Below are 54,530 nucleotides of genomic sequence, written 5' to 3'. Positions count from 1 at the left end.
GCGTGCTCGCACGCGAACAATCGGCTTCCCCCACCCCGGCGTTCCATGCCCACCCCGTACTGCAAAACTCCCACCTGAACCCCGGCGCCCCCTAAAGAGCTGTTTATTGGGTATTTTTTAACCCATCTTCCTTGATTCTGCCGAAGATTTAGACTGATTCCAATCCTTTTTCTGTGGTTTTAATCACAAAAACACACAATCGATATTGTTTCAGTCCGGGGGTGCCGATAATATCCCCAATCAGGAACAGGGAAGTTCCAACCGAAAGGGCCGACGAACAGGGATGTTGTGCGGCCCTTTCTCTTTTTCACACCCCGACAGCCGACTACCCGAAGCGGTAGTGCTTGCGGATATCCCGGTGGATCTCCCAGGTGCAGCCCATGCCTGCCGGGAAGGTCACCAGATCGCCCTCGCCGACCGTGACCGGCTCGCCATCCTCCGGCGTCACCGTCACCTGCCCCTCGATGATGTAGCAGGTCTCCGTCTCGTCGTAGTGCCACGGGAACCGCGACGCCTCCTTCTCCCACACCGGCCAGTCGAACACGCCCAGTGCGTCCAGCCGGTCGCGCTCCGGCCGATGTTCCACTTCGATCTTCATATTGCCTCCTCGGATCGTTGCGATCGTTCTAATCGGTCGGGATGAATGCTGCAACGCGAATGACGGCCATCGTAGCCGCGCCGCACGCGCCACCCAACCGCATGCACCCACGAAAAAGGGCCGCACAGCGAATGCGCGACCCTCCATAAAAAACGGGGCCCCGGAGGGCCCCGCAAAACGGGCTTACACCCGTTGTTATCACTTCATGCGCAATCGCGCTTAGAAGCTGTGACGCAGGCCCACACCAACGTGGGTGCCGTCGTCGGCGAGACCCCAGCCATTGTTGCCGTTGGTGGCGGTTACACCACTAATCCCGTCATTCCAGATGTTCACGAAGGCTTCAGTACGGTTGCTGAAGTGGTACTGCGCACCAAAGGCCACGTTCGTCCAGGACGATTCTTCATCGACAAAGGTTTCGCCGTCATCCCAGGAGTTGTACTGGATCGCCGCGCGCAGATTGATCTGGTCCGTCACGCGGAAGTTCGCCGGCACGACGACCTGCTCGAGCTTGTTGTCGTTGAACATGCCCGGAGCACCGGAATCGCCATCCCACAGATGGTACTTCACACCCACGTCACCCTGACCGAAGTCAAAGCTGAAGCCGGCGTGCCACGAATCGATGTCCTGATGCATACGGGCATTGTCCAGGGCACCGTAGCCATCGCTGGTGCTGGTCTGGGTTTCATACGCACCCGAGAAGTTCATCGGGCCCATCTCGTAGATGGCGTTGATGGAGTAATAGCTATCCGTCTTTTCACCCACCGGTTCCAGCGTGGCCCCGAAGGTGAAGCCGGCGAAATCCGGGCTCTGGTAATGGATACCGTCCGCACGCTGCCAGCTGTTGAGAGCCATACCGTCCCAGCCGACACGACCCGGGCGCGAGTTGAAATCGGCGAGGGTATCGGTGAAGGCGCGGAACGGCTTCATCGCGTTCTTCATGGCGGTGTCGGAACGACCCAGGCGGACCTGACCGAAGTCGCCGTCAACACCGACCCAGGTTTCCTCACCCGTGTTCAGCGCGCCACCAAAGAGCCCACCGGGACCACCGAAGTTGCCCTGGATGCGGAAGATGCCGGTCAGGCCACCGCCCAGATCTTCGGAACCACGGATGCCCAGACGGCTACCCATGGTGGAGTGGGTCAGATCGCGGTTATCGGAACCAATCGCAAGCCCGGTCCCCTGCCAGTTGTCCGTGGCACCGTCGATGGCACCCACTTCGTACTTCACCTGACCGTACAGGGTCACGGCGTCGTCGGCGGAGGCGAGGGCCGGAGCGGCGGCGAAGGCGCCGGCGACGGCCATTGCGAGAATCTTCTTCTGCATGATGCTTTCTCCCAGGAGGTGAATTCTTTCTGTTTAAGGCATCCGGGACCCGTCGGCCCCGTGATGTCCTGTGTTTTATATACGCCACGGTGTCGTATTTCAACCCTTGTGGCGGAAAAAAACCCGTATTCGATCACGCTTATACGCTTCGGTCTTCACGCGATCTCCCGCGCCAGCCCCACCGAAAACGCCGGAGCGATCGCAAGCCATTGAAAAACGGGCTTGTTAGAAATTCCGAATACGCGATTGCACGAAACCGCGTCACGGCCCTGGGTTCGAGCGCCGCGGGCCCGGAAACAGGGGTTTCCGGTGCGCAGAAACCGGTGCGCGGCCGTTGCAAACCTGCAACAGAGGGACCTGACACCGCCCTCGCCGGGGCGGGTGTGGCCTTAACACAACACATCGGCCGGGTTGGTCCCATCGGCCCCATCGGCCAGAGGGCTGGCCTCCTGCGGCCAGACCCTGCCCGGTGGGAGGCCGGCCCTCCGGCCGATTTCACGTCCGGGCCACCCCTGCGCCGGATCGGCCAGAGGGCTGGCCTCCTACTGAGGGCAGCCCGCCCGGTAGGAGGCCAGCCCTCTGGCCGATCGGGCTATGAGCTGTGCTGTGCGAATTCATACGAACGATCCTATAGCGCGAGGTCGATGGCCAGCAGGGTGACGAACCCGACCAGCACCCCGGTGGTGGCCTGGGCCTCGTGGCCCTTGCGGTGGGACTCGGGGATGATCTCGTGGCTGATGACGAACAGCATGGCACCGGCGGCGAAGGCCAGGCCCCAGGGCAGCAGGAACTCCATCAGGGTGATGGCCCCGGCGCCGATCAGCCCGCCGATGGGCTGCACCAGGCCGGTGAGCAGGGTCACGCCGAAGGCGGCGGCGCGGCTGTAGCCCAGCGACAGCAGGCTCACGCCCCGGATGAACAGGGCCAGCGCGAGCAGCGATCAATCAGGAAGCTCCGGCCCGGGGCTGCCCCGGCCGAGTCGCCCCGAGAGCCCGCCCGCGTTCTCCTCGCCCAGCCGCTGCTCGATCCGGTCCAGGATGGCCTCGAGCTCGCGGCTGCCTTCCATGGCCCGGTTCAGCAGGGCCGCGCGCTTCTCGGGTTCGTCCGGGTAATCGTGGGCGAAGCCGTTCCTCAGGGCGCGCAGCTCCTGCCACTGCGCGGCGCTGTCGAGATAGCCGAGCTTTTCGAGTCGATGCAGCTTGTCCAGCATCGGACGGTCCTCGAACGGTTCCTGGAGTGCCATGAGCACGGCCGGTAACAGGCGCATGCCCATGGCGTCCTGCAACTTGCCGAAACGCAGGATGAACTGATCCAGGTCCTGCACCCCCTCGTCGTCCATCGCGTCCAGCGTGTCGCCGTCCAGCGGCAGGCGGGGCTCCAGCGAAGACAGGGCGTGGCGCATGTGGTGGCGGTGCCTGCGGCATTCCTCGATGGCGTCCCGCAGGCGCTGGATGGCGGTGGCGGTCGAATTCATAACGGGATGCCCTCCTCGCGGGCGACCTGAAAGATGGGGGGATGCCGGCGCCGTCCCGGATAGTCGACCAGCAGGTCGATCTTCTGCTCGCCAAGTTCCGCCTCCAGGCGTGCGCGCAGGGCGATTTCCGCCTGCACGATGCGGTCCGGATCGCGCATCGGGGTATCGATCAGCAGGTCGATGTCGCCGCCCCGGGCCGAGTCATCGGTCCGGGAGCCGAACAGCCATACCCCGGACTCCGGGCCGAAGGTCTCGACCACGGCCCGGTGGATGGCGTGTTGCTGTTCGGGACTCAGACGCATGGCGGGCCCTCCTTCGAACGATCCTACAGCGCGAGGTCGATGGCCAGCAGGGTGACGAAGCCGACCAGCACCCCGGTGGTGGCCTGGGCCTCGTGGCCCTTGCGGTGGGATTCGGGGATGATCTCGTGGCTGATGACGAACAGCATGGCACCGGCGGCGAAGGCCAGGCCCCAGGGGAGCAGGAACTCCATCAGGGTGATGGCACCGGCGCCGATCAGCCCGCCGATCGGCTGCACCAGGCCGGTGAGCAGGGTCACGCCGAAGGCGGCGGCGCGGCTGTAGCCCAGCGACAGCAGGGCGATGGCGACCACCAGCCCCTCGGGCATGTTCTGCAGGCCGATGGCCACGGCCAGGGCGATGCCGTCGCTGACGTCGTCCCCGCCGAAGCCCACGCCCACCGCGAGGCCCTCGGGCAGATTGTGCAGGGCGATGGCGAAGATGAACAGCCACACCCGGCGGATTCTGGCCGGATCCGCGCCGCTCTGCGGGCCGATGACGAAGTGCTCGTGGGGCACGGCCTTGTGCAGCAGCAGCAGGAACGCGCCACCCAGGCCGATGCCGCCGGCCAGGACCACGATGGCCATGGCCACGCTGCCATGCTGGGCCTCGGCCTGCTCCACCGCCGGCAGCGCGAGCTCGAAGGCGGTCGCCGAGAGCATCACCCCGGCGCCGAAGCCCATCATCGCGTCCTCCACCGACTGCTTCAGGCGCCGCAGGAAGAAGATGGGGATGGCCCCGACCGCGGTGAACAGCCCGGCCACGAAGCTGGCCAGCAGCCCGATCTGCAGGATCGAAAGCTCGCCCAGCCATTCCTCCATATGCGGCCACAGCAGGCTCACGCCCCAGATGAACAGGGCCAGCGCGATCAGCGATCCGATCAGGAAGCTGCGCGGCAGCGGGCTGTATTCGGCGGGCTCGGGGCCCGTCTCGCCGTCCTGCGGACGGACCGGATCGGGTTCGGCCATGGTGCGTGCTCCATGCGGGCGTGTTCGGGCGCAGTGTAACGCGGCCCCGGCCTTGATTCCCGGCGCCCAGCGGGTACACTGCCCCCGCTACAAAAATTCCAATCGTCCCAGGAGAGCAGGCATGGCTGGACATTTCCCGTTCGCCGGCAAGCGCGGTACGCGCTACGGCCAGGCCCCGCGCGGCACCATCGCCGCATTCTTCGAGAACCACGGCTTTGGCGAGGAGCTGCAGGAGAAGTACTACAAGTGGTGGTACGACTTCGCCAAGGATTTCGTCGAGAAGGACAGCGACCTGTCCGTCACGATGATCACCCGGTTCAACAGCTACCCCATGGGTACCCACGCCGAGCACTCGTTCCATCTGAACGACAAGTACTGGGCGGAGTGCCTGGCCGAGCTGGGCTCTTTTATCCGTGACGTCATCTTCCCCAAGATGGACGAGAAGGCGATGCACAATCTCGAGGAGAAGCACTCCAAGATGCTGGCCGACCTCGAGAAGGAAGCCGAGGAAAAGCCGCGCGAGCCGGCGCCGGAAGTGGGCGTGTACCGCCACGTCTGAGCACGATCGCGCCGCAGTCCCGCGCATCATCCGGCCCCGTTCGCGGGGCCGGTTTCGTTTGCAACCCCTGAAACCGTCGGAATCCGCGCCCCATGAATGCCGCCAAGCGCCGCGAGATCTTCGAACGCCTGCGGGCGGCCAACCCCGAACCCACCACCGAGCTGGAATACAACAGCCCGTTCGAGCTGCTGGTGGCGGTGACCCTGTCCGCGCAGGCGACCGACGTGGGCGTGAACAAGGCGACCCGGCGGCTGTTCCCGGTGGCGAACACCCCGCAGGCCATCCTCGACCTGGGACTGGACGGCCTGAAGGAATGCATCCGCACCATCGGCCTGTACAACGCCAAGGCCGAGAACATCATGAAGGCCTGCCGTATGCTGGTGGAACTGCACGGCGGCGAGGTGCCGCGCGATCGCAAGGCGCTGGAGGCGCTGCCCGGCGTCGGCCGCAAGACCGCCAACGTGGTGCTGAACACCGCCTTCGGCGAACCCACCATCGCGGTGGACACGCACATCTATCGCGTGGCCAACCGCACCGGACTGGCCCCCGGCAAGACCGTGCTGGAGGTCGAGAAGAAGCTCCTGAAGTTCACCCCGAAGGAGTTCCTGCGCGACGCCCACCACTGGCTGATCCTGCACGGAAGGTACGTGTGCCGCGCACGCCGGCCGAATTGCGGGCAATGTGTGATCCGCGATCTGTGCGAATACAAGGACAAGACCGAGGCCTGATGCGATGTACGGCGACCGCGACCGCATGCGAACCCAGTTCCTGGATGCCTGGCAGAAGGCCCGCAACGAGGAATCCCTGAGCGACATGGAACAGGTGCTGGTCGGCATCATCCGCGACCATCCCGAGTACCATGCCCTGCTGAACGACCGCGAGAAGGCCCTGACGGCCGAGTTCCCGCCGGAATCGGGCACCACCAATCCGTTCCTGCACATGTCCATGCACATGGGCCTGCGCGAACAGGCCGCCACCGACCGCCCGGCCGGCATCCGCGACCTGCACCGCCGCCTGTGCGCCCGCTACGGCGAACTGGACGCCGAACACCGGATGATGGAGTGTCTGGGTCAGGCCCTGTGGGAGAGCCAGCGCAGCGGCCAGCCACCGGACGAGGCGCAGTACCTCGAATGCCTGAAGCGTCTGGAGGGCATCATAGGGGCATGAATTACGGGTCCAGGGAGGGACCATGGAACACGATCACGGCTACAAGCACCTGTTCAGCCACCCCCAACTGGTGGCCGACCTGCTGCGCGGGTTCGTCAACGAACCCTGGATCGAACAGGTCGACCTGGATTCGCTGGAGCGGGTCAACGGCCACTACGTCTCCGACGATCTGCGCGAGCGCGAGGACGACATCGTCTGGCGCCTGCGATGGGGCGATGGCTGGTGTTACGTCTACCTGCTTCTGGAATTCCAGTCATCGGTGGACCGCTTCATGGCGGTCCGCCTGCTGACCTATCTCGGCCTGCTCTACCAGGATCTGGTGCGCACCGGTGAACTGACCCCCGACGAACGGTTGCCGCCGGTACTGCCACTGGTGCTCTATAATGGAGAACGACGCTGGAGCGCCCCGATCGAAGTGCGTGACCTGATCGCGCCGATCCCCGGAGGACTGGAGGCCTACCGTCCGGATTTCCGGTATCTTCTGCTCGACGAGGGGGCCTTCGCGGACGCCGATCTGCCGGCACGCAACCTGGCCGCGGCCGTCTTCCGGCTGGAGCACAGCCGCGAGCCCGAGGATCTGCAGGCGGTCGTCGGGCGTCTGGTGCAATGGCTGAAACACCCGGAGCAACGATCCCTGCGACGGGCCTTCAGCGTCTGGCTGGGTCGAGTGGTCATCCCCGGCCACTTCGGCGAAACGCTGGCGCCACCGAACAATGACCTGCGGGAGATGGAAACCATGCTGGCCGAACGCGTAAAGGAATGGCAGCGACGCTACGAGCAACAGGGGCTGCAAAAAGGGCTGCAGAAGGGCCTTGAGCAAGGCCTTGAGCAAGGCCTTGAGCAAGGGCTGGAGCAAGGGCTGGAGCAAGGGCTGGAGCAAGGGCTGGAACAGGGTAGAAAACAGGGGCTGGAAGAAGGCGTCACGCAGGGTGAAGCCGCGGTCCTCCTGCGTCTGATCGGCCGCAAGTTCGGTGCAGACGCCGCGGAAAAACAGCGGGAGCGGATCGAATCCGCCGATGCCGACACCCTGCTGGTCTGGTCGGAACGCCTTCTGAACGCCCGCCACATCGACGACGTGTTCGGCGCGGCCTCCTGATGGCCCCCCTCTTGAGAAAAGAACCTCAGGGAAACAGCCGCTGCCACCAGCGGCGGCGGCTCTTCGGCGGGGGCATGACGGCCTGCAGGTCTTCCGGCGGTACGGTGGACAGGATCCAGCCCGGGAGCACCCGCAGCCCGGACGAGCCGCAGGAGGATCCGAGGTTGTTGGGGTCGAAGATCTTCACGAAGCGAGGATTCTCGCGGTCGTCCACATAGACGATGCCGCAGTAGCTCTCGTCGTGATCGGCGCGCAGCAGGGCATCGACCTCGGTAAGGAAACGGTCCAGCTCGGCCGCGCTGACCGGCGCCTGCGGCACCGCCTCGCCCACTGCGTAGACGTACCACTCGCCGTCGCGGGCCGTGACCCGCAGCGTGGCCCACAGCGCATCCAGCTGTTCCCAGTGCAGGATACCCAGCGCTCCGGATTCGTAGCGTTCCATGAAACCGGCGTCGGGGTCCGGACGATGATCTCGGGCAAAGCTCATGCAGGGCTCGCAACAGTGGTTACAGCGGAGACGGGCGTCATGTTAGAACGGCGTCCCCGGGGTCACAAGCGAAGCCGGCAGAGCCGGAAGGACGGCCGCGGGGAACCCGGAGGCACTTCGGGGGCTCTCAGGATCTGATCCCCCGTTCCAGCCAGCGAGTCGCGAGCATGCGCCGTATCACGCACGAAACCTCCCTGCAGGCCGAACCCGAGCGGGTCTTTGCCCTGCTCAGCCATGTCCCCAACTTCGTCGACCTGTGCGACCACGTGCGCACCATCGAGCCCCTGGGTGGCGAGCAGTACCGCTGGACCATCGTGGCGGCGGGGATGACCATGGATTTCGATGTCGAGGTCTGCAGCGCCGTGGAGCCGGAGCATTTCGCCTGGCGCTCGATCCGCGGCATCCACAATCGCGGCAGCTACCGTCTGCAGCCGGCCGGCGAAGGGCTGACCCGGGTTGAGTTCGAGCTGGAGTACCGTCTCGGTAATCCGCTGGTGGAAGCGGCGGTGCGCAGGGCGGCCGGTTCGCTGGTGGAGCGCGTTTCCGGCCAGCTGATGCACCGGGCCCAGCAGCGCCTGGACGCGGAAGCCAACTCGAACGCCTGACCCCGCCGGCTCCGGACTCGCGCACCCGCCGCGGGCACCGAATCAGGGTGCCAGGGACGCACCCGAGCCGGGACGCGACTCCCCGGCACGCGAACCCGGACTCGGGCCCGGGCCGGCATCAGCGTCTTCCTGCGCCGGCTTCGCCGGCTGCACACCCGCCCGGTCCAGCAGATCACGCATGGTGCGCGCCCCCAGATGATGGCGACGGGCCACGTCCAGCTCTTCCAGCGCCGACTCCACCGCCGCATCGCCGTGCAGGGTCCGCAGCGCCGGATCTTCCTGATCCTCCCGCAGGGCGTGCAGCACCTCCGCGACCGGTAGATGGCCGAGATCGCGCCCCGGCACCAGACCGAGGGCTTCGGTGCGCCTCAGCAGTCCCGCGGCCTCCAGGGCCCGGGCTGCACCGCCCAGCGAGTTCCCGGGCACGTACAGCTCCGCGGCCACGTCATCGACCGTGGGCGGCGTGCGTCCTTCCACGAAGTGCCGCCCCACCACCTGCATCAGGTTGAGCCCCAGACGCTCGTGCGCCGCCGCCGAAAGCCGTGGGCGTCGGCCGCGCACGTTCATGTATTCCGGGTGCTGCACGTAGAACGCCACGTTGGACCCGATCAGCAGGATCAGCCAGGCCAGATAGATCCAGATCAGCAACAGGATCATGATCGCGAAGCTGGAATAGATCGCGTCGTAGCGCGTGGAGCCCGCCACCATGTTGGCGAACACCCAGCCCATGCTCTGCCACAGCACGCCCGCGACCACGGCACCCGCGAGCGCCGGTGCCAGGCGCACCCGGGTGTTGGGCACGAACATGTAGATGAACGCGAAGGCCGCGATGATCAGCAGGTAGGGCACCAGACGCGAAAGCTCGCTGATCACTCGCCCGAAGGGCTCCACCCCGGCGACCGCCTGCATCGCCTCGGAGGACATGACCGTCGCCGTGATCCCCAGCGCGGCGAACACCAGCAGCGGCCCGATCATGATCACCGACAGATAGCTGCTGAACCGCTGTGCCAGACTGCGCTGGGTCTCCACCCGCCAGATGGTGTTGAACGCGGCCTCGATCTTCTGCACGAGGGCCACGACCGTATACACGAGGAAGATCAGGCCGACCGCGCCCAGCGCCCCCACGCGCATGTTGTCGACAAACCCGACCACGTTGTCGGCGATATCCACACCCTGCTCGCCCAGCGGCTCCAGGAATTCCAGCAGCAGCGGTTCCACCGCGTTGTGAGCGCCAAATCCCTTGAGAACGGAAAAAGACAGCGCGAGCAGCGGCACGAACGACAGCAGGGTGGTATACACCAGGCTCATCGCGCGCAGCGTCAGCTGGCCCTCGGCCACTTCGCGGATCAGGGCGTACAGCCCGCGCAGAATACCCAGCCCCAGCGCCTTCCAGCGCGGCATCGCTGCCAGGTCGCTCTCCAGAACCAGGCGTTCCAGCCGATGCCGCGCGGCCTCCAGACGTGTTCCGAGGCTGGCGTTATCCCCCAATCCGGCAACCTCCCGCGCGGACCCCTTCGATCATTTCTGCCGCCATTCACCGCCCGAGCGATACCAGTAGCCGGTCGGCGCTTCCTCCACCCAGACACGGGCGAAAGTCTCGCGGATGCGGGCCTCCCAGTCGGGGCGGTCGTTGGCCCGGGCGATCTCGCGGTACAGCGAGCTGCGGTCGGAATTCTCCTCGCTGACCAGGCGCTGCACCTCGCTGCGCTCGCGCAGCGGCACTTCCGAGAGATCGCGGATGGCCACGTCACCCTCGGCTCCGAAGCCGATGGCCCCGCTGCGAAAATGCGGCGCCAGCTGCGGCGCGCGCTCGCGCATCGATGCCCGGATACGGTTGACTGCCGGGGTCTCGACCTGCAGGTCCGGGTCGCTGGCCGCGGCCGGAGCGATCAGCCCCTCCAGCAGGCGCGCAAGCAGCGGGGTCGAGCGCCCGCCGGCCGCATCCCCGGCATCCGAAGAGCCGCCGTCCATTTCCGGCACCGACTCGGGCTCGCGCAGCTCTTCGATGTCGTGGAACTGCAGGGCATCACGCACGATCGCGCGGGCGGCGTCCTCCGCCGCGGCGGCCGGGAAATAGATGTTGATGGTGACGCAGCCCGCGACCAGCGCGGACAGCAGGGCAAGAGCGGGAATCCCGAACCAGGCTTTCATGGGCAACTCCTTGGCAGGCACGGCAGGACAGTCATCATCCTACATTACATCAGCCGGTGGCTGACGAGGACATGAACGCACCCATGCGCGTGCTCAGCGAACCTCCGGGGGCTCTCCGGCGGTCACCCGCGACAGTCCGCGCAGCAGTTCGTCCCAGTCCACACGCCGGTTATAGCCGATTACCTCGATCCGCGGCAGGCCGCCGCCCTGGACCAGGGTAAAGCCGCCGTCCGGCCGGTCGGCCACCCCGCCAAATTCACAGACACCGTCCCGCAGCACGCAGCGAAAGCCCAGCCGGCGGTAGGAGAAGTTTTCGAAGAAACGCAGAAACACCGACGAAGCCGCCGCCTGCACCGGCCCGCCCAGCTCGGTGATGTTCTGCACCGCACGTTGCGAGATCCGGCGCCGGCCGGGGGCATCCGCCGGCGTGTGCACCGCCAGGTCCATGCGCACCGGACGCCAGTCGATCATGTGCAGATCCTCGAGATGCCCGGACAGCCGACCCTCGACCCGGCCCACGTCGAACGCCCGCGTGGCCAGGGCCAGGTCCAGGCGGTCCATGCGCGCCGAGAGACCCAGCTCCGGGGTTCGCCCGAACAGATCGCGAATGCGCACGTCGCGCAGCACCACGTCGCCGTCGAACACCTGCACCAGCAGCCGCCCGTCCACGGCCAGATCGCCGCGGTCCAGGCGCACCTCCGGGATCATGCCGGCCAGGCGACCGGAGAAGCGCGGCCAGCCCAGGACCTCGGTCAATGGCTCCAGCGAGATCGCCTGCACCCCGCCGGTGAAACGCACATCCGGGCCGTCGGGGGTCAGGCGCAGGCCGAAGTCATCCACACGCAGGGCGCCATCAAGGATCGGGATGCGGGTCGCTTCCAGCAGGTCGATCCCGTCCGGCTGCGCGCGCACACGGGCGTCGAACTCGCCCAGCGGCAGGCGGAACAGATGCGCCCGTTCCCAGCCCAGATGCCCCGGGACTCCGGGCGCACCCGCCTGCCAGCTCAGGGCGCCGTCGCTGTCCGTCACGCCGAAACGGCCCGTGCCGTCCTCGGCGCTCAGGGCCTTCCAGCGCAGGGTCGCCGAACGCGGCTCGCCCCGCTCCAGCCCCAGCCGCGCCACCACGGAATCCCCGCTGAGCACCAGATCACGCCCCGGGGTACCGGCCAGCACGGGATCCAGCAGCACCGCATGCACTGCACCCGGGTCCCGTGCCTCGAGGCGGAAAGACCCCGAAGGAGCGATCGCCTCCGGCGACCCGCTGCGGATCTCCTGACCGCTGAAGGCCAGCATCTCACCGAGCGAGCCGGACAGTTCCGCCACCTCCACCCCGGCCGCGAATCCGCCATCCGCCGGACGCAGGCCGTCCGCGCGCAGGTTCAAGGCCCCGGTCTCGTCCGGGTCCACGAACCACGGATCCACGAACACCGCGCCCTCCTCCAGGGTCGCGTCCAGGATCCAGTCCCCCGCCACCTCGCGCGCCTCGAGCCGGCCGCCGATGCCCTCGCCCGCGCGCAGGCCGACCGCATCGGAGAAGCCCACGTCCCGCAGCCGCAGCTCCGCCCGATGATCGCCTTCCGCCGCACCCTGCATCGCCAGGTCCGCACGCCCCGACTGCAGGGTCACCGGTGGCTCTTCGGGCAGCCAGGGCGCCAGTCGCGGCGACTCCGCCAGCGCGACCAGATCCACCCCGGACAGGGCCAGTTCGGCCCGCCAGTCGTCGGCACCGGCCACGCGCAGCACGAATTCGCCACTCGCCCCGAACCAGCCGGGCCAGTCTCCGGCAACGCGCAGGCGGTTATGGCCAGTGTGCCAGTCCAGACGCAGCGGGTGTTCCTGCAGGACCAGATCCCCGCCGTCGGCGGACAGGCGCGCCTCGCGGCAGCGCCAGCCGGCGGTGGTCGGCACCAGGGACGGGCAATCCAGGCGTACTCCGGCGAGCGTGCCCACCGGCTCGGGCAGATGCAGGCGTTCGGCCCCGACGGTCACCGCCAGTCGGCCGTCGCGCAGGCGTGCGCGCGCCGTCAGGCCTTCGGCGTCCAGTGCCTCGTGCAGCCCCCGTTCGATCCGCAGGTCGACCGTCAGCCCCCCGGCATCCTCCGGGTCGGCACCAGTCGCCGCCGGCACCATCAGTACGAGCGCCACAGCCCCGCCCATGCGCCGGACTGCCGGCCACCCCGCGCGCGCCATCCAGGCAGTCACCGCCCGGATGGCGCCCATCATGCCCCGGGCCGGTCGCCCGGCAGACGATCCCGCAACGGCCGCGCCGCCCGTGCCAGCCACTCGCGCAGCGCAAACCGCGAGGTCTCCAGCGCATCCACCGTGGGCACGAAGTCGCGCAGGCGCCATTCGCCGGCAGGACCACGAAAGCCGGTGGGTGCCGGGTCCGCCGCCAGCCCGGCCGCCTCGAAGCGCCCCAGCGCCCGCGGCATGTGCATCGCATGAGTGACCACCAGCACCCGCTCGACCCCGCTGCCCTGCAGATGCTGCGCCGTAAAGAAGGCGTTCTCGTGGGTATTGCGGCTGGCACCTTCAAGCCAGCGGGGATCCACGCGGAACTCGCGGCGCAGCGCGTCCGCCATCAGCTCCGCCTCGGCCGGCCGGCCCTCGGCCCCGGGACTGCCGCCGGACNNGTCCGGCGGTGCAGATGGGCGGCGAAACGCAGGCGTTCGAAGGTCAGGGCCGAGACATCGTCACCGCCGGTGACGTGGTGGCGGCCGCTGGCCCGGCCGCCCCCCAGCACCACGATCGCGTCCGCCCGGCCGGTGGCCAGCGGCCGTTCGCGCAGATCCCGCTCCAGGGTCTGCGCCAGCGGCGCGGCGACGATGTTCAGGGACGGCAGGATCAGCGCGGCCAGCCCCAGGGTGACCAGCCAGCCGCCCCCGCGGCGCTCCGCGCCCCACAGCAGCAGCCCCGGGACCAGTAGCAGCACCGCCAGCCCCGGCGGCAGCAGCAGGTGTTCGAGGACGGTGGTGACCCCGGCGGCCATGTCCGACCGCGCCGCCCGTTACTTCTTGCCGGGGGCGTAGAGGTAGCGGGCGTAGGTCGCCACGTCCTCCGACACCCGACGAATGAGGTGATCGAGGCTGATGATGGCGAACTCCAGCACGTTCACCGCGATGTACGGGTGTTCCACCCGCAGGCGGTCGTACTTGGAGCGCGTCAGGCGCAGCAGGCGGGTGTTGTCGGTCAGCGCGCGCATGCGCACCCCGCGCGGGACGCGGTCGAAGAACGACATCTCGCCCGCCAGCTCGCCGGTCTCCATGCGCCCGACCTCGATCTCCTGGCTGCCGTCATCGTCATACAGCGCGGCCGTGCCACTGACCACGAAGAACAGTCCCTCGCCGACTTCCCCGATATCGGCGATGATCTCCTTGTGATGGGTCTCGACAACCTCCAGGTACTGCATCAGGGTATCGACCTCCGCGGGGGTCAGGGAGGCGGACATCGGATGCTTGGACAGAAATTCGGTCAGCAGATCCCGGGTCATGGCACGGCTTCCTTTACGGCTTTCTCTGGGTTGAATACATAGAGTATAACGAACGTCTCTTCTGCGAGAGCCCGCATGATCGACATCGACACCCTGCGCCGCCAGCTGCCCGCGCGTCTGCGCCGTGGCACTCCGCTGGTCCTGACCCTTCACCCGGACGCCACGCGGGAGTCGGGCGACGACCTGCGGAGTGCCACGCCGCAGGCTCTGCTGGCCGAGCCGCCGGTGCGGCGCGAATCACTGGTGCTGGTGCTGGACGTGCTGGCGGAAATGGACACCGCCACCGGGCAGCAGCTGCTCGGCGGGCTGCGTGATCGCTGGGCCGAGGAGACCCTGATCCTCCACCGCCGCCGCGATACCCGCTGGGACCTGAACGCCTTCCTCGCCCTGGGTTTCCGCCGCGAGCCGGCGGCGGAGACGGCCACGCCGGAGCATGCCGTCTACCGCACCAGTCTGTACGACTACAAGCTCACGCCCGACTGGCTGAACGCCCGCTTCTGGGCCAACCCGGAGATGTGGGACCGGGCGCGCTGGTAACGCGCGTTACCCTGCCACCTCATCGTGGACATAATCCACGACTTCCAGGCCGAAGCCGCCCAGCCCGTGGAAACGCTTGGGCGCCGACATCAGGCGCATCCGACCGACGCCGCAGTCGGCGAGGATCTGCGCGCCGATGCCGTACATGCGCCACTCGGCGGAATTCTCGCGCCCGCCGCCGCGTTCCTCGCCCGCCATCTGGCCCGTCTGACCCAGCTGCTCCAGCCGCTGGGTCAGGGCCTCGGGCCCCTCGTGCTTGCGCAGGATCACCACCACGCCCTCGCCCGCCTCGTCGATGCGCCGCAGCGCGTCGTCCAGCGGCCAGCCGCGATCCGGGCCGGCATAACCGAGGGTGTCGTGCAGGGTGTTCTCCAGATGCACGCGCACCAGGGTGTCACGGTCCGGACGGGGTTCGCCGCGCACCAGCGCGAAGTGCATCTCGTGATCCACCTCGTCCTGAAACGCCAGCAGGCGGAACGTCCCGTGCTCGGTGGGGAACTCGCGCTCGGAGACCCGGCGCACGGTCTTCTCGTTCTCGATGCGGTAGCGGATCAGGTCCTCGATGGTGCCCATCTTCAGACCGTGCTCGGCGCAGAAGCGCTCGAGGTCCGGCCGCCGCGCCATGGTCCCGTCCTCGTTGAGGATCTCCACGATCACCGCGGCCGGCTCCGCGCCGGCCAGGCGCGCCAGATCGCAGCCCGCCTCGGTGTGACCCGCGCGCACCACCACCCCGCCCGGCTGCGCCATCAGCGGGAACACGTGCCCCGGCTGGACGATGTCTTCCGGCTGGGCGTTGGGCCCCACCGCGGTGCGGATGGTATGCGCCCGGTCATACGCCGAGATCCCGGTGGTCACGCCCTCGGCGGCCTCGATCGACAGCGTGAAGTTGGTGCCGTGCACGTCGTTGGTGTCGGTCACCATCAGCGGCAGGGCCAGCTGCCGGCAGCGCTCGCGGGTGAGCGTCAGGCAGATCAGCCCGCGGCCGTACTTGGCCATGAAGTTGATGTCCTCGGGGCGCACGTGCGAGGCGAGCATCAGGATGTCGCCCTCATTTTCGCGGTCCTCGTCGTCGACGATAACCACCATGCGCCCGGCCTCGAGTTCCCCGAGGATGGTTTCGGTATCGGAAAATTCCATGAACACCTGCCGTCGGGGCCCGCGCTCAGTCGCGCGGGCCGGAATGATTGGGAAAGCCCTGCTCGGCCAGCCAGTCCTCGGACAGCGTGCCACCGCTGTCCCCGGCTCCGGCGCCCGGATCCGCCGCGCGATCGCCCAGCATCAGGCGCTCCAGATAGCGGGCGATCAGATCAACCTCCAGGTTGACATGCATCCCCGGGGCGTAGACCGAGAAGCGCGTCAGGTCCCGGGTATGCGGGATGATGTTGACCTCGAACTCGGCCCCCTCGACCCGGTTCACGGTGAGGCTGGTGCCGTCGATGGTGATCGACCCCTTGGCAGCGATATAGCGTGCCAGCGCCGCCGGGGCCCGGAACCGCACCCGGGTCGAACGGGCATCCGGCTCCATCGAAACCAGCTCGCCCACGCCGTCCACGTGGCCGGAGACCAGATGGCCACCGAGCCGATCGCCCAGCGCCAGCGCGCGTTCCAGATTGACCCGGTCGCCGCGGCCGAGATCGCCCAGCGTGGTCACCTCCAGGGTCTCGCGGCTGACATCGGCGGTGAAGCCGTCCACCGAGAGGTCGGTCAGCGTCAGGCACACGCCATTGACCGCGATCGAGTCCCCGAGGTGTGTACCCGAAAAGTCCAGCCCCGGCGCACTGACATGCAGCCGGCGGTCGCCGCCGCTGGGCGTCAGGGTGTCGAGGGTGCCGAGGCTTTCGATGATGCCGGTGAACATGGCGCGGCCTGTCCTTGCGGTGACAATGCGGGGATCATAGCGAATTCGGGACCCCGCGGGGGAGAGCCCGCAACCGCAGGGTCTCGCCCAGCCAGCGGGATTCGACGACCTCCAGCTCCGCGCGTTCGGCCATGCGTCCGATGTCCCAGTCCACCATCGGCCGCCCGCCGGAGCCCAGCAGCAGCGGGGCCTGGTACACCAGCCACTCGTCCACCAGCCCGGCGCGGGCCAGCGCACCGGCCAGCCCCGGACCGGCCTCCACGTGCAGCTCGTTGATCTCGCGGGTGTGCAGCTCCGCCAGCAGGGCCTGCAGATCGAGGTGCCCGGCGGCGTCCTCCGCCGCCTCCGGCAGGACGATCAGGTCGGCGCCGCGCCCGCGCAGGACATCCGCGGCCGGGCCCGCCGCCGCGGACTCGGTGGTCAGGACCCAGGTGGGCGACCCCTGCAGGATGCGCGCGGTGGGCGGGGTCCGCAGGCCCGAATCCACGATCAGCCGCAATGGCTGGCGCACCGGCAGATCGGCCAGCCGCGGCGATTCCGGCAGGCCGGCCGCCGCGGCCAGTTCCGTCGGACTGCGGCGCACGTTGAGCTGCGGGTCATCGGCCAGCACGGTGCCGCTGCCGGTCAGGATGGCCCCGGCCCGCGCGCGCCACAGCTGCACGTCGTTGCGTGCGGCCTCGCCGGTGATCCACTGCGACTCGCCCGAGGCCATCGCCGTGCGCCCGTCCAGCGAGATCGCGGACTTGATGCGCACCCACGGGCGCCCGCGTTCCATGCGCTGCACGAAACCGGGATTCAGGGCCCGCGCCTCGGCCTCCAGCAGGCCGGTCTCCACCGCGATGCCGGCCGCGCGCAGGCGATCCGCCCCGCCTCCGCACACGCGCGGATCGGGATCCTCCATGGCGATCACCACGCGCCCCACCCCGGCGGCGATCAGCGCCTCGGTGCACGGCGGCGTGCGCCCGTGATGGTTGCACGGCTCCAGGCTCACGTACGCAGTGGCACCGCGCGCAGCGTCCCCCGCCGCCTGCAGGGCGTTGACCTCGGCATGCGCCTCGCCGGCCCGCCAGTGCACGCCGACGCCCACCTCGTGCCCGTCGCGCACGATCACGCAGCCCACACGCGGGTTGGGATCGGCGGTAAAACGGCCGCAATCCGCCAGCATCAGCGCGCGGTGCATCCATTCACGGTCGGCTGCGTTCATCGGGGTTCGCCGGAAGGGTTGTCGGGCGGGGGGTCTTCGGGGGACTCGTCAGCCGCGGCGCGCGCGGCCTCCTCGTCGATCAGGCGCAGCTGGTGGCGCCGCATCTCGGGGCTCAGGTCGTCCTCCAGACGCTCGATGGCCTCGCGGAAGGACTGCACGCTGGCAAAGCTGAGATAGATGGAGGCAAACCGGATATAGGCGACATGGTCCAGCCCGTGCAGGGCCTCCAGGACCATCTCGCCTATACGGTCGGACTTGATTTCGGGGGCACTGGTCCCGGCCAGACGGCGCTTGATGTCGTCAATGACGTTCTCCACGTCCTCGGTGCGCACCGGACGCTTGTGCAGCGCCCGGCGCAGACCGCTGCGCAGCTTGTCGTCATCGAAGGCCACCCGCTCGCCGCTGCGCTTGACCACCCGCGGCAGGCTGAACTCCGCCCGCTCGAAGGTGGTAAAGCGCTCGTGGCACACGCGGCACTCCCGCCGTCGCCGGATCTGTTCCTGCTCGGGTCCGGCGACCCGGGAGTCGACCACGCGGGTGTCACTGGCACCGCAGGCCGGGCAGCGCATCGCCCCGGTTTATTCGCCGGCGCTGTACACCGGGAACCGGCGACAGATATCCAGGACCTTCCCGCGGACGTCGTCGATCACCTGCTCGTTGTCCATGTTGTCCAGCACGTCGGCGATCCAGCCGGCCAGTTCGCGGGACTCGGACTCGGTGAAGCCGCGGGTGGTCAGGGCGGCGGTGCCGATGCGGATGCCGGAGGTCACGAACGGCGACTGCGGGTCGTTCGGCACCGCGTTCTTGTTGACCGTGATGTTGGCGCGGCCGAGCGCGGCGTCCGCGTCCTTGCCGGTCATACCCTTGGACACCAGGCTCAGCAGGAACAGGTGGTTGTCGGTGCCGCCGGAGACGATGTCGAAACCGCGCTCGACCAGCACTTCGGCCATCGCGCGGGCGTTGGCGATCACCTGCTTCTGGTAGGTCTTGAATTCCGGCTCCAGGGCCTCCTTGAACGCCACCGCCTTGCCAGCGATCACGTGCATCAGCGGGCCGCCCTGGGTGCCCGGGAAGATCAGCGACTGGAACTTCTTGTTCAGTTCCGGCTGGCCCTTGGAGAGGATGAAGCCGCCGCGCGGACCGCGCAGGGACTTGTGCGTGGTGGAGGTAACCACGTGGGCATGGTCGATCGGGTTCGGGTACTCGCCGGCGGCGATCAGGCCGGAGACGTGGGCCATGTCCACCATGAGGTAGGCACCCACGGAATCGGCGATCTCGCGGAAGCGCTTCCAGTCCACCACCCGCGAGTAGGCGGAGAAGCCGGCGACGATCATCTTCGGCTGGTGCTCGGTGGCCAGACGCTGGACCTCGTCGTAGTCGATCAGGCCCTCGTCGGTGATGCCGTACTGCACGGCGTTGTAGATCTTGCCGGAGAAGTTCGGCTTGGCGCCGTGGGTCAGGTGGCCACCGGCGTCCAGGCTCATGCCCAGCACGGTGTCATGCGGCTGCAGCAGGGCCATGTACACCGCCGCGTTGGCCTGCGAGCCGGAATGCGGCTGCACGTTGGCGTAATCGGCGCCGTAGAGCTGCTTGAGGCGGTCGATGGCCAGCTGTTCGACCACGTCGACGTGCTCGCAGCCGCCGTAGTAGCGCTTGCCCGGGTAGCCCTCGGCGTACTTGTTGGTCAGCACCGAACCCTGCGCTTCCATCACGCGCGGGCTGGTGTAGTTCTCCGAGGCGATCAGCTCGATGTGCTCTTCCTGGCGCTGCGCCTCCTTGCGGATCGCGCTCCAGAGTTCGTCATCGTAGCCGTTGATGCTCATGTCGATCGAAAACATTCGGTGACTCCCGTTGGGTTCTAGGCAATTCGGGCGCGCAGCGGCCCGCCACAAGGCGCCCAACCGGCCGCGGACGGCGGCCGGAAGGTCGAGACCGGGCGGGGTACGGCGCCGGAAAGGTCCAATACCATACTGGATTCGGCCGGGATTTTCAGGACCGCCCGCCGAACGCCCGGCTGAACGGACTATTCAGCCAGCCACTCGCGACGCACTACCCAGGTCTCGGCGATGAAGTCGTGCAGGGCGCGGCGCTGCCGGGTGAAGGCCACCATCAGGTAGCCGATCATGAACAGCAGACCGGACAGGAATTCGGCGAAATGGCGGCCGGTCGCGCGGGCGAAGCTGATGCGCTCGCCATGCCAGTCGACCACCCGCAGCCCCACCACCATCTTGCCGATGGTCGCGCGGTACTGCGAGCTGTGCATGCCGGCGAAATAGAACCAGCCGACCAGGATGTTCACGAAGGTCCAGGCGGTGTCCGCATCGGTCCATTCCTCGGTGTGCATGGTTTCCGGGCTGATCATCGCCTGCACCACGGTCAGCGGGATACCCAGGATCACCCCGTCGATCAGCACCGCCAGCACGCGCCGCCAGAAGCCGCCGAATGCCGCACGATCCTGCGGCGGCCCCTCGGCGGGCACCTGTCCGGACCCGCCGGAAACGGGAGGTGGCGCTTGGCCCCGGCCTGAACCCGACTCCGGATCCATGCCGGAGCCGTTCGGCTCCGACGGCTCGCGGTCGAAATCCAGCGAACGGCCACAGGCCTTGCAGAAGGCCGCGTCGTCGGGGTTTTCGGTTGCGCAGTGCGGACAGGTTCGGGTCATGCATCGCTCCTTCGATGTCAGGTCATTACACCGCTGTCGGCCAGTCCGTCAAAGATGAACTGAACCGCCAGCGCGGACAATAGTACGCCCATGATGCGCGTGAGCACGTGCGCGCCGGTGACGCCCAGCCAGTGCTGGATGCGCACCGCGACCAGCAGGCACACCAGCGCCAGGGCCATGATCGCGATCAGCGCCCCGATCACCACCGCCTGCGCGGCCAGATCGCCGCTGGCACGGCTCATCATCAGGATGGCCGCGCCCATCGCCCCGGGTCCGGCCAGCAGCGGCGTGGCCAGCGGGAACACCGAGAGGTCGGTGCGCGAGCGTGCCTCGCGGGTCTCGTCCGGGGTGGCCGAGACCCCGCCGGAGCTGCGCGCGAACACCATGTCGATGCCGATCAGGAGCAGAAGGATACCACCGGCGGTATACAGGGCCGGCAACGAGATCCCCAGCACCCCCAGCGCGGCCTCGCCGAACAGCGCGAACGGCAGCAGGATGGCGGTCGCCAGCAGCGCGCCGCGCCAGGCCATCGCGCGGCGCTGCGCCGGATCCATGCCGCGGGTCAGCACCGCGAACACCACCGCCACGTCCACCGGGCCGACGGTCACGAAGAAGGTGGTCAGGGCAACAATGCCCAGTTCCAGCATGCGGCGTTCTCCCGGTCGCGGGGATGGCGGATGTCAGCGCGCGCGCTCCACGTCGCGCGCACAGGCAAAGGGCGGCACCTCATCCAGGCGCGCCGCCAGCGCATAAGCCACCGAAGGTGCCATGTTCGCGACCACCATCTCCACCCCGATGACCCGGCAAAGTCCGTGCACCGCCTTCAGCCAGTCGTAGTAGAGGGCATCGACCACCGGCACGCTGTCGAGGTCGTAAATCAGTCGTCGGGCCCGCGCCGCCTGAAGATAATCCCCCAGCGCGACCAGATAGCGGTCCGGCTCGCCGGGATCCAGGCCCTCGCCCGGCTCCAGCAGCACCGCGTCCGCCCCGATCCGGGTGAGATGCATGCCCCGGACCATCGGCGCGCCCGTCAGGCCGGGGTCCGGGCGTCGGCCATCCGCACGCCCAGCCAGTGGAAGGCCTCCTTCAGCCCTTCGGCCAGGGTCGCGCGGGTCGTCACGTCGCCCAGATCAATGTTGAGGCTGGTGAGCGCCCGGGCGATCTCCGGCCGGATACCGGTCAGCACCGGACGCGCGCCCATCAGGCCGATCGCACGGATCATCTGCACCAGGTGGTGCGATACCTGGGAGTCGATCGCCATGACCCCGGTGACATCCATCAGCACCACGCGGGCCCGGTCCTGCTCGATGCGCCCGAGCAGCTTTTCCATCACCACCATGGTGCGCGACGAATCCAGGGTACCGATGATCGGCAGCGTCAGGACGCCGTCCCAGATCTCGGTGATGGGCGTGGAGATCTCGCGCAGTTCGGCCTGCTGCGCCTCGATGGTGCTTTCCTTCTGCTCCAGATACACCCGATACACGTCCAGGATGATGTCGTTGAACACCCCGGCCAGCAGGAGCAGGGTCTCGCGGGTCTGTTCGGGCGTGATCTCCGCGTCGCGCCCCAGATCCTCGATCATCACGTTCTGCATGAACTGCAGATAACGCACGAACTCCTCCATGTCGCCGCCCCGCATCAGGATCTGCTGCGACATGGTGGTGAAGAACTGCTGCAGCGCACGGAACTCCTCGCTGGAGCGGTCCGACCGCCCCTCGTGCTGCAGCAGCATCACGAACAGCTCCATGAACTCCACGGAGTAGTCGCTGATCTCCTCGCGCGACAGGATGTTCCCCTGCACGAAGATGTTGTGACCACGCTCCTCGATCACCCCGGAAATCCGGCCGACGTTGACCATCAGCTGCTCGACCAGGATCTCGTTGGCACTGCGGGTCTCGCCGTCCTCCCGATTCATGTTGCCCCCTGTCATGATTCCTCCTCGTTTTTTGTTGTGTTTCCCCGGCCTGCCGTCAAAGGCGGATGACCAGCAGCGACTTGTCATCGTTGCTGCGCCCCAGCACCTGGCCCAGCACCAGCGCCAGCAGCTGCGGATGCCGGCGCCACAGACCGGGAAAGCTGGCCAGGCTCCAGTTGCGCCGGATACCGTCCGAGGCCGTGAGCACCAGCGCATGCGGGGGGAGGTCCAGCCGGATCTCCTCGCAACTGCGATGATCATGCCCGAGAATGCCCGGCGCCATCTCCAGGCCACGCCGCTCCCCTTCACGCACGACCCAGGCGTTCATGTCCCCAACGCCACACACCCGGGCGCCGCGTTCCGCCACCATAGCCTCGCCGGCAATCCCCACCGCCCCGCGCGAGCCGCTCAGATCACGGCTCAGCCGGTGCAGCACTTCCGCGGGCGAGTCACCCGGCTCGCCCGGTCGACAGCGTCCCGCCACCGCGGTTGCGGCCTCCACTCCGTGGCCCAGGCCGTCCATATGGACCCAGCGCAGACCGTGCCGGTCCACCGCGAGGTCCGCGCAATCTCCGTTGTGCGGCGCGTCGTGCAATGCCCGCAGGTAACGGCCGAAGGCCGGACCGGGCTCGTCCTGTCCGTTGTCCCCGGGGCGAAAACGGGCCCATGCCGCGGTCCCCTGCCACGGTGTACCGGCGGCCTGCGTCGCGGGAACACTGTAGAAATCGGAATCGTCGGCCAGGCGCCGCACGGTGCCCAGCCCCTTGCCCAGGGTCCCCGAGGTGGTATGACCGTCGGCCAGGGCCTGGTTCAGGTCCGCGATCCCCGGACCGAAATCCATCGCGAACAGGTCGAGCGCGGGCTCCGGCGAGCGCTGCTCCCAGATCTGCACCAGTCCGGTCCCGCGCGCGTATTTCATCTGGTTGGTCACGAGCTCCTGGCAGACCAGCAGCATGCGCTCGCGCTTGATCTCGCCGAAACCCAGGCGCCGCGCCACGGTCTTCAGCCGCGACTGCAGCAGGACCTGACCGCCGGCGCGCGCCGCTGCCTGCTCGCTCAGCAGGGCATACGGCTGACGCGCGGGCGGCACGGCGCTCACGCGCGGACTCCGAGGCCCGGGGCCGCGGCCGCCGGTGCGTCGGGGGCCTCGAGCTCGAGTTCGGTGGCCACCTGCCCGCGGCCACGGTGCTTGGCCAGATACAGTGCCGCATCGGTGCGGGCCACCAGCTGCTCCGGGGCGTCACCGTCCGCCCGCTGCCCCACGCCGATGCTGACCCGGCCTTCCATCGCCGCGAGCACGCGCTGCGCCACGCCGGCCGCCGCGTCGCGGTCACCGAACACGATAATGGCGAACTCGTCGCCCCCGGTGCGACAGGGGAGGTCCACGTGTTCGCGAATGGCCGCACGCATGGCATCGGCCATGCCACGCAGGTAATCATCCCCGAACTGATGGCCGTGGGTATCGTTCATCTGCTTGAAGAAATCCAGGTCCAGCAACACCAGACTCAGGGGCTCGTCCTGCCGGGCACAGTGCAGCAGGGACTCTTCCAGGCGGGCATCGAAGGCGCCACGGTTGAACAGACCGGTCAGGCTGTCCGTCTCGGCTTCGCGGATCGAGCGCTGGAGTTCGGCCTTCTTGCGTTCCAGATCGGCCTCGAGTTCGGCCATCTCGGCCGCCGCCCGCTCGCGGGCGCGTTCCAGTTCGGCGGCGAAGCGGGCATTGCGTCGGCGCAGGAGCTCGGGATCGGTGGACTCGGAACCCCGCCGCAGGCGGCGCGACAGGGCCTCGAGCGAGGACTCTGAGGGGTCTTCGGGGACACGATCGAGACGTTCACGGCGCGCGTGTCCCCCCGCCTCTTCCCAGCACAGGGCGAGTTCGCGCCCGTGGGCCACCAGCGCCACCTGCAGCCCGCCCTGCACATTGGCGGCCGCCTCGCGCAGCGCGTGCAGAAGGGCATCGAGACGGGCGGTGGCCCGGAACGGGCTGCCGCCCAGGGCGACCACCGCATCCAGGGCGAAACGCGCAAGCCGGCGCCGATCGGGCTCCACACAAACCGACAATTCCAGCAGACGCTTCTCCATGCCGCCCCACTCCCTGTTCCGTGCCCGGATTGTGCCCCAGTCCGGGCGCCGCGTCATGCATGGGCGGCCGGGCCCGACCGGAACCCGCCGCACATTCAGTACAACCGGCGGTTGGCGTGGCGTTCCCAGTAGTCGAAGACCGCCCGCCCCTCCTCGGCCAGGGTGCGGATCAACGGCAGACGGCGCGCCTCGGGGGCCGCCACCAGTTCGTCGCGGATCCGCTCGTCGTCAAACCCGGCCGCGGCGGCATCCGCGGCCGAGGCGGCATGCACCACCCGGTCCAGCCGCGCCCAGCACGCCGCCGCACGACACATCGGACAGGGTTCGCAGGAGACGTACAGGGTCGCGCCGTACAGGCGGTGGTCCTGCAGGTGGCGGCAGGCGTCGCGAATCGCCGCCACCTCGGCATGCGCGGTGGGATCCTGCCACGGGATCACGCGGTTCGCCCCGCGGCCGACGATTTCGCCGTCGCGCACCACCAGGGCGCCGAACGGTCCGCCGCCGACATCCACGGACTCCCGCGCCAGGCGGATGGCCTCGCGCAGGAAGAAGGCGTCGTCGGCGGCCACGCTCATGGGATCAGTCGCCCAGCACGCGGGACAGCACCTCTTCCGGCTCGACGTAGCCGGCGAGCATCTCGCCGTTTTCGGTGAACAGGGCCGGCGTGCCGCGCACGCCCAGACTCTGCCCCAGCTGCATGTGCTCGTCCTGCGGGGTGGCGCAGTTTCCGTCCAGATCCGACAGCTTGTCACCCTCCTTGGAACGATCCATGGCCGCCTGGCGATCATCGGCACACCAGGTGCGGTTCATGATCTCCGGCGAATCCCGACCAAGCACCGGGAACATCAGGTAGCGCACCTTGACGCCGGCTTCCAGGTATTCCGGCAGATCGGCGTGGATGTCGCGGCAGTACGGGCAGTTGGGATCGGTGAAGATGTTCAGCACGGCGCGGGTCTCGCCGTTCGGTTCATAAACCACCAGTTCGCTGTCGTCGATGGCCTCGAACAGCTCGGCACGCGCACCGCCCTTCGCCTGCTCCGTCAGATTCTCGCGGGTCTGCAGGTCGATCAGGCTGCCCTGCATCACGTAACGGCCATCCTCGCTGACGTAGAAGATCTCGGTGCCGTAGCGGACCTCCTTGATCCCGTCGAGCGGGGTGGAATGAATGGAGTCGATCTCGGCATCGGGGATGGCCTGCGACATGGCCTGCTCGATCGCCTCGCTGGCCTGAGCGGTGGTGCCGGCGGCCGCCAGGGCGACCGCGAAAGGAAGAACGCGCTTGAGCAACATGGGTGTCTCGCTGATGAATCAAAACGTGGATTGTAGGCCGGTTGCCTTCCGGGGGACAGACGGCTACCCCCGGGGATGGTGTTCCGCATGCAACGCCTGCAGCCGCGCCCGCGCGACGTGGGTGTAGATCTGCGTCGTGGACAGGCTGCTGTGCCCCAGAAGCATCTGCACCACCCGCAGGTCGGCCCCGTGGTCCAGCAGATGGGTGGCGAACGCGTGCCGCAGGGTGTGCGGCGACAGGGCCGTATCGATGCCGGCCTGCGCCGCATGCGCCTTGATCCGGTACCAGAAGGCCTGACGCGTGAGCCCCCGGCCGCGCCGGGTCACGAACACCGCCTCCACCGGCGGGTGCCCCGCCATCAGCTCGGGGCGCGCGCGGTCGAGATACGCCGCCAGCCAGTCGGTCGCCATCTCGCCCAGCGGCACCAGACGCTCGCGTCCGCCCTTTCCGGTGATGCGCACCACGCCCTGCCGGGTATTCACCGCCGTGCCTTCCAGCCCGACGAGTTCGGAGACCCGCAAACCGGCCGCGTACATCAACTCCAGCATCGCCCGGTCACGCAGCCCCACGGCCGTCGAGGTGTCCGGCGCCGCCAGCAGCGCCTCCACCTGCCGCTCCGACAGCCCGGCCGGCAGGGGCCGTCCGGGCCGCGGTGGATCGATGCCGGCCGAGGGGTCGTCCTCGCGTTCGCCCGCCTGCACCAGAAAACGATAGAAGCGGCGAATCGAGGACAGCGCCCGGGCCACCGAACGCGGGCGCGCCCCGCCCTGCATGCGGGCGGCGACAAAGGCCAGCAGGTCGGCATGGGTCGCGGCCTCCAGCGCCCCGTCCCGCGCCGCCAGGAAACCTGCCAGCGCGCTCAGATCGCGCCGGTAGGCCGCCAGGGTCCGGTCGGCCAGGCCTTCCACCGCCCACAGCTCGTCCAGGAATCGATCGAGGACCGCCGGGACGGATCCGGCGACCGCGGTGTCGCTCCCCTCGTGCGTCACTCCCCCGGAAGCCTCCCCGGGGACATCCCCGAAAGCACCCGCGCCCGCGGCCGTGGTCTCCGTCGTCATCCCGGTGGAACCGCGCCGGTGCGATCAGGGATTCGCGGGGTCATCCGGCGCCGGCCCCCGATTCGTCCCGCGCGCCCCGGCTTCTCCCTCGTCGCCGGTAGCCGCAGCCGACCCGCCGGCGGTGTCACCGGTCACGTCCGAGGCGCCCTTCTTCGTCCCCATGCCGGCAGCCGCGGCGGCTGCGTTGAGCGGGTTCTCGGGGTTCTCCGCACGGAACTTGGCCGCCAGGTTCTCGAACACCTTGGTCAGCTCCAGCGGCAGCGGGAAGAAGATGGTGTTGGCGTTCCCGTTGGTGGACATGTCCGCCATGGTCTGCATGTAACGCAGTTGCAGGGAAGAAGGCGCCGCCTCCATCTGTTGGGCCGCCTGTACCAGCTTCTCGGCCGCCTGCAGTTCACCCTCGGCGTGGATGACCTTGGCGCGGCGTTCGCGTTCGGCCTCGGCCTGACGGGCAATGGCGCGGATCATCGAGTCGTCCAGGTCGACATGCTTGATCTCGACATTGGTGACCTTGATGCCCCAGGCATCGGTCTGCGAATCGAGGATCTCCTGGATGTCGTTGTTCAGCTTGTCACGCTCGGACAGCATCTCGTCCAGGTCATGCTTGCCCAGCACCGAGCGCAGCGTGGTCTGCGCCAGCTGGCTGGTGGCGGCATAGTAGTCCTCCACCTGGATCACCGACTTGGCCGAGTCCACCACGCGGAAATACAACACCGCGTTCACTCGCACCGTCACGTTGTCCTGAGAGATCACGTCCTGGCTGGGCACGTCGAGGGTGATGATGCGCAGGTCGATCCGGACCATCTGCTGGATGCCCGGGATCACGATGATCAGGCCCGGGCCCTTGACCGACTGGAACCGGCCCAGGAAGAAGACCACGCCGCGCTCGTACTCGCGCAGCACCCGGATCGACATCGCGATCAGGGCGATGATGATGACCAGCGGTACGACGAGATAACCGAAATCGTTCAACATGTTGCACTCCTTTCCGCCGGAAGGCGGATTACTGCATGTGCGGACCGAATTTTCGCGGCCCGGGACCGGCTCTGCCGGCATCCATGAATCGGTGCACGGGACACCTGCGCCCCCGGCCGAATCTGGCCCGGGGCTTACGCCGTTTCCGCCGTTCCTTCCTGCTCCACTGGCTCGACCGTCAGGCGCAGGCCCTCGATGGCCGTCACGCGCACCTTCTGCCCTTCACGAACCGGCGCCGTGGTCTCGGCCGTCCACAGCTCGCTGTGCACCCACACCGGGCCCCGCACCTCGAAATCCGCACGGGCGTGACCGATCATGCCGATCATCTCCTCGTGGCCGGTCGCGGGCTTTTGCCCGCGCAGCTTGAACAGCCGCCCCAGCACCCACACCGACACCAGGCCGATCGCGATGGCCGTGCCCACCACCAGCGGCAGGGCCACATTCAGATTGGGGTCGTCCCACAGGATCACGGAACCGGTCATGAATGCCACGAGTCCTCCTATGCCCAGCGCGCCGAAGCTGGGCACGAAGGCCTCGGCGATCATGAAGATCATCCCCAGCAGCATCAGCGCCAGCCCGGCGTAGTTGATCGGCATCACCTGCAGGGCGAAAAAAGCCAGAATCAGCGAGATGGAACCGATCACACCCGGGTAGACCGCCCCGGGATTGGCCAGTTCGAAGATGATGCCGTAGATCCCGATCAGCATCAGGATGTAGGCGATGTTGGGATTGGTGATCAGCGACAGCAGTTCGGTGCGCCAGTCCGGATCCATGCGCACGATCCGGATGCCTTCGGTCACCAGCTCGCGCTCGCCGGTTGCCAGCTTCACCGTATGGCCGTCGATCTGCTGGAGCAGATCGTCGAGATTGTCGGCAACGAAATCGATGACGTTCTGGTTCAGCGCGTCGGTGGCGGTCAGGTTCGACCCCTCGCGCACCGTCTCCTCGGCCCAGTCGGCGTTGCGATCATAGCGCTCTGCCAGCCCGCGGATGTACGACACCGCGTCCTCCAGCACCTTGCGCTCCATCGCATCCTCGCCGCGCCGGGGCTCGGGGTCATCCTCCAGCCGTTCCTCCCCGGCAGACGGCTCGACCCCGTTGTCGTTCCGCCCCTCTTCCGCTTCGCCGTTTCCGTTTCCGTCGCCGTTGTCTTCCTCCGCCGCGTCCTCGCGCATCTCCTCGAGGTCTTCCTCGTCCAGACCCGGAAGGCCACCCCCGCCCATCTGTACGGGAGTCGCGGAGCCCAGATTGGTGGCGGGCGTCATGGCCGCGACATGCGAGCCGTAGAGCATGTAGGTGCCGGCGCTGGCGGCCCGCGCGCCGGCCGGGTGCACGTAGGTCACCACCGGCACCCCGGACTGCAGCATGTGCTTGATGATGCTGCGCATGCTGGAATCGAGGCCACCGGGCGTGTCCAGCTGCAGCACCACCATCTCGGCACCGCGCTCCTCGGCGGCATCGATCCCGCGCGTGATGTAATCTACGGTCGCCGGACCGATGGCCCCGTCCACGGTCAGGAGCACGGCTTCGCGGTCGCCGCCGTTATCGGCGCTGGCCAGCAGCGCGCCGGCCGTGCCGACGATCAGCAGCGCCAGCCACAGGAGCCAGCGGGCCGCGGCGCCGCGTTGCTTCCGGAATCGGATCATGTATCGCTGCCGTCCTCGTATCGTGTCCGCCACGTATCCTGCACCCTACAACATAGGCCATTGCGCAAACGAACGCCCATGCCGCAGGACCCCCGCCAGACTCCGCCCGCCACCCCGGACCGCCCGCCGCTGGGGGTCATCCTCGCCGGCGGTCAGGGCCGGCGCATGGGCGGCTGCAACAAGGCCTGGATCACCTGGCAGGGCCGGCCGCTGATCGAGCATGCCATCGAACGCCTGCAGGGACAGGTCGACGGCATCGTTATCAGCACCAATACCGAAATGGACCGCTGCGCGCGGCTGGGGTTTCCCTGCGTCGCCGACGAACACCCCGATTACCGTGGCCCGCTCGCCGGGATTGCTGCGGCCGGGGCAGCCCGTCCCGGGCGCGACCTGCTGTGCGTCCCGGTGGATGCCCCGCGTGCCCCGTACGACCTCGGTCCCCGCCTGCAGGCGGCGCGAACCGAACACGCCGCCCCCGCCGCAATGGCCCACGACGGCCAGCGGCTGCAGCCGCTGTTCCTGCTGCTGGGCGCCGGGCTGGTCCCCGCCCTGCGCGCCGCGATCGCCGAGGCCCCCCTGCCCGCCGGCGTCTGGCTGCGCGAACACGGCGCCGTGACCGCCGCTTTCTCCGATTGCCCCGAGGTCTTCGCCAACCTCAACACCCCCGAAGATCTTGCCCCGCCGTGACCCCGGGAACTTACGCCCCCCCGCAACCGGCGTGTAGATTGGCGGCCGATTCCTTACACTCCCCGACTACCGGTACCGGACCGGGCCATTGCCACCAGGGAGAGGAACCGTCATGAGCCACCCGGACAACACGCTGCCGCGCATCGGCTTTGCCGCCTGGAGCGGCTCGGGCAAGACCACGCTGCTGAAGCGGCTGATCCCGGAGCTGCGCAACCGCGGCCTGCGCCCCGCGGTGATCAAGCATGCCCACCACGAGTTCGACGTGGACAAGCCGGGCAAGGATAGCTACGAGCTGCGTCACTCGGGGGCCAACCAGACACTGGTGGCCTCGTCCCGGCGTTTCGCCCTGATGGTGGAGACGCCCGAGATCGAGGAAGGAGCGACCCCCGACCTTGACGCCCTGTGCGCGAAACTGGATCCGGCGCGTTCGGACCTGATCCTGGTGGAGGGCTTCAAGAACGCCGACCTGCCCCGCATCGAGGTCTACCGCAAGGCCAACGACAAGCCGCCGCTGTACCCCGATACGCCGGGGGTGGTCGCGGTGGCCACCGACGCCGGCGGGCTGCCCTTCCATGGCCCGGTGCTACCGCTGGACGACCCCTCGCCGGTGGCGGACTTTATCATCGAACACCTTTCCCTTTACCCGTTATTGAACGGATGACAGATGACAACGGAGGAACCGGATGAACGCGGCCGCCTGTGACGAATTCGACCCCACCGCCCTCACCGTGGAACAGGCGCGCGCCGCCATCCTGGAGGCCTGCCGGGCGGTCACCGGGACCCGCACGCGCAGTCTGGAGACGGCCACCGGACGGGTCCTTGCCGCGGACGTGCATGCACGGCTGGACGTCCCTCCGGCCCGGGTCTCGGCGATGGACGGCTACGCCCTGCGCGCCGCCGATGCCCGCGAGGCCGGCTCGCGCCTGCGCCGGGTCGGCCAGGCGGCCGCCGGGCACCCGTGGGACGGCACTCTGCCGCCGGGCTCCTGCGTGCGGATCCTCACCGGCGCGGTGGTCCCGGACGACGCCGATACCGTGGTGATGCAGGAACACGTCACGCCGGACGGCGACTCCGTGCAGTTCGACCGGCCCGCCCCGGAGAACGCGAACATCCGTGGTCCGGGCGAAGACACGCGCCGGGGTGAAGCGTTGTATCGCACCGGGCAGGTCCTCGGTGCGGCCGAAATCGGCGTCCTGGCCAGCCAGGGCATCGCCGAGGTGGACGTCCTGCGCAAACCGCGGGTCGTGTTCTTCTCCACCGGCGACGAACTGGTCCCGGTGGACGAACCCCTGGAGCCCGGCCAGATCCACGACAGCAACCGTCACATGCTGCGTTCCCTGCTGTCGCGCTACGCGGTCAAGGCCCGCGACTACGGCATCATTCCCGACGACGAGGACGCCGTGCGCGAGGCTCTGGAATCCGCGGGCCGCGAGGCCGATCTGATCCTGACCACGGGCGGGGTCTCGGTGGGTGATGCCGACTACATTACCCGCATCCTGCAGGAGCGCGGCGAGGTCGGCTTCTGGAAGATCGCGATGAAGCCCGGGCGTCCGCTGGCCTTCGGCCGTTTCGGCCAGGCCCGGTTTGTCGGGCTGCCGGGCAATCCGGTCTCGGCGATGGCGACCTTCGGCCTGTTCGTCGGTCCCGCCCTGCGCAGTCTGGCCGGCCTGCCGGTAGGCGAACCGCGCACCCTGCGCGCACGGCTGTGCGAGGATCTGCGCAAGCGGCCGGGGCGCACGGATTATCAGCGGGCGATCGTGGAGACCGAGGACGGCGTGGACGTGGTGCGCAGCGCCGGGGGCCAGGGCTCGCATCAGCTGAGCGCGATAAGCCGGGCGAATGCCTTCGTGGTGCTGCCGCGGGAAGCGGACGGCGCACGCGCCGGGGAGTGGGTGGAGGTGCTGCCGTTCAGCGAGCTCTACTGAGCCCGCCGCGGCGAACTGCTCAGCGGCCGGGGGCGTCCTCGCCCGGCGGGTCGCCGATCATGGCGGCGAACTCGCGCTCCAGCAGCGCCTCGTCGCCCAGGTTCAGCTCCACCAGACGCCGCAGGTGACCGGCGGACTCCAGCGGCATGGCAGCGATCTCCAGCCCCAGCCGCTCGCCCTGCTGCCAGCGCACCGTGCCTTCGAAGGCGATGCGGGCCTCGTCACTCAGCGGGATGTCCACCTGGCCGGACGTGCCCGGGGCGAGCGGTTCGAGCCCCTCGCATTCCACCAGCACACCGCGCAGCGAGATATCCAGCACCCGCACCGGACAGGTACGCCCGGCGAGCTCGAGCCGGCCCGGAAATTCGAGCGGGATACGTTGAAACCGTCGCGACATACCGCAAGACTACGCAATCTTCCGCGCAGTGACCAGCGAGATTCCATGACCGATATCCCCGCACCCGATCGCGACCCCCGCCCCGTGGGCCTGCTGCTGCGCTTCGGCGCGCTGCTCTACGACAGCCTGCTGGTACTGGCCATCTGGCTGGTGCTGGGGCTGGTGACCCTGCCCCTGTGGAACGTGCTGGAGGTGTTCTTCTGGCAGGTCCAGCTCACCCTCAACATCTTCGCCGCCTGGGCCTTTTTCTACGGTTTCTGGCGACGTACCGGACAAACCCTCGGGATGCAGACCTGGAACCTGGTGGTGCGCAGCGAGGATGGCAGCCGGATCACCTCCTGGCAGGCCACGCTGCGTTTCCTGGTGGGAATCTCCCAGTGGATGTTCATCCTGATGGCGATCCATCTGGCGCGCGAGCACGGCGACTGGATGACCGCGCTGATGACCGCGCTGGGGGTTCTCGCCCTGGGCGCCAGTGCCCTGCACCCGCAGCGCTGGATGCTGCACGACTGGCTGTCCTCCACCGTGCTGATGCGCACGCGGCCGCTCAAGCGTCCGCGCTGGAAGGAAAACCAGGACGAACAGGACTCCGGGGGCGGCTGATCGCCCGCGCGGTCACCCGGCCCCCTCACCCGGCCCGTCACCCGCTCACGGGGCTCGGCGTCCCAGCCACAGCCCGACCTCCATCAGCCCGTCGGCGATCTCCTCGGCCATGCGTGCATAGCCGTCCGCGTTCGGGTGGATGCGGTCCGCACGCAGATCCGCGTCGTTCAGCACCCCGGCCAGCACGCCCTCGATCAGCGGCACGTCCTCCTCGCGCGCCAGCTCGCGATAGATCCCGTCATCACTCAGCCGGCCGGTGGCCGCCCCCAGGGCCGAGGCCTCGGGCACGCCGATGAGCAGCGGCTGGCCCCCGTGGTCACGCACGTGTCCGATCAGTGCCCGCAGATCCTCCTTCACCCCCACCGGATCACGCCCGCGCAGGAAGTCGTTGCCGCCGAGCTCGAGGATCACCAGATCCGGTTCATGTTCGACCAGGCTGTCCTCGATGCGCCCGCGTGCGGTATCCGCCCGATCGCCGGGCACCCCGTCGTTGATGACGGTCCAGCCGGTGATCGCCTCCAGACGCGTCGGAAAGTCCTTGCCATCGCCGGCCCCGGTCCCGTGGGTCACGCTGTTCCCGAAAACCAGCACGGTCGCCGAACGCGGCAGCGGATCCAGATCGGTGGGCCCCGGGCTGCCGCAGGCGGCCAGCAGTCCGGCTACCAGCAGCAGCCACAGGAGTTGCCCCGCGCGCCCGGTCCGGGACGGTCTTCCGCCTGCTCTCATTGCGTCGTTCTCCTGTCGTCGATGATCCGCGTCACATCATGCCACCCGCCGCAGCCCCAGCAGCCCCGCCACCAGGAACAGCAGTACCGGCGCGCTGGCCGCCAGCACCGGCGGCAGCGCGAACACCAGTCCCACGTGCGTCATCGCCCGCATCACGATCGCGAACGACACCCCGATCGCGATGCCCACGAACAGGCGGCGCCCGGCCCCGCCCTCGCGCTGCGACCCGAACAGGAACGGGATCGCCAGCAGCAGCATCACCCAGGTCGAGGCCGGCAGGGTCAGACGCTGCCAGAAGGCCACCTCGTAGGGCGCCGAGTCCAGGCGGTTCTCCTGCAGGTACTGGATGTAACGATGAAGGTCGCGCGCCCCCATCTGCGCGGGCTCCACCACCAGCACCGAGAAGTACTCCGGGGCGATCAGGCGCTCCACGCGCTCCTCATCGGCATGTTCCGTCACCACCCCGTCGAAATCCGGGCGCGAGCGTTCCACGTCCTCCAGCCACCACTCGCCGTCCGTGTAACGCGCGCCCGCGGCCCGGGTGATCACCCGCGGCCGTCGGTCCTCGCCCAGTTCCACCACGCGCACGCCGGCCAGCCGGTCTTCCGGCAGCACGGCCTCGGCATGCACGATGCGCCGCCCGTCGCGCGCCCACAGGCCCATCGAGCCGACGCTCAGTTCGCGGTCGAAGGCGGTCGCCTTGAGGTTCTGCGCGCGGTTCTCCGCCACCGGCGCGACGAACTCGCCGATCGCGACCATCGCCAGCACCACGATCAGCCCGCCCTGCATGACCCAGGCGACGAACCGCCCGACGGTCATCCCGGCGGCGCGCATGGCCGTCAGCTCGCTTCCCGCCGCGAGGTTGCCCAGCAGCAGCAGACCGCCGAGCAGAGCCGCCGGCGGCATCATCTCGTACATCCGCCGCGGCAGCGTCAGGGCCACGTACATCAGCGCCTGCGCCACCCCGTAATCGCCACGCCCCACGTCGCGCAGCTCGTCGATGAGCGCGAACACCGCGTCCAGCGCAACCAGCAGCAGCGCCGCCAGCGCGGTCCCCAGCAGCACCTGGCGGATGATGTAGCGCCCCAGGATCGTGGTCATGCCGGCTCTCCCGCCGGCGGACCCGCGCCCCGGCGCGGCCGGCGCAGCAGGCCCTTGCGCCAGGCCAGCAGCAACCACAGCGCGAGCATCGCGCCGTGCGCCCACCACAGTCCCACGGCCACGGGCACCTGGCCGTCCGCCAGCTGCCCCTGCCCCAGGATCAGGAAGTTGGCGTACAGCACGTACACCCCGATCGCCGCGGGAATGCGCGCATAGCGCCCGCTGCGCGGCGGCACCAGTGACAGCGGCAGGGCGATCAGGGTCAGGACCACGATCGACAGCGGCATGGCGAAGCGCCACTCCAGCTCGGCGCGTACCTCGTGATCGTCCCGCTCGACCCACAGTTCCGGCGTGGAGTGCGCCTCCAGGCTGCGCCGCTCGGCCGCCGGGTCGGGCTCGGTGATCTGCGCGCGCAGGCGCTCGAATTCCAGCATGCGGAAGGCCCCGCTGCCCGGGGTACCGAGGTAGCGGTAACCGTCCTCCAGCACCAGGAAGCCGCTGCCCTCGGCCCCGGGATCGGGGATCGCACGCGCGGCCACCGTGACCTGCGCCTCGCCGTCCACCTCGCGGTAGATGAAGACCTCCTCCAGCGCCTCGCGGTCATCGCTCAGGCGCTCGGCAAAGAACACCTGATCCCCCACGCGCGACTCCAGGAACTGCCCCGGCGCGATCCCCACCAGGTCCGAGCGCTGGTCGGCGAGATCGCGCATGCGGTCCACCTCGCCCTCGGTCCAGGGCACCACGGTGTTCATCAGCGCCGCCAGCAGGATCGCCGCCGGTCCTGCGACCAGGAACAGGGCACGATACAGCGCGGCAAACGACATCCCGCCCGACTGCAGCGCGATCAGTTCGCTGTCGCGCTGCATGCGGCCCAGCACCAGCATGAACCCCAGAAACAGCGCCACCGGCCACAGATACACGATGCCCTTGAACGCGCCGAAGCCCACCAGTGCCGGCAGGAAATCCGCCGGCACGCTGCCCTCGGCCACGTCCTGCAGCACCCGCGCGAGCACCCCGCCGACGATCACCAGCAGCAGTACCACGGTGACCGCCGCCTGGGTCAGCAGAAGTTCGCGCGCAACGAAGCGCTCGGCCCGGCGCAGGATCATGCGCGGCCCGTATCCATGTTACCGGTGTGCATAGTGCAGTCCGGCAACGCGCTGGTAGTATCACTGGAGGTCATTCATTCCTTCCCGCGAGGCGCCCATGCAATTCTCCGTCACCACCTCTGCCGTCGACAAACCCCGGGCCGGGATCCGTGTCACCGCCGTCAGCCACCGGCGCAAACCGGCGCCCGGCACCCGCGCTGTCGACGCGGCCCGCGACGGCGATCTCGCAGCCCTGCTCAAGGCCGGCGAGATGGACGGCGACGCCAGCTCGCGCCTGCTGGTGCCCGGAACCGGGCGCAAGGGTTCCGCGCTGCTGATCGGCCTGGGTGCGAAGAAGGACTACGACGCCCGCGCCGCGCGCAAGGCCTGCCAGACCCTCGCCAGCGCGCTGGTGGAGCGCCCGGCCGACTCGGCCGTGATCGCGGTGGAGGACTTCGTCCCGCGCGGCAAGGATATCGCCTGGACCGTGCGCACCCTGATCACCGCCATCGGCGATGCCGCCTACCGCTTCTTCGAGTTCAAGGGCAAGGAAGAAACCCGGCCCGTCAAGCTCGAGAAGGTCCAGCTCGCGGTGGAACGCAACCAGGCCGATGCGGCGAAGAAGGCCTGCAGCGAGGCCGCGGCCATCGTCACCGGCATGAACCGGGCCAAGGACCTCGGCAACACCCCGCCCAACGTCTGCTATCCCGAATCCCTCGCGGACACCGCCTGCCGGCTCGCCGAACAGTATGACCGTCTCGAGACCACCGTGCTCGACGAACACGAACTGGAGGCCCTGGGCGCCGGGGCCATCCTCGCCGTCGGCCAGGGATCCGAGCGCCCGCCGCGCCTGATTGCAATGGAATACCGCGGTGGCAACAAGGACGATGCCCCGGTGGTGTTCGTCGGCAAGGGCATCACCTTCGACACCGGCGGCATCTCGCTCAAGCCGGGCGCCGAGATGGACGAGATGAAATACGACATGTGCGGCGCCGCCAGCGTGTTCGGGGTCATCGAGGCGGTGTGCGAACTGGGCCTGCCGATCAACGTGGTCGGCGTGGTCACCAGCGCCGAGAACATGCCGGACGGCCGCGCCACCCGGCCCGGCGACATCATCCACACCCTGTCCGGGCAGACCGTCGAGATCCTGAATACCGACGCCGAGGGCCGCCTGGTGCTGGCCGACGCCCTGACCTGGGTGGATCGCTACAAGCCGAAGGCGGTGATCGACATCGCCACCCTCACCGGCGCCTGCATCATCGCCCTGGGCCACCAGGGTGCCGCGCTACTGGGCAACGACGACCGTCTGGTCCGGCAGCTGCAGCAGGCCGGCGAGGAAACCGGCGACCGCGGCTGGCAGCTCCCGCTGTGGCCGGAATACCAGGAACAGCTCAAGAGCAACTTCGCCGACATGGCCAACATCGGCGGTCGCCCGGCGGGCACCATCACCGCCGGCTGCTTCCTCTCGCGCTACACCGAGGACTACACCTGGGCGCACGTCGACATCGCCGGGGTGGCCTGGAAGAGCGGCAAGGAAAAGGGCGCGACCGGCCGTCCGGTCCCGATGCTGATGCAGTACCTGCTGGATCAGGCCTGAAGGAGGCCGGCGCATGACCCGCGTCACCTTCTACCTGCTGCAGGATGCGCAGCCTGACGCGCGCCTGCAGCTGGCCTGCCGGCTGGCCGAGAAGGCCTCGCGCCAGGGTCACCGGGTGCACGTGCACACCGGGGACCCGGCCCTGACGCAGAGCCTGGACGAATGGCTGTGGACCTTCCGCGATACCGCCTTCCTGCCCCATGCCACCGAGGTGGACGCCGCCGACGTGCCGGTGACCCTGCACGATTCCCGTGCCCCGACCACCCACTGCGACGTGCTGGTCAACCTGGCCGCCGAGGTCCCAGAATACTGCGGCCGTTTCGAGCGCGTGGCCGACATCGTCGGCGGCGACGACGCCGGCCGCGCCGCCGGTCGCGCCCGCTGGCGCTACTTCCGCGACCGCGGCTATCCGCTGGAACATCACGCCCTGTGAGCCCCGTCGGCGGACGGCGTCCTTCCCTGCACCCACCCCTTGAGCTGGATCATAAATCCCTTCACTTGGGGAGGTTTTGTGACCCATTCACGTAGAAATAACGCGGAGAACCGATGCAAGGTAGCGACGGCATCCGCAGAGATGCCCGTCACAAGAAAACTACCAGCAAGGAGGTCGGAACCATGTCCGACAAGACCGATATCAGCCGCCGTACCTTTCTCCGCCGCGCCTCCGCGGCCGTCGCCGCCATCCCGGTTGTGAGCATGGCCGGCATGTCCGCCGCCAAGGCCAGTCCCATGGCCGAGGACGGACACGCCCACAACTACGTGGCGGATGCCGCCAACGCCGACCATCCGGACTACTCCGAGGGCGAGCGCTGCGACAACTGCGCCTTCTGGGACGGCAACGGCGGCTGCCATCACGCCGATTTCCAGGGCGTCAATGTCTCTGCCAACGGCTGGTGCGACGCCTGGGTCAGCGGCTGATCCCGCAACCCGCTCACGGGGCACCGCAATGCCCCGATACAACAGGGCCCCGCACGCCACCCTGGCGCGCGGGGCCCCTTCATTCCGATCCTGCCCCGGAGGGCTTCAGAAGCGGTAACCGATCGCGCCCTTCACCTGCCAGGAATCCGGATCCACATCGACCCCGCCAAGCACGGTTTCGTCCCCGTGGAAGGTCTGCGAATACTCGCCGCGGAAGAACATGCGGTTCTCGAGCTGGTACTCGACACCCACGCCACCGCGGCCGCCCTCGTAGGTCTCGGAATCCGACCCGAGCCCGTCGGCGGACACCTTGGCCTTGGTGCCCTGGTAACCCAGCAGGCCGTAGACCAGCCAGTCGTCGTTGAAGACCCGGCCGAGACGCAGGTTCACGCCATAGCTGTGCTTCACATCCACGTCGTAATCCACACCGTTCCAGGTGGTCGAGTCGTCGGCCTGATCCAGCCAGAAGTCGAGCTCCACGCCCAGGTAGTAATCGTTCTCCGTGGTGCCGGTACCGATCACGCCACCGATGCCCACGTCGGTGTCGGACAGGGAGGGACCGGGATCCACATCAAAATCGTAGTCCACGATGACCAGCTGGCCACCGACGTATCCGCCGTGGAAGGTGTCGGCCTGGGCCACGGACAGGCCACCGGTCAGCATCAGGGCACCGCCCACGGCGGCAGCAATCTTTCCTTTCGCGAACATCGGTCTTTCTCCTCGTTGTTATCCGGTTGCGGCGCACAGGCCCGCCACACTCTGCGGTTATCACGTTCGGCTTATTCTCGCACACGGGCCGAGGGTTTCGACAAGCCGCGCAGGAAAACGGGTCACGAACTGCATCCCTCGTTATAATGCGCGGCTTTGCCATCCACACCCCGAGCCCGGCCCGACCATGGACAAGAGCTTCGACCCCAAGAGCATCGAACAGGCCCAGTACGAACGCTGGGAGGCCGCGAACATCTTCGCGCCGCCGGAGACGGGCGAAGCCAGCTACTGCATCCTGCTGCCGCCACCGAACGTGACCGGCACGCTGCACATGGGGCATGCGTTCCAGCACACGCTGATGGACACCCTGATCCGCTACCGGCGCATGCACGGCGACCGCACCCTGTGGCAGGGCGGTACCGACCATGCCGGGATCGCCACGCAGATGGTGGTCGAGCGCCAGCTGGCGGCGCAGGAAAAGACCCGCCACGACCTCGGGCGCGAAGAATTCGTCCGCGCGGTCTGGGACTGGAAGAACGAATCCGGCGGCACCATCACTCGGCAGATGCGCCGGCTGGGCGATTCGGTGGACTGGTCGCGCGAGCGCTTCACCATGGACGACGGGCTGTCCGAGGCGGTGCTCGAGGTCTTCGTGCGCTTGTTTGACGAAGGCCTGATCTACCGCGGCAAGCGCCTGGTCAACTGGGACCCGGTGCTGCACACCGCGCTGTCCGACCTGGAGGTGCTGTCGGAAGAGGAAAACGGTCACCTGTGGCACTTCCGTTATCCGCTGGCCGACGGCTCCGGGCACCTGACCGTGGCCACCACGCGCCCCGAGACCATGCTGGGCGATACCGCCGTCGCGGTGCACCCGGGGGACGAGCGCTACCGCGACCTGATCGGCAAGACCATACGCCTGCCGCTGGTCGGGCGCGAGATCCCGATCATCGCCGACGACTACGTCGAATCCGAATTCGGCTCCGGCTGCGTGAAGATCACCCCGGGGCACGACTTCAACGACTACGCGATGGGCCAGCGCCACGACCTGCCGGTGATCAACATCCTGACCATCGATGCCTGCCTGAACGACAGCGTGCCCGAGGCCTACCGCGGACTGGACCGTTACGAGGCCCGCAAGCGCGTGGTCGCCGATCTGGATCACCTCGGCCTGCTGGAAAAGACCGAGGACCACAAGCTGATGGTCCCGCGCGGCGACCGCTCCGGCACCGTGGTCGAGCCCTACCTGACCGACCAGTGGTACGTGAAGGCCGGCCCGCTGGCCGAACCGGCGATCAAGGCGGTGGAGGACGGCCGCATCCGTTTCGTGCCGGAGAACTGGTCGAAGACCTACTTCGAGTGGATGCGCAACATCGAGGACTGGTGCATCTCGCGCCAGATCTGGTGGGGCCACCGCATCCCCGCCTGGTACGACGGCGATGGCAACGTGTACGTCGGGCGTTCCGAGGACGAGGTGCGCGAGAAGCACGGCCTGGGCGCCGAGGTGGCGCTGGAACAGGACGAGGACGTGCTCGACACCTGGTTCAGCTCGGCGCTGTGGCCATTCTCCACCCTCGGCTGGCCGGAGCAGACGCAGGAGCTCAAGGACTTCTACCCGACCAGCGTGCTGGTCACCGGCTTCGACATCATCTTCTTCTGGGTCGCCCGCATGATCATGATGGGCGAGCACTTCATGGGGGACGTGCCTTTCCGCGAGGTCTACGTAACCGGCCTGATCCGCGACTCGGAAGGCCAGAAGATGTCCAAGTCCAAGGGCAACGTGATCGACCCGATTGACCTGATCGACGGCATCAGCGCCGACGACCTGGTGGCCAAGCGCACCCAGGGCCTGATGCAGCCGCAGATGGCGAAGAAGATCGAGAAGACCACACGCAAGGCCTTCCCCGACGGCTTCCCCGCCTTCGGCACCGACGCCCTGCGCTTCACCCTCGCGGCACTCGCCACCACCGGGCGCGACATCAAGTTCGATCTCGGCCGCATCGAGGGCTACCGCAACTTCTGCAACAAGCTGTGGAACGCCTCGCGCTTCGTGCTGATGAACGTCGAGGGCCAGGACTGCTCGCCTGCTGCCGACACGGCGGAACACCGCACCCTGGCCGATCGCTGGATCCTCGACCGCCTGGCCGCCACCGCCGCGACCGCCACGCAGCAGCTCGACGCCTACCGCTTCGACCTCGCCGCGCAGACGCTCTACGAGTTCACCTGGCACGACTACTGCGACTGGTACCTGGAGCTGACCAAGCCGGTGCTGAACGACGAGGCCACGCCGGAGGCGGTCAAGCGTGCCACGCGCCATACGCTCGTCAGCGTGCTCGAGGCCCTGCTGCGTCTGCTGCACCCGGTGATCCCGTTCATCACCGAGGCGATCTGGACCAGTGTGAAGCCGCACGCCGGCATCGGCGACGACATCGAGTTCCTGGTGCAGCGCCCCTGGCCCGCGCAGGACGGCTTCCCGCGTGATGCCACCGCCACCGCCGAGCTCGACTGGGTCAAGGATTTCATCACCGGGCTGCGCCGCATTCGCGCCGAGATGGACATCGCCCCGGGCAAGCCGCTGCCGGTGCTGGTGAAGAACTGGAGCGAGGCCGACCAGCAGCGTTACGCGCGCCACCGCGGGCTGCTGGAGTTTCTGGCGAAACCCGAGAGCGTGACCTGGCTGGACGCCACCGACGAGGCCCCGGAATCCGCGATGGCCCTGGTCGACGAGATGCAGCTGCTGATCCCGCTGGCCGGACTGATCGACAAGGACGCCGAGCTCGCACGCCTGGACAAGGAAATCGGCAAGCTCGACAAGAACCTCGAACAGAGCGAGCAGCGGCTTTCCAACGCGAGCTTCGTCGACCGCGCCCCGGCCGAGGTGGTGCAGAAAGAACGCGACCGCGTCGCCGAGATGCAGGCCACCCGCGAGCAGCTCGCCGCGCAGCGCGAACGCATCCGGGCGATGTAACACCGGCGCAGCGCTGGCCGGGTGTCGGGACGGCGCCCGGCAACGGCTGTGGGAGCTTGCTTGCAAGCGAACACGGGCTGCTGCCCGTGCCTGACCGCTGCCGCGGGGCCTTGAGCTGGCGCTGCGGAGTCGGCGGCTTTGGCTGCCGCCGGGGGTTGCGCTCTCTCGCGAGCGCACCGCGAGGTCCTTTCTTGCTTGCCCAAGAAAGGACCCAAAGAAGGGCACCCGGAGCTCGCCCGGGAACCTTGCTCCGGGCGCCCCGCGCCGGCGGCGCCGAACTCGCGAAGCTACGCTTCGCTCAGACATCCGGCGCCTTGTTTCCGGCGCGAGGCACCCTCCGCAAGGGGCTCGCAACGGGAGGGGGTAAACCGGAGGCGCTCCGGCCATTGGTGCCCCGGTCCCGGCCCGGCTGATCGTGGGGCGCCCGAATCGTGCATTCCCCGGTTCCTGATGCAGCGGCGGTCCGGTGCACCAACGGATTCAAGCTTTGGTACGGGCCCTTCGCAGAGCTCATTCCCGTCCATCCTTACAAAGGAATCGCGTGTGGGCAGAGGCTCCACCCCGAAACCCTGATGGAAGAAGATCATGTGGCTCGGCAGGGCATGCCCATGGCCCTACCCGGGCACCCTCCCGGTGCCGGGTATGCAACAGTGACTGTGGGAGCTTGCTTGCAAGCGAACCGAAGGCTCGTGGTGTCCTTTGGGGGCGACATCTTCCCATGCGACACGGCATCCGGCCCCCGATCGGCCGGAGGGCCGGCCTCCTGCGGGGGGCAGGCTTCAACACGGTGGGAGGCGAGCCCTCTCGCCGATCCGGCACAATCGGTTGCCAACGGTCCTGGTCTCGGCCGGGGCGTTCACAACCCCCGGCCTGCCCGCCTGGCGGAAAAGGAACGGGCGGTCGTCCTGCGGCCCCGTTTGCCGCACCGAGCGCAGAGGTCGGGCGCGGGAGAAAAGGCGCTGCTTGTCTGAGCGAAGCGCAGCTTCGCGAGTTCAGCGCCGCCCGCGACCGGCCTCGGAGCGAGGGCATCCCGGGCCGCGTCAGCGGACCGGGATGCGGCAGTCGGGGTGACTTCTTTGGGTCCTTTCTTGTTCACACAAGAAAGGACCTCGCGGCGCGCTCGCGAGAGAGCGCAACACCCCCGGCGGCAGCCAAAGCCGCCGACTCCGCAGCGCCAGCTCAAAGCGCCGCGGCAGCGGTCAGGCCCGGCAGCAGCCCGTTCGCTTGCAAGCAAGCTCCCCACAGCCAGTTACCCCCAGACGGAGCCGACCCCGAACACCAGTGCGGCCACCATCAGCGCCAGCACCAGCCCGAACCAGGGATTCGCGATATGCGGGTGGTCCGACCAGGCTCCGCGCTTGTAGCCGGTGATCATCGCCCCAATCAGGCGGATCCGCAGGATGAACTGGTAGGTGAACACGGCCAGTACGTGGACGCCGATCACGATCAGCAACAGATCGAAGTTCCAGTTGTGCAGCCGCGTCATCGTACGTTCGACGTCACGGCTGACGGAATCGGCCAGCGGCCCCTGGTTGAAGATGTCGTCATTGGCGAACAGCCCGGTGACCGCCTGCACCAGCAGCAGCACCAGCATCAGCAGGACCGCCCAGCCACCCAGCGGGTTGTGGCCGAGGTATTCGGGTGCCGTCCCGCGCAGTCGGCCCCACACGTAACGCGCGACCGTCACCGGCCCCGCCAGCCAGTGGCGAAAACGCGCCGTCTCGCTGCCGACAAAGCCCCACACGATGCGGAACAGCAGCAGCCCCAGCACGGTGTAACCCAGCCACTTGTGCCACCGGAACAGCATGAATTCGGTGCTGGTGTACCACAGGCCCACCAGACACAGCAGCAGCCCCCAGTGAAAAACCCGCGTCGGCCAGTCCCAGACCTTCACCCGCAGGGCATCCGCGTTGCCACCGGTCATTCCGTTCATTCCTCGTCCTCGCGTTCATAGCCGGTCAGTTCCACGAAGCCGCGGCCCAGAAGCTCGCCCTCCTGGTCACGGATGTCCACCGCGCCTTCCCAGTAGGGAATGACCGTATCCATTTCCTGAAATTCCCGCACCGCCTCCACGCGGAAACGCCGGGGCGAGTTGCCATCCGGCAGCGTGACCGTCATCGCCCAGACCACCGGATAGCGGTTCCCCGAGGGCATGCGCGCATGCCGCAGCGGCTCCAGCTCCACATGCTCCGGGCGCAGCTCGTGGTCCGGGGCATCGGCCGGCATCCAGCGGCCCTTCGACCGCTCGTGGGGCGCGCAGTCCTCGCGGCGCAGCTGGTAGTACATGAGGTCGGTCCCGTCGTCGAACTGCAGCGCAAACCAGTTCCAGCCGATCTGGCCCGCGGCCAGCGCGCCGCTGCTCCATTCGCGGTCCAGCCAGGCCTGCCCCGACAGCAACCTTTCGTCGTCGTTGGCGTCGCGCAGGGTACCCCGCGCGGCGATCCGCGGGACCGAGTAGTAGTAAGACGCATTGCCCGGCTCCGGCCCCTTCTGGCTCAGACCTGCCTCGCCCTGCAGCACCGGGGCGCGCTCCGGGTCCAGCTCCAGTTCCAGCTCGCGCCCGTCCACCGTGAACCGCAGGTCCCAGGTGTCGCCCGCCAGGCCGGCCAGCTCCCAGTCCTCCAGCCACACCCGACCCGCCGGCTCGCTGGCCCCGGCCAGCCCGGCGGCATCCCGGGCGAAACGCTCCTCCGAACCGTGCCAGTCGCCCTCCACGTCGAGGATCGCAGCATGCGCCATCCACAGCCGCGGCGTGGCCCAGCTCGACCCATGAAACGCCGGGTCGCCCTCCAGCTCCGGCGCCAGCGCCACCCGGAAGAAGGTGATGTGAAAGCCATGGCGTCCGCCGTCGGGGTCATCCAGATTGCCGGTCAGATACCACCACTCGTTGCGAAACCCCGGGTGCGGTCCGTGATCCCGGGGAAACTCGAAGGCCCGCGGTCCGTCGGCGCGACGAAAGCCCTCGACATCCTCCACCCCCAGGGCATCGCCGACCCGCAGCGCTCCGCCGTTCCCGTCGACCCCGGCATCGGGCTCCGGGGGCTCCCCGGTGCACGCCACCAGGGCCATCAGAAACACGCCCGGGGCGCCCTCCCGGAGCACATCCAGTCCTCGGCGCATCATTCCCGCCATCAAGCCACCTCCCGCAACGCCGGCAGCAGGCGCATCCGCGCCATGCGCCAGGCCGGCCACAGCGAGGCCAGCAGGGCGGCCACGAGACCGATGAACACCGTCCCGGCCACCTCGCGTCCCGGCCAGCGCAGGTCCATGCCCCAGCCGAAGGCCTGACGATTGATCACCTCGATCAGGATCCAGCCCATCCCCAGCCCCCCGGGGATCGCCGCGAGCACCGCGAACAGCCCCAGCACCCCGCCCTGCAGCAGCACCAGGCCCCGCACGCCCCGGGGTTCCAGCCCCAGGCTGCGCAGCGTCGCGAACTCGCGGGCGCGCTCCATCTGCAGCGCCATCAATGCCCCGAGGATGGCGATGAAGGCTACTACGAGGGTGATGATCCGCAGCAGGTGGGTGACCGCGAAGGTCCGGTCGAAGATCGCCATGGATTCCTCCTCGAGAGTGTCGGGCCGCGTTACCACCGCGGCCGGATCCCGCTCCGCCAGCCACGCCTCGATGCGTTCGGCCGCAGCGGCGGCATCCGCACCCGATGGCAGGACAAGCCCGAAGGACCCCACGCCGTCCGGCGCCGGACCGTCACGCGCGTACGCCGCATGGGGCATCATTACCCGCCCCCGAGGCGAGCCATAGTCCCGGTAGACCCCTGCCACCGCGAATGACCGGCGGCCGCCCGGCACCATCAGCTCGAGGGTCTCCCCGGCCTGCAGGCCATGGTGCGCGGCGAACGGCTCGGTCACCAGCACGGCCTCGCCGGCGGCCAGACGGTCCGCCAGCCCGCCCCGGGGACCATCCACCTGCAGCAGCGGCAGGTGTTCCAGCCAGTCGGGGTGCGGCCGCACCACGAACAGCTCGACCCGACCCGGGTCGCTGCCGGTCTCCACCGTGGTACCGGTACTCAGCGATTCGGCCCCGGATTCGCTCAACAGCGGCCCGGCCCAGTCCTGCGGCAGCCGCGCCGAATCCCGTGCCGCGGCCGGCGCGACCGGAGTGACATAGAGATCGGAGGTCAGCGCCTGCCCCAACCACTGTTCCACGCTGCCGCGAAAACTGCCCACCATCACGGAGACTGCGATGGTCGCGGCCAGAGCCAGGGTCAGGGCCGAGACGGCCGGACCGCTGCGCGAGAGACTGCGTTCCAGGCTGCGCAAGCCGATCCGCGTCAGGGTCCGACCGGCGCTGGCGACGGCGAGACCACGCAGCACCCACGCCAGGGCCCACGGCAGCAACAGCACGAACCCGGCAATCAGCAGGAACAGCCCGAAGAACGCCCCCGGCAGGCCCCCGAGTGCGCTGATCAGCACCAGCGCCCCGGCCGCCAGCAGGATCAGGGAAGCCGCCGCGACGCGTTGCACCCGCCGCCGCGCCCGCAACTCGCCACCCCCCGCCCCCTGCGCCGAGGGGCCCGCGTGGCGGGCCGCTTCCAGTGCCGGGGCCAGCGCGGCCAGCAGCGCCACGCCCACGCCCAGCACCAGCACGGCCAGCAGTGCCAGCGGGCGGGGTGTCACCCGGGTGACCGCTGCGGCGAAGAAATGATCGGTGACCGTCTGCGCCACCTGCGCGACCAGCATCTGCGCCAGGGCAATCCCGGCCAGCGCCCCCAGCAGCGTCCCGATCAGTCCGACCACCGCGGCCTCCAGCAAAACCACGGCGACGACCCGACCGCGTCCCACTCCCAGCAGGCGCAGACTGGACAGGAGCTCGCGCCGGCGCAGCACCGAAAACGTCTGGGTGTTGTAGACCAGGAAGGCCGCGATCAGCAGCGCCAGCAGACTCATCGCCGTCAGGTTGATGCGAAACGCCCGCGCCAGTTCACGCGAGGCCTGATCGCGTGCTCCGGACGCGACGATCTCGAGCTCCTCGGGGTTGACCCCCGCGGCCCCGGCGGCCCGCTCCAATGCGCGTTCCATCGCCCGTTGCGCCTCGGCGTCCTCCAGCCGCAGGTCGATGCGGTCGAGGCGCCCCTCGCGGCCCAGCAGGACCTGGGCGGTGGCGATGTCGGTCACCCAGACCCGACCGTCGTCCTCGCCGGCCCCGTCGGCCGCGAGCACCCGCACCGCGTGGCGCCCGCCGGCGGCCCGCAGTTCGACCCGGTCGCCATCCGCCGCATCCTGCTCGGCGAACCACTGGCGTGGCGGCAGCACCGTTCCGGGCTCGCTCAGCAGCCGCTGCACGGGTGCCGCGCCGATGTCCGAGGCGGCGCCGCGGAACGGCCCCTCGGCGAACGGATCCACGCCCAGCAGGTAGATACTGCGGCCATCTTCCAGCCGCGCGGCCCCCTCCACCACCGGCGCCGTCTCCCGCTGGCCGGCGGTGCGCAACTCCGCATACACGGCCTCGGCGAATCCCTGTGGCGGCCCCAGCACCTGATGGGTGGCGGTACCGGCCACGGTCTCCATGGAACGGTCGAAGGCCCGCTGCGCGGACTGGTTGGCCAGATCCACGGCCAGCACCACGGCGACCGCAATAACCACCCCCAGCAGGGTCAGTACCCGCTGCAGGGGACGGCGCCGCCAGTCTCGCATCCAGGCCCGCCACACCAGATTCATGGCCTTGCGGCACCCTCCAGGCGGCCGTCGCGCATGGTGTAAATGCGGTCGAGGCGTCCGGCCAGTTCCGCGCTGTGGGTCACCAGCAGCAGGGCGCTGTCATGCGTGGCCACCTGCTCCAGCAGCAGCGAGAAGACCGACTCGCCGGTGACCGAATCGAGGTTGCCGGTCGGTTCGTCGGCCAGGATCAGGGCCGGTTGATGCACCAGCGCGCGGGCGATGGCCACGCGCTGCTGTTCCCCGCCGCTGAGGGCTTCGGGCAGGCGTCCGCCCAGTCCTTCCAGACCGACCGCCGCCAGCGCGGCGTCCGCACGCCGGCGGCGCTCCGCCACCCGCGCCCGGCGGCCCGGAACGTCATCGGGGAGCCCGGCCAGCTCCAGCGCCAGCATCACGTTCTCGCGCGCATCGAGAGTGGGGATCAGATGGAACGACTGGAACACGATCCCCGCGACACGCCGGCGCAGACGCGTGCGGCCGGCCTCGTCCAGGGCACCGAGCGAGGCTCCCGCCAGCCGCACCTCGCCCTCGCCCGGGTGCTCCAGCCCCGCGGCCAGGTGCAGCAAGGTGGACTTGCCGGAACCGCTCTCGCCGACGATCGCCACCCGTTCCCCCGGCGCCAGTGTCAGATCCACCCCGCGCAGCACCGGCGTGTCCGGCGTGCCCGGATAGGCGAACGCCAGTGAACTCACGGTCAGGACCGGTTCCCTTGACGGAGCGGCGGGCGGGGAGGGATGGGAAGACATGTATGGCTCCATCATGAACAAGCGACCGGGCACGGCCGGAAAGGTTCGCGCCAGCGGGCAAACCGGTGCAAGCATTGCGTGCAAGCACTTGAATGAAACGGAAGACCCGTTAAAATGAGGGAACCTGCCACAAGGGAACGCATGATGAAACGCCGAACACGCTGTCGATCTATCGTCGCCCGGCCGTAAGCACTGTGCACCCTTCTCCGCCGCTTCCGCCGGGCCTCATGACACAAGAGCGCCGGGAGGCGGCCGGATCCTTCGATCTGCCCCGTCCTGGAAATCCGATTACGACGGTCCTTCGTCATCACCGCACCGCGCGTGCCGGTGATCCGCAATCGACCGCCGGGAGCAGGGCATGGAACACAACCTCGAACAGTCCATCATCGAGCTGCGCGAACTCGTCCGCCTGGACGACCGCGACAGCCTCGACGAGCTGCTGGACTACATGCGCATCCAGGACATCGCGCATGCGCTGATGGAACTGCCCTCGGACGACGTGGCCCCGATCTTCAACCGGCTGCATCCCGGGCGCAAGGCCGACGTCTTCGCCTATCTCGACATCCCGTTCCAGCTGCGACTGCTGAATGCATCCTCGCGCGAGGATGCGCGGTTTCTGCTCTCCGAGATGGAAACCGACGACCTCACCGCCCTGCTCCAGACCCTGGATGCCGAGCGTCTGCGCGAATACCTGCGTCTGCTCCCGTTCCGGGCCATCCGCCGGGCGCTGAAGCAGCTCAACTACCCCGAGGAATCGGTCGGCCGCGTGATGTCCCCGTCGGTGGTAGCCGTGGACCCGGACTGGACGCTCAAGCGCGCACTGGCCCACGTGCGGCGCACCGGTGACGAACACTCCAACAACGTGATCTTCGTGGTCGACGATGACCGCACCCTGCTGGCCGCCATTCCCATCCGGCGGTTCCTGCGCGCCGAGCCCGACAGCCCCGTGCGCAGCCTGATCGACGACGAATCGCCCTACACCGTGCAGGTGGACGCCGACCGCGTCGAGGCCGCCCGGCGCATCCAGCACTACGACATCGAGAGCCTGCCGGTGGTGGGCGACAACGGCGAGCTGCTGGGCGTGGTCACGGTGGACGACGTCATGGACGTGATCGAGGCCGAGTCCACCGAGGATTTCCACAAGCTGGGTTCGGTGGGCAACCTCCCGCTGAGTCCGCGCCAGGCCAGTCCGTTCCTGCTGTATCGCAAGCGGGTCGGCTGGCTGCTGGGGCTGGTGGCGTTCAACACCCTGGGCGCCTTGATGATCTCGCAGTACGAAGAGGCCATCGAAGCCGTCGCGGTGCTGGTGTTCTTCTTGCCGCTGATCATCGGCTCGGCGGGCAACGCCGGAGCCCAGAGCTCGACCCTGATGGTGCGGGCCATGGCCACCGGCGAAGTCACCGCGCGGGACTGGCTGCGCCTGTGGGCCAAGGAACTGGGCGTGGCGACCACCATCGGCGTCAGCATGGGGATCGCCGTATCCCTGCTGGGCCTCTGGCGAGGCGGAACGGAGATCGCCATGCTGGTCGCCCTGGCCATGACCCTGGTGGTTACCGGTGCCAGCATGGTGGGCATGCTGCTGCCGCTCCTCCTCGACTGGCTGAAGCTGGACCCGGCCACCGCCAGCGTACCGCTGGTCACCGCCATCGCCGACCTCGGCGGCATCGCCATCTATTTCTCGCTGGCCGTGGCCATGCTCGGCCTTGCCACGCCGGCCTGAACGGGATACCCCCATGAGTCCGACCGACGTCGACATCGAGAACCTCCCCGACACCCTGCGCACCGCCCTGGAGCAGGGCTCGGACGGGCCGCTGAACGCGATCTGCAACGCCCACGCGCCCCCCGACCTGTCGGACGCGCTGGAGACCCTGCCCGAGGATCAGGCGGTCGCCTTCTTCCAGCGTCTGGAGTCGGCTTGCGCCGCGCCGGTGTACGCGCACCTGGAGCCCGATCACCAGTCCCGGGTGCTGGCCGCGCTGGACGAGCAGCAGGCCGCGGACCTGGTCAGCGCGCTCTCGCTGGATGACGCCGTGGCGGTGATCGACGGCCTGGGCGACGAGCATGCCGACTCACTGATGGAAACCCTCCCGGCGGAGAGCCAGGAGGCGGTCGGATCACTGCTCGCCTATCCGGAGGAGAGCGCCGGCCGCGTGATGACCCCGGAGTACGTCACCGTGCAGCCCGAATGGACGGTGAACGAAGCCATGGAGCATCTGCGCGCCAACCACGAGGTCGCGGAGACCGTGAACACGGTGTTCGTGACCACCGCGGCCGGCGAGCTGCTGGCCTGGGTGCGGCTGAAGGAGCTGCTTCTGGCACGGCCGTGGAACCGGGTATCGGAACTGATGCACACCGACGTGGCCAGCATCACCGCCGAGGAGGACCGGGAGGAGGCAGCCCACCGCATCAGCCACTACGACCTCAACGTCCTGCCGGTGGTCGACGACCAGGGCCACATGCTCGGGATCATCACCGTGGACGACGTAATGGATGTCCTGCGCGCAGAGACCACCGAGGACTTCCACCGCATGGCTGCGGTGGGCGACGTGGTGCTGTCGCTGCGCGACGCCAGCATGGGCCTGCTGTACCGCAAGCGCATCGGCTGGCTGCTGATCCTGGTGGTGGTCAACATCTTCGCCGGGCTGGCCATCGCCCACTACGAGGCGGCCATCGAGTCGGTCGTCGCGCTGATCTTTTTCCTGCCGATGGTCATCGCCTCCGGCGGCAACACCGGCTCGCAGGCCGCCACCCTGGTGGTGCGCTCACTGGCGATCAACGATGTCCGATTGCGCGACGCCTGGCGCCTGGGCGGCAAGGAACTGGGGGTCTCCACCGCGCTGGGGCTCACCCTGGCGGCCGCCATCTGGCTCTCCGGCAACTGGCTGGGCTCGCTGGAGGTCGCCAACGCCATCGCCCTGGGCATGTTCCTGGTCGTGGTATTCGGGGCGATGTTCGGCATGCTCCTGCCCTTCGCCCTGACCGCCATGCGCATGGACCCCGCGGTGGCCAGCGCACCGCTGATCACCTCGGTCATCGACATCGTCGGGATCCTGATCTATTTCGGCGTGGCGGTGGCCATGCTTGGTCTTTAGAACGACCGTGCAAACACCCGTGCGGCCTGCGGCGGTTCGGCAGGCCCGCGCGACTGCGTTAGACTCGGGCCTCTTTCCGGCGACCCCGTTCCGCGCGAGTACACGACCATGAGCAGCAGCCCCGTCCGCCACCGTACCGTCCCCGTCCGTGTTGGCCCCGTGACCGTGGGTGGCGATCACCCGGTGGTGGTCCAGTCCATGACCAACACCGACACCGCCGACGCACTGCGTACCGCAGTGCAGGTCGCGGAACTGGCTCGCGCGGGCTCGGAGATCGTGCGCATCACGGTCAACTCCGAAGATGCGGCCAGGGCCGTGCCGGAGATCCGCGAGCGCCTGGATGCAATGGACCTGGACGTGCCGCTGGTCGGCGATTTCCACTTCAACGGCCACAAGCTGCTGACGAAGTACCCCGAATGCGCCGAGGCCCTGGCCAAGCTGCGCATCAACCCGGGCAACGTCGGCCGCGGATCGAAGCGCGACGCGCAGTACCAGGCGATGATCGAGACCGCCATCCGCTTCGACCGGCCGGTCCGCATCGGCGTGAACTGGGGCAGCCTGGATCAGGAACTGCTGGCGCGCATGATGGACGAAAACGCGCAGCAGCCGGAGCCGCTGGAACCCCAGGCGGTGATGGAGCAGGCGCTGATTACCTCGGCGCTGGAGAGCGCGGCCGAGGCCGAACGCATCGGCCTGCCGCATGACCGCATCATCCTGTCGGCCAAGGTCAGCGGCGTGCAGCCACTGATCCGGGTCTACCAGGACCTGGCCGCGCGCTGCGACTACCCGCTGCATCTGGGCCTGACCGAGGCCGGCATGGGGGCCAGGGGGATCGTCGCCTCCACCGCCGCGCTGTCCGTCCTGCTGCAGCAGGGCATCGGCGACACCATCCGCATCTCGCTGACCCCGGAACCCGGCGGGGACCGCACACAGGAGGTGAGCGTCGCGCAGGAGATCCTGCAGAGCATGGGCCTGCGCAGCTTCCTGCCCTCGGTGGTGGCCTGCCCCGGCTGCGGCCGCACCTCCAGCGAGTACTTCCAGCACCTGGCGCAGGACATCCAGAGTTATATCCGCCAGCAGATGCCGACCTGGAAACAGCATTACCCCGGAGTGGAAGAGATGACCGTCGCGGTGATGGGCTGCGTGGTCAACGGCCCCGGCGAGAGCAAGCATGCCGACATCGGCATCTCCCTGCCCGGCACCGGGGAGCAGCCGGTCGCGCCGGTCTACGAGGACGGCGAGAAGACCGTGACCCTCAAGGGCGAACATATCGCCGAGGACTTCCAGGCCCGCGTCGAGGCCTACATCGAACGCCGCTACGGACAGGCCGGATGAGCGTCACCCACGATCCGCAACTGCTGCAACGCGTGCAGGCCCTGTTCGAGGACCCGCGCATCCGGGGCTGCAACTGGCAGCCGCGGCTGTTCTGGCACCCGACGGAAAGCGGCGGTGCCTTCGGCGCGCCGCGGGTGGACCCGCGCGAACTGGAGGTGTTCCTGGCGACGGTGGCGGGCGAGGCGTCACGGTATCTGGAGACGCTGGAAGCCGAACAACCCGGGCGCGGCCGCTTTCTGGCTGCCAACGCCCGGCGCCACGAACTCCCGCTGTTCACCCGCGTCTGAACCGCCGGACCCGGGTCATTCCCGCATGCCGTCCAGCAGCCGGTCCAGTGCCGTCAGGGCGGCGTCGAAGTCCAGGCTCTCCAGCCCCTCGGCGATCGCCTGCACCTCCGGATCGAGACCGCGCCCCTCGAGCTGCGGCCGCAGCCCGTCGAACTCGCGGCGCGCACCCAGCTGATTCTGTGCCACGCGTTCACGCAGGGCGCGCAGCGCCTCGTGAGGGAACGGCCCACGGGGCCCCGCCGAAGCCCGACTCCGGTTCTCCCGGTCACCCCCGCCGCGCGCCGCCCTGCCCAGTCCGGCCACCGCTGCCGTCGCCTCGGCCAGGGCGGCTTCCAGGGACTGCAGACGTGTCTCCAGCTCCTGCGTTTCCGGGTCGCCGTCACGCAGGGCCAGTTCCACCGCCTCCGCGGCCGTGCGCAATTCGGCGGCCTCCAGCGCCGCGGCCACCCCCTTGAGGGAATGCGCCAGGCGTTGTGCGTCTTCCGTGCGATCCTGCTCGAGCCACTCCCGCAGACGCCGGCCGGCGTCGCTGTAATCCCGCTCCAGACCGGCCAGCATCTTGCGCAGCAGGGCCGGCTTGCCACCACAACGAGCCAGCGCGGCCGGAAGGTCGAACGGTGGCAGCGACTCCGGCAGATCGGGCTCGGGCGCGGGCTCCGGCGCCGCCTGCATGGCGTCCGCGCCGGCCTCGCATGCCTGCGAGTCACCCGCCCCCGGGACGTTGTTCATCCAGCGGCCGAGCGTTTCCTCCAGCACCTGCGGATCGATGGGCTTGGTCACGTGGTCGTCCATGCCCGCCTCCAGGCTGCGCTCGCGGTCGCCCTCCATCGCGTGGGCGGTCATGGCGATGATCGGAATCTCGGCCAGATCGGGGCGTGCGCGGATGCGCCGGGTCGCGGTCAGTCCGTCCATCCGGGGCATCTGGATATCCATCAGGATCAGGTCGAACGTCTCGTTGCGTGCCTTCTCCACCCCCTCGCGCCCATCCTCCGCCCAGGTCACTTCGCAGCTCAGGTCCTGCAGGAGTTCGGTCGCCAGCTCGCGGTTGATGACATTGTCCTCCACCAGCAGGACCCGGCTCCCGGACATGTCCGCGGATTCCCGTTTGCCCTTTTCCGCCGGCGCGGGCATCGGGGAGGTCTCCTCCGGGTGCACGTGAAACAGTCCCGAAAGGGTATCCAGCAGGGTGGACTGGCTCACCGGCTTGAGCAGGATGCCGTCGACCCCCGCGCGCT

54 protein-coding genes and 2 pseudogenes (1 of these 56 only partly in view) are annotated in these 54,530 nt (G+C 68.6%); 18 read left to right on the top strand and 38 right to left on the bottom strand.

From position 1 onward, the window contains the following. Positions 1-325: 325 nt before the first annotated feature. The 6 genes and pseudogenes from B1A74_RS02930 to B1A74_RS02905 form a co-directional block, all read right to left on the bottom strand. Positions 326-598: a cupin domain-containing protein gene (locus B1A74_RS02930; protein ID WP_077243711.1), complete on the bottom strand. Its 273-nt coding sequence runs from the start codon at positions 596-598 to the stop codon at positions 326-328. A 219-nt stretch (positions 599-817) separates the two neighbouring features. After that, on the bottom strand, positions 818-1,921 hold the full coding sequence (locus tag B1A74_RS02925) for a porin (protein ID WP_077243710.1): 1,104 nt from the start codon (positions 1,919-1,921) through the stop codon (positions 818-820). A gap of 628 nt (positions 1,922-2,549) precedes the next feature. Next, positions 2,550-2,828 (bottom strand): annotated as a pseudogene (locus B1A74_RS02920) (ZIP family metal transporter); the annotation flags it as partial. Between the two features lie 33 nt (positions 2,829-2,861). Further along, positions 2,862-3,395: a hypothetical protein gene (locus tag B1A74_RS02915; protein ID WP_018946286.1), complete on the bottom strand. Its 534-nt coding sequence runs from the start codon at positions 3,393-3,395 to the stop codon at positions 2,862-2,864. Next, positions 3,392-3,697, bottom strand: coding sequence for a nucleotidyltransferase domain-containing protein (locus tag B1A74_RS02910; protein ID WP_018946287.1), 306 nt, complete (start codon positions 3,695-3,697; stop codon positions 3,392-3,394). Before B1A74_RS02910 ends, B1A74_RS02915 begins: the two co-directional genes overlap by 4 nt. A 23-nt stretch (positions 3,698-3,720) precedes the next feature. Beyond that, positions 3,721-4,662, bottom strand: a complete 942-nt coding sequence (locus B1A74_RS02905; protein WP_244269155.1) for a ZIP family metal transporter — start codon at positions 4,660-4,662, stop codon at positions 3,721-3,723. 121 nt (positions 4,663-4,783) lie between these two features. Here B1A74_RS02905 and B1A74_RS02900 point away from each other — a divergent pair, with 121 nt between their 5' ends. The 4 genes from B1A74_RS02900 to B1A74_RS02885 all read left to right on the top strand — a co-directional run bounded on the left by B1A74_RS02900 (position 4,784) and on the right by B1A74_RS02885 (position 7,484). After that, positions 4,784-5,221, top strand: a complete 438-nt coding sequence (locus B1A74_RS02900; protein WP_077243709.1) for a hypothetical protein — start codon at positions 4,784-4,786, stop codon at positions 5,219-5,221. Positions 5,222-5,313: 92 nt separating this feature from the next. Then, on the top strand, positions 5,314-5,949 hold the full coding sequence (gene nth, locus B1A74_RS02895; RefSeq protein ID WP_077243708.1) for an endonuclease III: 636 nt from the start codon (positions 5,314-5,316) through the stop codon (positions 5,947-5,949). Between the two features lie 4 nt (positions 5,950-5,953). Beyond that, entirely contained in the window at positions 5,954-6,388 is a 435-nt protein-coding gene (locus B1A74_RS02890; protein WP_018946291.1) for a DUF1841 family protein, read from the top strand. Between the two features lie 22 nt (positions 6,389-6,410). After that, a complete protein-coding gene (locus B1A74_RS02885; RefSeq protein WP_077243707.1) occupies positions 6,411-7,484 on the top strand; it encodes an Rpn family recombination-promoting nuclease/putative transposase in 1,074 nt (357 codons plus the stop codon). A 25-nt stretch (positions 7,485-7,509) separates the two neighbouring features. Here the strand turns inward: B1A74_RS02885 and B1A74_RS02880 are convergent, their stop codons facing one another. Beyond that, positions 7,510-7,971, bottom strand: coding sequence for a hypothetical protein (locus B1A74_RS02880; RefSeq protein WP_077243706.1), 462 nt, complete (start codon positions 7,969-7,971; stop codon positions 7,510-7,512). 167 nt (positions 7,972-8,138) lie between these two features. Here B1A74_RS02880 and B1A74_RS02875 point away from each other — a divergent pair, with 167 nt between their 5' ends. After that, a complete protein-coding gene (locus B1A74_RS02875) occupies positions 8,139-8,576 on the top strand; it encodes an SRPBCC family protein (protein WP_018946294.1) in 438 nt (145 codons plus the stop codon). 42 nt (positions 8,577-8,618) lie between these two features. Here B1A74_RS02875 and B1A74_RS02870 read toward each other — a convergent pair whose 3' ends face one another. The 5 genes and pseudogenes from B1A74_RS02870 to B1A74_RS02850 all read right to left on the bottom strand — a co-directional run bounded on the left by B1A74_RS02870 (position 8,619) and on the right by B1A74_RS02850 (position 14,217). Then, complete coding sequence (locus tag B1A74_RS02870) at positions 8,619-10,064, bottom strand: YihY/virulence factor BrkB family protein (RefSeq protein WP_018946295.1); 1,446 nt, start codon at positions 10,062-10,064, stop codon at positions 8,619-8,621. 30 nt (positions 10,065-10,094) lie between these two features. Continuing rightward, positions 10,095-10,727, bottom strand: coding sequence for a YdbL family probable chaperone protein (locus B1A74_RS02865; RefSeq protein ID WP_077243705.1), 633 nt, complete (start codon positions 10,725-10,727; stop codon positions 10,095-10,097). Positions 10,728-10,820: 93 nt separating this feature from the next. Then, on the bottom strand, positions 10,821-12,947 hold the full coding sequence (locus tag B1A74_RS02860; RefSeq protein ID WP_077243704.1) for a hypothetical protein: 2,127 nt from the start codon (positions 12,945-12,947) through the stop codon (positions 10,821-10,823). Then, positions 12,947-13,716, bottom strand: a pseudogene (locus B1A74_RS02855) (YdcF family protein). The gene B1A74_RS02860 and the pseudogene B1A74_RS02855 overlap by 1 nt, the downstream one beginning before the upstream one ends. An 18-nt stretch (positions 13,717-13,734) precedes the next feature. Then, positions 13,735-14,217, bottom strand: a complete 483-nt coding sequence (locus tag B1A74_RS02850) for a Crp/Fnr family transcriptional regulator (RefSeq protein ID WP_018946299.1) — start codon at positions 14,215-14,217, stop codon at positions 13,735-13,737. A gap of 75 nt (positions 14,218-14,292) precedes the next feature. On the opposite strand from B1A74_RS02850, the gene B1A74_RS02845 reads away from it, so the two are divergent. After that, entirely contained in the window at positions 14,293-14,754 is a 462-nt protein-coding gene (locus tag B1A74_RS02845) for a DUF6231 family protein (RefSeq protein ID WP_077243703.1), read from the top strand. 6 nt (positions 14,755-14,760) lie between these two features. Here B1A74_RS02845 and ribBA read toward each other — a convergent pair whose 3' ends face one another. The 16 genes from ribBA to B1A74_RS02765 form a co-directional block, all read right to left on the bottom strand. Beyond that, positions 14,761-15,891 (bottom strand): bifunctional 3,4-dihydroxy-2-butanone-4-phosphate synthase/GTP cyclohydrolase II, encoded by a 1,131-nt coding sequence (gene ribBA / locus B1A74_RS02840; RefSeq protein WP_077243730.1) that lies wholly within the window; start codon positions 15,889-15,891, stop codon positions 14,761-14,763. Positions 15,892-15,916: 25 nt separating this feature from the next. Beyond that, positions 15,917-16,612 carry a riboflavin synthase gene (locus B1A74_RS02835; RefSeq protein ID WP_077243702.1) on the bottom strand — a complete coding sequence of 232 codons (696 nt, stop codon included), beginning with the start codon at positions 16,610-16,612 and terminating at the stop codon, positions 15,917-15,919. A gap of 34 nt (positions 16,613-16,646) precedes the next feature. Continuing rightward, the gene (gene ribD / locus B1A74_RS02830; protein ID WP_077243701.1) at positions 16,647-17,816 is read right to left on the bottom strand and encodes a bifunctional diaminohydroxyphosphoribosylaminopyrimidine deaminase/5-amino-6-(5-phosphoribosylamino)uracil reductase RibD; all 1,170 of its coding nucleotides are present in this window, start codon (positions 17,814-17,816) and stop codon (positions 16,647-16,649) included. Beyond that, positions 17,813-18,385, bottom strand: a complete 573-nt coding sequence (nrdR, locus tag B1A74_RS02825) for a transcriptional regulator NrdR (protein ID WP_018946304.1) — start codon at positions 18,383-18,385, stop codon at positions 17,813-17,815. The genes ribD and nrdR overlap by 4 nt, the downstream gene beginning before the upstream one ends. 9 nt (positions 18,386-18,394) lie before the next feature. Further along, positions 18,395-19,654: a serine hydroxymethyltransferase gene (gene glyA / locus B1A74_RS02820; RefSeq protein ID WP_018946305.1), complete on the bottom strand. Its 1,260-nt coding sequence runs from the start codon at positions 19,652-19,654 to the stop codon at positions 18,395-18,397. Between the two features lie 185 nt (positions 19,655-19,839). Further along, positions 19,840-20,478: an RDD family protein gene (locus B1A74_RS02815; RefSeq protein WP_077243700.1), complete on the bottom strand. Its 639-nt coding sequence runs from the start codon at positions 20,476-20,478 to the stop codon at positions 19,840-19,842. Positions 20,479-20,495: 17 nt separating this feature from the next. Continuing rightward, positions 20,496-21,125 (bottom strand): MarC family protein, encoded by a 630-nt coding sequence (locus tag B1A74_RS02810; RefSeq protein WP_019569051.1) that lies wholly within the window; start codon positions 21,123-21,125, stop codon positions 20,496-20,498. Positions 21,126-21,158: 33 nt separating this feature from the next. After that, positions 21,159-21,497 (bottom strand): STAS domain-containing protein, encoded by a 339-nt coding sequence (locus B1A74_RS02805; protein ID WP_024329870.1) that lies wholly within the window; start codon positions 21,495-21,497, stop codon positions 21,159-21,161. 11 nt (positions 21,498-21,508) lie between these two features. Further along, positions 21,509-22,408: an STAS domain-containing protein gene (locus tag B1A74_RS02800; RefSeq protein WP_024329869.1), complete on the bottom strand. Its 900-nt coding sequence runs from the start codon at positions 22,406-22,408 to the stop codon at positions 21,509-21,511. Between the two features lie 40 nt (positions 22,409-22,448). After that, positions 22,449-23,492, bottom strand: coding sequence for a PP2C family protein-serine/threonine phosphatase (locus tag B1A74_RS02795; RefSeq protein ID WP_077243699.1), 1,044 nt, complete (start codon positions 23,490-23,492; stop codon positions 22,449-22,451). Then, positions 23,489-24,475: a GGDEF domain-containing protein gene (locus B1A74_RS02790; protein WP_018946311.1), complete on the bottom strand. Its 987-nt coding sequence runs from the start codon at positions 24,473-24,475 to the stop codon at positions 23,489-23,491. The genes B1A74_RS02795 and B1A74_RS02790 overlap by 4 nt, the downstream gene beginning before the upstream one ends. A gap of 95 nt (positions 24,476-24,570) precedes the next feature. Continuing rightward, positions 24,571-25,050 carry a nucleoside deaminase gene (locus tag B1A74_RS02785; protein WP_018946312.1) on the bottom strand — a complete coding sequence of 160 codons (480 nt, stop codon included), beginning with the start codon at positions 25,048-25,050 and terminating at the stop codon, positions 24,571-24,573. Between the two features lie 4 nt (positions 25,051-25,054). Further along, on the bottom strand, positions 25,055-25,765 hold the full coding sequence (locus B1A74_RS02780; RefSeq protein WP_018946313.1) for a DsbC family protein: 711 nt from the start codon (positions 25,763-25,765) through the stop codon (positions 25,055-25,057). Between the two features lie 63 nt (positions 25,766-25,828). Further along, the gene (xerD, locus tag B1A74_RS02775; protein WP_077243729.1) at positions 25,829-26,755 is read right to left on the bottom strand and encodes a site-specific tyrosine recombinase XerD; all 927 of its coding nucleotides are present in this window, start codon (positions 26,753-26,755) and stop codon (positions 25,829-25,831) included. Positions 26,756-26,848: 93 nt separating this feature from the next. Beyond that, on the bottom strand, positions 26,849-27,796 hold the full coding sequence (locus B1A74_RS02770; RefSeq protein WP_244263435.1) for a slipin family protein: 948 nt from the start codon (positions 27,794-27,796) through the stop codon (positions 26,849-26,851). Positions 27,797-27,933: 137 nt separating this feature from the next. After that, positions 27,934-29,445: an NfeD family protein gene (locus tag B1A74_RS02765; RefSeq protein ID WP_077243698.1), complete on the bottom strand. Its 1,512-nt coding sequence runs from the start codon at positions 29,443-29,445 to the stop codon at positions 27,934-27,936. Positions 29,446-29,523: 78 nt separating this feature from the next. On the opposite strand from B1A74_RS02765, the gene mobA reads away from it, so the two are divergent. The 3 genes from mobA (at position 29,524) to moeA (ending at position 32,057) form a co-directional block, all read left to right on the top strand. Further along, positions 29,524-30,132 (top strand): molybdenum cofactor guanylyltransferase MobA, encoded by a 609-nt coding sequence (gene mobA, locus B1A74_RS02760; protein WP_077243697.1) that lies wholly within the window; start codon positions 29,524-29,526, stop codon positions 30,130-30,132. A 112-nt stretch (positions 30,133-30,244) separates the two neighbouring features. Further along, positions 30,245-30,793 carry a molybdopterin-guanine dinucleotide biosynthesis protein B gene (gene mobB, locus B1A74_RS02755; protein ID WP_024329861.1) on the top strand — a complete coding sequence of 183 codons (549 nt, stop codon included), beginning with the start codon at positions 30,245-30,247 and terminating at the stop codon, positions 30,791-30,793. A 22-nt stretch (positions 30,794-30,815) separates the two neighbouring features. Continuing rightward, entirely contained in the window at positions 30,816-32,057 is a 1,242-nt protein-coding gene (moeA, locus tag B1A74_RS02750) for a molybdopterin molybdotransferase MoeA (RefSeq protein WP_077243696.1), read from the top strand. 19 nt (positions 32,058-32,076) lie between these two features. Here moeA and B1A74_RS02745 read toward each other — a convergent pair whose 3' ends face one another. Continuing rightward, positions 32,077-32,454 carry a PilZ domain-containing protein gene (locus B1A74_RS02745; RefSeq protein WP_024329859.1) on the bottom strand — a complete coding sequence of 126 codons (378 nt, stop codon included), beginning with the start codon at positions 32,452-32,454 and terminating at the stop codon, positions 32,077-32,079. Between the two features lie 45 nt (positions 32,455-32,499). Between B1A74_RS02745 and B1A74_RS02740 the strand changes: the two genes are divergently transcribed. Continuing rightward, positions 32,500-33,057, top strand: coding sequence for an RDD family protein (locus B1A74_RS02740; RefSeq protein WP_024329858.1), 558 nt, complete (start codon positions 32,500-32,502; stop codon positions 33,055-33,057). Between the two features lie 45 nt (positions 33,058-33,102). Here B1A74_RS02740 and B1A74_RS02735 read toward each other — a convergent pair whose 3' ends face one another. From B1A74_RS02735 to lptF, 3 genes are read right to left on the bottom strand one after another with little or no spacing between them, the layout of a single operon-like run. After that, positions 33,103-33,783, bottom strand: coding sequence for a GDSL-type esterase/lipase family protein (locus B1A74_RS02735; protein WP_077243695.1), 681 nt, complete (start codon positions 33,781-33,783; stop codon positions 33,103-33,105). 36 nt (positions 33,784-33,819) lie between these two features. Continuing rightward, a complete protein-coding gene (gene lptG / locus B1A74_RS02730; protein WP_077243694.1) occupies positions 33,820-34,884 on the bottom strand; it encodes an LPS export ABC transporter permease LptG in 1,065 nt (354 codons plus the stop codon). After that, positions 34,881-35,993 (bottom strand): LPS export ABC transporter permease LptF, encoded by a 1,113-nt coding sequence (gene lptF / locus B1A74_RS02725; RefSeq protein ID WP_077243693.1) that lies wholly within the window; start codon positions 35,991-35,993, stop codon positions 34,881-34,883. Before lptF ends, lptG begins: the two co-directional genes overlap by 4 nt. 97 nt (positions 35,994-36,090) lie before the next feature. Here lptF and B1A74_RS02720 point away from each other — a divergent pair, with 97 nt between their 5' ends. The 3 genes from B1A74_RS02720 (at position 36,091) to B1A74_RS02710 (ending at position 38,487) form a co-directional block, all read left to right on the top strand. Continuing rightward, positions 36,091-37,569 (top strand): leucyl aminopeptidase, encoded by a 1,479-nt coding sequence (locus B1A74_RS02720; protein ID WP_077243692.1) that lies wholly within the window; start codon positions 36,091-36,093, stop codon positions 37,567-37,569. A gap of 13 nt (positions 37,570-37,582) precedes the next feature. After that, positions 37,583-38,002 carry a DNA polymerase III subunit chi gene (locus B1A74_RS02715; RefSeq protein WP_018946326.1) on the top strand — a complete coding sequence of 140 codons (420 nt, stop codon included), beginning with the start codon at positions 37,583-37,585 and terminating at the stop codon, positions 38,000-38,002. Positions 38,003-38,184: 182 nt separating this feature from the next. Beyond that, entirely contained in the window at positions 38,185-38,487 is a 303-nt protein-coding gene (locus tag B1A74_RS02710; protein ID WP_077243691.1) for a high-potential iron-sulfur protein, read from the top strand. Between the two features lie 105 nt (positions 38,488-38,592). Here the strand turns inward: B1A74_RS02710 and B1A74_RS02705 are convergent, their stop codons facing one another. Beyond that, positions 38,593-39,195, bottom strand: coding sequence for an outer membrane protein (locus tag B1A74_RS02705; RefSeq protein WP_077243690.1), 603 nt, complete (start codon positions 39,193-39,195; stop codon positions 38,593-38,595). A 187-nt stretch (positions 39,196-39,382) separates the two neighbouring features. Here B1A74_RS02705 and B1A74_RS02700 point away from each other — a divergent pair, with 187 nt between their 5' ends. Continuing rightward, positions 39,383-42,160 carry a valine--tRNA ligase gene (locus B1A74_RS02700; protein WP_077243689.1) on the top strand — a complete coding sequence of 926 codons (2,778 nt, stop codon included), beginning with the start codon at positions 39,383-39,385 and terminating at the stop codon, positions 42,158-42,160. A gap of 1,249 nt (positions 42,161-43,409) precedes the next feature. Here B1A74_RS02700 and B1A74_RS02695 read toward each other — a convergent pair. Genes B1A74_RS02695 through B1A74_RS02680 form a run of 4 tightly spaced genes read right to left on the bottom strand, consistent with a single transcriptional unit; the run spans position 43,410 to position 48,581 of the window. After that, positions 43,410-44,084: a cytochrome b/b6 domain-containing protein gene (locus B1A74_RS02695; protein WP_018946330.1), complete on the bottom strand. Its 675-nt coding sequence runs from the start codon at positions 44,082-44,084 to the stop codon at positions 43,410-43,412. A 5-nt stretch (positions 44,085-44,089) separates the two neighbouring features. Then, entirely contained in the window at positions 44,090-45,292 is a 1,203-nt protein-coding gene (locus B1A74_RS02690) for a lipocalin-like domain-containing protein (protein ID WP_077243688.1), read from the bottom strand. Continuing rightward, a complete protein-coding gene (locus B1A74_RS02685; protein ID WP_077243687.1) occupies positions 45,292-47,838 on the bottom strand; it encodes an ABC transporter permease in 2,547 nt (848 codons plus the stop codon). Before B1A74_RS02685 ends, B1A74_RS02690 begins: the two co-directional genes overlap by 1 nt. Next, complete coding sequence (locus B1A74_RS02680) at positions 47,835-48,581, bottom strand: ABC transporter ATP-binding protein (RefSeq protein WP_369774041.1); 747 nt, start codon at positions 48,579-48,581, stop codon at positions 47,835-47,837. The genes B1A74_RS02685 and B1A74_RS02680 overlap by 4 nt, the downstream gene beginning before the upstream one ends. 358 nt (positions 48,582-48,939) lie before the next feature. Here B1A74_RS02680 and mgtE (B1A74_RS02675) point away from each other — a divergent pair, with 358 nt between their 5' ends. The 4 genes from mgtE (B1A74_RS02675) to B1A74_RS02660 all read left to right on the top strand — a co-directional run bounded on the left by mgtE (B1A74_RS02675) (position 48,940) and on the right by B1A74_RS02660 (position 53,295). Continuing rightward, positions 48,940-50,301 carry a magnesium transporter gene (gene mgtE, locus B1A74_RS02675; RefSeq protein WP_018946334.1) on the top strand — a complete coding sequence of 454 codons (1,362 nt, stop codon included), beginning with the start codon at positions 48,940-48,942 and terminating at the stop codon, positions 50,299-50,301. A 13-nt stretch (positions 50,302-50,314) separates the two neighbouring features. Further along, positions 50,315-51,673 (top strand): magnesium transporter, encoded by a 1,359-nt coding sequence (mgtE, locus tag B1A74_RS02670; RefSeq protein WP_018946335.1) that lies wholly within the window; start codon positions 50,315-50,317, stop codon positions 51,671-51,673. A 108-nt stretch (positions 51,674-51,781) separates the two neighbouring features. Further along, positions 51,782-53,008, top strand: a complete 1,227-nt coding sequence (ispG, locus tag B1A74_RS02665; RefSeq protein ID WP_077243686.1) for a flavodoxin-dependent (E)-4-hydroxy-3-methylbut-2-enyl-diphosphate synthase — start codon at positions 51,782-51,784, stop codon at positions 53,006-53,008. Continuing rightward, positions 53,005-53,295 (top strand): hypothetical protein, encoded by a 291-nt coding sequence (locus B1A74_RS02660; RefSeq protein WP_077243685.1) that lies wholly within the window; start codon positions 53,005-53,007, stop codon positions 53,293-53,295. The genes ispG and B1A74_RS02660 overlap by 4 nt, the downstream gene beginning before the upstream one ends. A gap of 15 nt (positions 53,296-53,310) precedes the next feature. Here the strand turns inward: B1A74_RS02660 and B1A74_RS02655 are convergent, their stop codons facing one another. Then, positions 53,311-54,530, bottom strand: the final stretch of a protein-coding gene (locus B1A74_RS02655) for a response regulator (protein WP_143592223.1). Its footprint extends 3,229 nt past the window's final position; the window shows 1,220 of its 4,449 coding nt (coding positions 3,230-4,449); its start codon lies off the right edge, out of view; the stop codon is at positions 53,311-53,313.

It is taken from the genome of Thioalkalivibrio halophilus (assembly GCF_001995255.1).
Classification (GTDB): Bacteria; Pseudomonadota; Gammaproteobacteria; order Ectothiorhodospirales; family Ectothiorhodospiraceae; genus Thioalkalivibrio; species Thioalkalivibrio halophilus.
The sequence above is the reverse complement of the archived record's forward strand: the minus strand, read 5'-3'. Positions and strand labels throughout refer to the sequence as shown.

What these genes read in the sequence shown, in the direction of transcription:
- B1A74_RS02930 (WP_077243711.1), bottom strand. Translation starts at nt 598, where the DNA reads ATGAAGATCGAAGTGGAACATCGGCCGGAGCGCGACCGGCTGGACGCA.
- B1A74_RS02925 (WP_077243710.1), bottom strand. Translation starts at nt 1,921, where the DNA reads ATGCAGAAGAAGATTCTCGCAATGGCCGTCGCCGGCGCCTTCGCCGCC.
- B1A74_RS02915 (WP_018946286.1), bottom strand. Translation starts at nt 3,395, where the DNA reads ATGAATTCGACCGCCACCGCCATCCAGCGCCTGCGGGACGCCATCGAG.
- B1A74_RS02910 (WP_018946287.1), bottom strand. Translation starts at nt 3,697, where the DNA reads ATGCGTCTGAGTCCCGAACAGCAACACGCCATCCACCGGGCCGTGGTC.
- B1A74_RS02905 (WP_244269155.1), bottom strand. Translation starts at nt 4,662, where the DNA reads ATGGCCGAACCCGATCCGGTCCGTCCGCAGGACGGCGAGACGGGCCCC.
- B1A74_RS02900 (WP_077243709.1), top strand. Translation starts at nt 4,784, where the DNA reads ATGGCTGGACATTTCCCGTTCGCCGGCAAGCGCGGTACGCGCTACGGC.
- nth (WP_077243708.1), top strand. Translation starts at nt 5,314, where the DNA reads ATGAATGCCGCCAAGCGCCGCGAGATCTTCGAACGCCTGCGGGCGGCC.
- B1A74_RS02890 (WP_018946291.1), top strand. Translation starts at nt 5,954, where the DNA reads ATGTACGGCGACCGCGACCGCATGCGAACCCAGTTCCTGGATGCCTGG.
- B1A74_RS02885 (WP_077243707.1), top strand. Translation starts at nt 6,411, where the DNA reads ATGGAACACGATCACGGCTACAAGCACCTGTTCAGCCACCCCCAACTG.
- B1A74_RS02880 (WP_077243706.1), bottom strand. Translation starts at nt 7,971, where the DNA reads ATGAGCTTTGCCCGAGATCATCGTCCGGACCCCGACGCCGGTTTCATG.
- B1A74_RS02875 (WP_018946294.1), top strand. Translation starts at nt 8,139, where the DNA reads ATGCGCCGTATCACGCACGAAACCTCCCTGCAGGCCGAACCCGAGCGG.
- B1A74_RS02865 (WP_077243705.1), bottom strand. Translation starts at nt 10,727, where the DNA reads ATGAAAGCCTGGTTCGGGATTCCCGCTCTTGCCCTGCTGTCCGCGCTG.
- B1A74_RS02860 (WP_077243704.1), bottom strand. Translation starts at nt 12,947, where the DNA reads ATGGGCGCCATCCGGGCGGTGACTGCCTGGATGGCGCGCGCGGGGTGG.
- B1A74_RS02850 (WP_018946299.1), bottom strand. Translation starts at nt 14,217, where the DNA reads ATGACCCGGGATCTGCTGACCGAATTTCTGTCCAAGCATCCGATGTCC.
- B1A74_RS02845 (WP_077243703.1), top strand. Translation starts at nt 14,293, where the DNA reads ATGATCGACATCGACACCCTGCGCCGCCAGCTGCCCGCGCGTCTGCGC.
- ribBA (WP_077243730.1), bottom strand. Translation starts at nt 15,891, where the DNA reads ATGGAATTTTCCGATACCGAAACCATCCTCGGGGAACTCGAGGCCGGG.
- B1A74_RS02835 (WP_077243702.1), bottom strand. Translation starts at nt 16,612, where the DNA reads ATGTTCACCGGCATCATCGAAAGCCTCGGCACCCTCGACACCCTGACG.
- ribD (WP_077243701.1), bottom strand. Translation starts at nt 17,816, where the DNA reads ATGAACGCAGCCGACCGTGAATGGATGCACCGCGCGCTGATGCTGGCG.
- nrdR (WP_018946304.1), bottom strand. Translation starts at nt 18,385, where the DNA reads ATGCGCTGCCCGGCCTGCGGTGCCAGTGACACCCGCGTGGTCGACTCC.
- glyA (WP_018946305.1), bottom strand. Translation starts at nt 19,654, where the DNA reads ATGTTTTCGATCGACATGAGCATCAACGGCTACGATGACGAACTCTGG.
- B1A74_RS02815 (WP_077243700.1), bottom strand. Translation starts at nt 20,478, where the DNA reads ATGACCCGAACCTGTCCGCACTGCGCAACCGAAAACCCCGACGACGCG.
- B1A74_RS02810 (WP_019569051.1), bottom strand. Translation starts at nt 21,125, where the DNA reads ATGCTGGAACTGGGCATTGTTGCCCTGACCACCTTCTTCGTGACCGTC.
- B1A74_RS02805 (WP_024329870.1), bottom strand. Translation starts at nt 21,497, where the DNA reads ATGGTCCGGGGCATGCATCTCACCCGGATCGGGGCGGACGCGGTGCTG.
- B1A74_RS02800 (WP_024329869.1), bottom strand. Translation starts at nt 22,408, where the DNA reads ATGACAGGGGGCAACATGAATCGGGAGGACGGCGAGACCCGCAGTGCC.
- B1A74_RS02790 (WP_018946311.1), bottom strand. Translation starts at nt 24,475, where the DNA reads ATGGAGAAGCGTCTGCTGGAATTGTCGGTTTGTGTGGAGCCCGATCGG.
- B1A74_RS02785 (WP_018946312.1), bottom strand. Translation starts at nt 25,050, where the DNA reads ATGAGCGTGGCCGCCGACGACGCCTTCTTCCTGCGCGAGGCCATCCGC.
- B1A74_RS02780 (WP_018946313.1), bottom strand. Translation starts at nt 25,765, where the DNA reads ATGTTGCTCAAGCGCGTTCTTCCTTTCGCGGTCGCCCTGGCGGCCGCC.
- B1A74_RS02765 (WP_077243698.1), bottom strand. Translation starts at nt 29,445, where the DNA reads ATGATCCGATTCCGGAAGCAACGCGGCGCCGCGGCCCGCTGGCTCCTG.
- mobA (WP_077243697.1), top strand. Translation starts at nt 29,524, where the DNA reads ATGCCGCAGGACCCCCGCCAGACTCCGCCCGCCACCCCGGACCGCCCG.
- mobB (WP_024329861.1), top strand. Translation starts at nt 30,245, where the DNA reads ATGAGCCACCCGGACAACACGCTGCCGCGCATCGGCTTTGCCGCCTGG.
- moeA (WP_077243696.1), top strand. Translation starts at nt 30,816, where the DNA reads ATGAACGCGGCCGCCTGTGACGAATTCGACCCCACCGCCCTCACCGTG.
- B1A74_RS02745 (WP_024329859.1), bottom strand. Translation starts at nt 32,454, where the DNA reads ATGTCGCGACGGTTTCAACGTATCCCGCTCGAATTTCCGGGCCGGCTC.
- B1A74_RS02740 (WP_024329858.1), top strand. Translation starts at nt 32,500, where the DNA reads ATGACCGATATCCCCGCACCCGATCGCGACCCCCGCCCCGTGGGCCTG.
- B1A74_RS02735 (WP_077243695.1), bottom strand. Translation starts at nt 33,783, where the DNA reads ATGAGAGCAGGCGGAAGACCGTCCCGGACCGGGCGCGCGGGGCAACTC.
- lptG (WP_077243694.1), bottom strand. Translation starts at nt 34,884, where the DNA reads ATGACCACGATCCTGGGGCGCTACATCATCCGCCAGGTGCTGCTGGGG.
- lptF (WP_077243693.1), bottom strand. Translation starts at nt 35,993, where the DNA reads ATGATCCTGCGCCGGGCCGAGCGCTTCGTTGCGCGCGAACTTCTGCTG.
- B1A74_RS02720 (WP_077243692.1), top strand. Translation starts at nt 36,091, where the DNA reads ATGCAATTCTCCGTCACCACCTCTGCCGTCGACAAACCCCGGGCCGGG.
- B1A74_RS02715 (WP_018946326.1), top strand. Translation starts at nt 37,583, where the DNA reads ATGACCCGCGTCACCTTCTACCTGCTGCAGGATGCGCAGCCTGACGCG.
- B1A74_RS02710 (WP_077243691.1), top strand. Translation starts at nt 38,185, where the DNA reads ATGTCCGACAAGACCGATATCAGCCGCCGTACCTTTCTCCGCCGCGCC.
- B1A74_RS02705 (WP_077243690.1), bottom strand. Translation starts at nt 39,195, where the DNA reads ATGTTCGCGAAAGGAAAGATTGCTGCCGCCGTGGGCGGTGCCCTGATG.
- B1A74_RS02700 (WP_077243689.1), top strand. Translation starts at nt 39,383, where the DNA reads ATGGACAAGAGCTTCGACCCCAAGAGCATCGAACAGGCCCAGTACGAA.
- B1A74_RS02695 (WP_018946330.1), bottom strand. Translation starts at nt 44,084, where the DNA reads ATGACCGGTGGCAACGCGGATGCCCTGCGGGTGAAGGTCTGGGACTGG.
- B1A74_RS02690 (WP_077243688.1), bottom strand. Translation starts at nt 45,292, where the DNA reads ATGGCGGGAATGATGCGCCGAGGACTGGATGTGCTCCGGGAGGGCGCC.
- B1A74_RS02685 (WP_077243687.1), bottom strand. Translation starts at nt 47,838, where the DNA reads ATGAATCTGGTGTGGCGGGCCTGGATGCGAGACTGGCGGCGCCGTCCC.
- B1A74_RS02680 (WP_369774041.1), bottom strand. Translation starts at nt 48,581, where the DNA reads ATGTCTTCCCATCCCTCCCCGCCCGCCGCTCCGTCAAGGGAACCGGTC.
- mgtE (WP_018946334.1), top strand. Translation starts at nt 48,940, where the DNA reads ATGGAACACAACCTCGAACAGTCCATCATCGAGCTGCGCGAACTCGTC.
- mgtE (WP_018946335.1), top strand. Translation starts at nt 50,315, where the DNA reads ATGAGTCCGACCGACGTCGACATCGAGAACCTCCCCGACACCCTGCGC.
- ispG (WP_077243686.1), top strand. Translation starts at nt 51,782, where the DNA reads ATGAGCAGCAGCCCCGTCCGCCACCGTACCGTCCCCGTCCGTGTTGGC.
- B1A74_RS02660 (WP_077243685.1), top strand. Translation starts at nt 53,005, where the DNA reads ATGAGCGTCACCCACGATCCGCAACTGCTGCAACGCGTGCAGGCCCTG.